A 57,671-nucleotide genomic window follows, 5' to 3' on the forward strand; every position below is an offset into this window, starting at 1 on the left:
CTTCAGCCGATCTAAACCGAACGACAAGGCCGGCCGCCTGGTCGTTCTTGCCGTTGGTCAGGAAGCGCGTCGACACGTAGACGTCACGTCCGGAGAAGGGCCGGTAACAGGCGAACGCTAGGCGGCTATCGCTTGGCTCTGGGCCGGTCCGCGCCAATCCTCGACCGGCGTCGTTATCAATGATCGACCATTTAGGCGGACCGCCGTCGCCGGAGGCGCCAAAATCAAAATCGGCAAGCCGTCCTGCCGTATGGAACGTAACGGCATCGGAAGAGCTGCGCGATACCATCGGTCCGCGCGCAAACAAGAGCACGCAAATCGGTAGCAGGTAGGCGAAATAGAGCGCCCTCACGGCTTTGTCCTCCCGACGGGAGGCGTTGCGGATTCTGGAGTGCCGTTCGGCATCGGCAAGCCCCATTGCGCGCAGCGCAATCAAGAACCCGTCGCGTACTTCCGCCTCATCCCGGTAATAGACGGCGACCGAAGTCCCGCCCGCGAGATCGGCTCGGCAAAGCTCGTCTTGTCCGGAAAGGCTTTGCCGCCGGACGGCCGAGAATATGTCAGACTTCGCTGGCGCCATTGGCGCCTGATCGACATCGCCAGACGTCCGCTCAGAAGCAGACGGCAAAAGAAAATCAATGGGAGGGTGGGAGGCCGCCTTTCGTCCATGTGTGCAATTCCTCGACAAGTCGAGCGATGCACAGTTCTTGGACCGAAGCCTCAAGGGGCGACTGCATTTCCCCTAGGCACGTCATAATCCAGCGAAGCGAGAAATGCAATACATGCCGTGGTGTCTGGGCTCATCGAGCGCGTGGCCCGATCATCTTCCTCCTATCATCCATCCAGGTACCGCAGCAGGCCTAGACCGAATGTCACAGCGGGAGACAGAAGTCGGCGCCCCTATTGGCGGAGCGGATGGCCAGTCGCGCGGTGCGCGGATCCATCCTTCGCTGCGCCGGCGTGACGGTGTTCTGCCGCTGCAAGGCGCCAATGATATCCTGCGCTGATATGCCGAGGGTTGCGAGCTTGGCATAGGAAAACTCGACGAATATCTGTTCGGGACGTTCACCGAGGATGTTGATCTTCTTGACGCCGGGCACATGCAGAACATCCTGGCGAAGGTCTCGGCTTGCCCCGCAAGCTCCCGCATCGGCATACCCTTCGCCTTGAGGGCATAAAGGGCGAAACTCACGTCCGAATATTCATCATTGACGAAAGGGCCGAGCACCCCGGGCGGCAGGTTGCGGGCTTCATCTCCGAGCTTCTTGCGCGCCTGATAAAACTCTTCCTGCACGCTGGATGGTGGGGTGCTGTCCTTCAGCGTAACCGTCATATGGGCGTAACCCGGCCGTGTGGTCGTCTCCACCCGGTCGTACCAGGTCAGCTCCTGAATCCGCTTCTCCAGCGGTTCGGCCAGAGGTCCTGCATCTCACGCGCCGTTGCCCCCGGCCAAACCGTCGTAACCGTCAGGGTCTTGATGGTGAAGGAGGGATCCTCCGCCCGTCCAAGCATGAAGAAGGCGTAGGCGCCTACCCGCCAGCAGAAAGATGAACAACAGGGTGACGGCCCGTTCGCGAACCGCGATCGCGGAAAGATTGAGGTTCATCTGCTAACTTACGATTGGTTGGGCGGCAGCTTCCTTGAGGCCAGCTGCCGCTTGGGCGGCAAGCCCACGGGCGGCTTCCTGTGAATCTTGAAATTCCTCGAGTGCATGGACTCTGCCCCAGCGCAGGGTGAACACGTGGAGACCGCGGTTGACGTACGAGCCGGCGCCGTCGAGTAGCGTTGCGGTGCCGTCCCACTCGACAAACACGGTGGTGTTCCAGGGCCCGCCCTTCACCCAGGCGTTGTTGACCCTGATATGGAGAGTGGGCAGGACGCGTCCGAGCCTTTCGAACCAGCGGCGCAGGGCCGCTTTGTCGTGGCGCTCCTCGCCCAGCGCGTGATTGCCGGAAACACGGTGATGGATGTACGGCGCGACCGCCTTCACCGCTTCGTCCCAGCGATGGTTGTTGACATGGTCGAAGGTCTTTCGGATTTCCTGCTCGACGATGTAGCTGTACATGTGCTTCTCCAGCGGCTGGCGCGGAACGATTGAGACTCTTCAGTTGCTCCGGCTTTCAGCGACGGTCCGATCCTTTACCTGAAGGGTATCTCCACCGGCGACTTCTCGGAGGCGCTGGCGGCGCTGCTCGGCAAGGATGCTGCCGGGTTGTCGGCATCCGCCATCGGTCGGCTGAAGGACGGTTGGATCGACGAACACGCCGCGTGGCAGGGGCGTGATCTGTCGGCGAAGCGCTACGTTTACATCTGGGCCGATGGCATCCATCTGGAGGCGCGGCTCGAAGACGAAAAGCAGCGCATCCTGGTGCTGATCGGTGCGACGCCGGAATGCCGCAAGGAACTGGTCGGCTTCACCGATGGTTCCCGCGAGAGCGCGCACGACTGGGGCGATCTGCTGCGTGATCTGAAGCGGCGCGGGCTCGCCGTGCCTCCGCGGCTCGTCATCGCCGATGGAGCGCTCGGCTTCTGGAAAGCTGCCGGCGAGGTCTGGCCGAAAACGCGCGAGCAGCGCTGCTGGGTGCACAAGACCGCGAACGTGCTCGCCAAGTTGCCGAAGAGCCAGCAGCCGAAAGCCAAACGCGCGTTGCAGGAGATCTGGATGGCTGAAACGAAGGTCGCCGCCGAGCTGGCGTTCGGCGCCTTCATCGAGAGCTACGCGCTGAAATACGAAAAGGCGGCAGACTGCCTGAACAAGGATCGGGACACGCTGCTGGCTTTCTACGAGTTCCCGGCCGAGCACTGGAAACACTTGCGGACGACCAACCCCATCGAAAGCACCTTCGCCACCGTGCGCCACCGCACTATCCGATCGAAAGGCTGCCTATCCAACAGGACGGCGCTCGCGATGGTCTTCAAACTGCTTGAGGCCGCGCACAAAAGCTGGCGTCGTCTCGATGGCCACAACCAGTTGCCAAAACTCGTTCTTGGTGTGACATTCAACGACGGGATCGAGGTCGTCGCCAAGCCGACCGACCGTCAGCCCAAAACCGCCGCCGCCTGACCGGCCCGGCCGTCACCAAAATTTGGCGATAGCTCTTAGGCGGCACCCAGAATCTCGACAACTTCATAGAGATGGGGATCGATTTGATCGGTCAAGCTATCAAACTTGCGCCACTCCTTGCGAAACCCCGGCGATTGGTGGGCAGAATGCAGCTGTTCGCGATTTTGCCATTGGATGTAGTTGACGATGCGCCGACCGTCGAGGCTTCGATGCAAGCTGATCGATACAAAGCCCGGCTGGCGCGCCATGAATCGGGCTCGATCGGCCATCAGCGAGAGCGCCTCTTTCTGCTTGGCCGGTTCGGCTTCGACGATGGTGATCTGCGTGACTATCTGATTACCTGTTTGAATACGGGCCATGGGGCCACTCCTTCTCGGCTCAGGTTGCTCTTGAGCTCCCTCCGCCTCCAATGATGCTCATTCCGAAGGTTTGAACGCCCAAGCGGTAGCAAGAGTTCAAATCGGGTATCATCTCAATCCGTGGTCAGGTCTTCGCATCCGGTCGTTGGCATTTTCTGAGGAGGAACAACATGAAGCAACACACCCTCGAGGTCTTTTCTCCTGCGTTGATTGACCGGAGTTCGCTCGTGATCATCGGCAATGCGATGCCGCCCCCGCGATCCTGATGAAGATGAAGATGACGATGAGGAAGAAGAAGAAGAAGAAGAAGAAGAAGACCTCGACGACGAACCGCCGGCCGTGCGCGAGCCAGACGAAGACTAGACTAGCCGATCGTTGGCAGCCGGCGTTATAGTATCTCCCATGAGTTGGGTTGAGAAAGACGTAACACTGCTCAAAGAACTCTGGGCATTGGGACACAGCGCCACACAGATCGCGCGCGCACTGGGGTGTAGCCGTAACGCAGTTTGCGGGAGACTGACTCGATTGCGCCTGAAGCGAAGCGAAGGCCGGCGTTGTCGGCCGCCTGTTCCAGCCCGATGGAAAAGAATGTATCGAAACCGCTAGAGAGGCGGCAGCCCAATGAATTCAGCAAGCGCCAGCTTTACGCCATGCTAGCTGAGGCGGTCAAGAATACGGGCTAACGGCTCATCGCGACAGACAGCGAGACCGTGACGCGGCGAGGCCGTCCTCAACGGTCGACTGGCGCTCGCGATCACGCGTTGAGCGCGATCAACGAGGACGGTCTTGACCGCCGAGGTCGAGATCGATGCCGAGATACATGATCCCTGCAAGTCGTGGAGCGTCGATATGGACGACGGCACCGCAACATCGGATGGTCAATCATTCAAGAAGCCCGATATCGTCGAGGGAGACGCCGCATGCTGAAATCGATCGATCCGCTTTTGAATGCCGATGTTCTCTATGCGCTGCGGTCCATGGGGCATGGCGACGATCTCGTGCTCTGCGACACGAACTTTCCGGTCGACGCGGTCGCGCGCCAGACTGTGCTGGGGCGGCTGTTACGCATCGACAACGTCACCGCAAGCCGCGCCACGCGCGCAATCCTGTCGGTGCTGCCGCTCGACAGCTTCGTGGACAAGCCGGCATCCCGGATGGAGATCGTCGGCCAGCCCAACGAAATTCCGCCCGTGCAGAGCGAGGTCCAGGCCGAAATCGATGCGACCCAGGTCCGATCTTTTCGGATGGCCTCAGTCGAGCGCTTTGCATTCTACGAGCTTGCGAAGAGATCCTATTGCGTGATCCAGACCGGAGAGCGGCGCTTCTATGGTTGCTTCATCTTCAAGAAGGGCGTCATCCCGCCTGATGCAGCTTGAGGTGAACCCCTCAAACCGCCTGGACGACGGCATGGCCGTACGAGCCGTCTGACATAAATACGACGACGAGATGATGACACGCTCGCGGAACCTGCCCAGTCACGATCACCGCGACGGTGATCGGCGCTGCACTGCATCAATCATCTTGCAGCGCGGCATTGCGAAGACTCTGCTCTCGTTCGCGCATCGACGGCACGCACGGCCTCAACTTCACGCGCATTCGTTGACTTTGATATGTGCCGCTGCATACTCGAAACGGCCTCTGCCGCCATCGCCACGACGTAGAAGTCCGCCGAGCGTCACGTCATCGACGTGCTCGGGCGAAGTGGACTTCACAAAAGAAAGTCACGCAAAGAAGATCAAAAACGGGAGGGTATCGCGGTGAAACAGCACGATCACGTTCAGCATTCCGCATTCCAGCCGAACCGGCGAACGGTGCTGACAGGCGCGGCAAGCGCCGCAGCACTCGGCACCAGCGGCGCACTCGGCACGTTCTCGGAGCTCGCATCGGCGCAAACCAACCTGCGCGCGCAGATCACGCAAATTCCGGGTGTCGGCAAGGGCGCACCGACGGACGCCGACTGGCAGAAGGTCGGCGAGCTCTGCCTCGGCCCGACCAAGGCGAGCGTCAGGGAAGGCGAATTCAAGGGCGTCGAGCTCTCATTCATGGGGCTCAACAATCAGAACCTGCATAATCTCCTGTTCCGCGGCTTCCTCAAGCCGTGGGAAGCTTATACCGGTGCGAAAATCTCCTGGATCGATCTCGCCCAGGCCGACTACAACCCAAGGCTCCAGCAGGCGATCGCGACGAGCACGGTCGATTTCGACATCCTCGAGATGGGCGCGCCGTTCGAGGGCGATGTCTGTGGCAAGGGCCTGGCGTCGGAGATGCCGGACTGGGTCAAAAAGCAGATCGATATCGATGACTATGTCGACTATCTGAAGCCGCCGGTCGGAACCTGGAACGGCAAGACCTATCGCATCACCATCGATGGCGACTGCCACAACTTCAACTACCGCACCGACGTCTTCTCCGACGCAGCCCTTGCCAAGGCCTGGAAGGACGCCGGCAACACGGGCGAATGGGGCGTGCCAAAAACTTGGCAGCAGGTGCAGGCGGTGACGAAATTCCTCAAAGGCAAGAAGATCAAGAACCAGAACGCGTTCGGCTATCTCGATGCGCCAAAGCCCTGGGGCGGCTTCGGTTTCTATTTCCTCGGCAGCCGCGCCTCTGCCTACGCCAAACATCCCGACGACAAGGCTTGGCTGTTCGACATCGATACGATGAAGCCGCGCATCAACAATCCGGCCTGGGTGCGCGCTATCCAGGACGTCATTGACGCGCTGCCGTTCGAGCCGGCCGACCAGCTCAATGCCGATCCGAACACCACCGGCTTCCAGCAATTTCTCGCCGGCATCGGCTCGATGATCCCCTGGTGGGGCGACATCGGCCAGGTCGCCAAGGCGAGCGACACCTCGGTCATCGGCGACATCGTCGGCTTCGACATCCTGCCGGGATCGGACGATGTCTATAATTCCAAGACCGGACAATGGGACAGACTTGCGAGCGGTCCGAACCACGCGCCGAACTGCGCCTATCTCGGCTGGGGCGTCTACGTGATGGCCAGGGTCAATGGCGACGAGAAGAAGCACAAGGCTGCCTGGAGCGCGGCCGCGCATCTCGGCGGCAAAGATCTGTCGCTGTGGATGGTGATGTATCCGTCGGGCTTCCAGGCCCACCGCACCAGCCACTTCCAGTTCGACGAATGGGTGGCCGCGGGCTATGACCGCAAATATATCACCTCCTACCTCAACTCGCAGCTGGGCTCCTACAATCATCCGAACCGGGCGGTCGAGCCGCGCATCCCCGGCATCTTCCAGTACTACAGCATCGCTGAGGATGAGCTGACGAAGATTTTTGCCGGGAAGGTCGACGCGCAGACCGGCGCGAACAACATCGCCGCCGCATGGGAGAAGCTGACCGACCAGATCGGCCGCGAGCGGCAGATCGGACTCTACAAGGCCTCGCTCGGCGTGTAGCCGCAAGAGCATCACGAAGACCCTCGGCTGGCGCCGCTCTCGCGGTGCCAGCCGAAAACTTGCCCGGCGGCCGGCCGGGCATTCAGGATCGGCAGAGTTCGATTGCCATGCAGAATTCAGCTCCCGTGACCGACGACCTGCACCACCAGCCTGCGGTAGCGCGCGCGGCGGCCAGGCGGAAGGCCGCTGGCCGCGCGCTTGTCGCGGTGACGTCGCTCGGCTTCCCGCTTGTGTTCCTCGTCCAGATCCTGCACACGACCGGTGCGACCGCGGCCGGGTTCGCCGATTGGCGACCAGTCCTCATCGCCTATCTCATCTGGGCCCTCGGCTTCGCCATCGCCCAAGTGCTGATCCGCGGCGAGCGCGGCCAGCGCGCGCTGTTCCTGCTGCCCGCGGTGTTCTTCACCACTGCGGTGGTGATCTTCCCGACCATCTTCGGGATCTATATCGCCTCGCTCGACTGGAATCTTAGCTCGGTCGAAGGCCCGCGCTTCAGCGGCTTCGGCAATCTCGTCGGGATGCTCAACGACACCTATTACTGGAACGCGCTGGGCAACATGATCTTCTACGCGGTCGCAGTCCTCGGCGAGTACGCGATCGCGTTTGGCCTCGCGCTGCTGCTCAGCGCCGAGATCCGCGCTCGCAAGTTCTTCCGTGTGGTGTTCCTGCTGCCGATGATGCTGAGCCCTGTCGCGGTGAGCTGGATGATCGGCAAGTCGCTCCTCGAATATCGCTTCGGGCCCGCTGCGACGCTGGCGCGTTATCTTGGATGGGAGAACCCGGCGTTCTTCGCTTCGCCCTGGATGGCGCGCTTGAGCATCCAGGCGATGGACGCCTGGGTGTCGATCCCCTTCATCATGATCATCCTGCTCGCCGGCCTCCAGGCCATGCCGCGGGAGGTACAGGAGGCCGCCAAGGTCGATGGCGCCAACGGCTGGCAGACGTTCTGGCACGTCACCTTTCCGATCATGCTGCCGGTCAGCATCACCGTCCTCATCATCCGCATCATCTTCAAGCTGAAGCTTGCGGACATCGTAATCAACGTGACGGCCGGCGGGCCCGGGGGCGCGACCGACACCGTGTCGAGCTTCATCTATCGCGTGTACCGCGACCGCTCCAATGTCGGATACGGCACGGCACTCGCCATCGTCTATCTGGTGCTGATCATCGTCCTCCTGACGCTGCTCCTCCGCCTGTCCAAGCGTTGGACGCAGAGAGTCGTCTAGAACCAAGGAGTCCACGCGCGTGTCGATATCGACATCGGCATTGAAATCCGTCCGGCGGCATCCCGCGGCACCGCGCGCCAAGCGGGTGCTTGGCCGCGTGCTGATCTATGCCGCGCTCCTGTTCTGGACGTTCATTTGCCTGTTCCCGATTTACTGGACGGTGACGACATCTTTCAAATCGGCAGTCGACGTCACGCAGGCGCATCTGATCCCATGGGTCGATTTCCAACCAGATTGGAAGGGATGGCGCTCGCTCGGGCTGTCGCCAGACACGCTGTTCGGCACCTCAACCGCCCGCGCGGAGTTCACGAGCCGGTTCGTTAACAGCATCATCACCTCGGTAGGCGCGTCCCTGCTCGCGTTGATCCTCGGTTCGCTCGCGGCCTATGGCCTCAGCCGCTTCCGCTACAAATTCGCCTGGATGCGCAACGACGACATCCTGTTCTTCTTTATGTCGCAACTGATCTTGCCGCCGGTCGTGCTCGCCCTGCCCTTCCTCGTGCTCTACAAGGCGCTCGCACTGCTCGACACCCGCTTCGGCCTGATCCTGCTCTATACGCTTTCGGTCCTGCCCATCGTCATCTGGATCATGCGCGACCAGTTCAACGCGATCCCGATCGAGCTCGATGAAGCCGCGTTCGTCGATGGACTGTCGACCTGGGGCGCGTTCCTGCGCATCATCCTGCCGCTTGCAGTGCCCGGGATGATGGCCGCTTTCATCCTGTCGCTGGTGCTGTGCTGGAACGAGTATTTCTTCGCGGCTCTCCTCACCAGCACGGACGCAAAGACGCTGCCGGTGATGGTGGCGAGCCAGACCGGCTCGCAAGGCATCAACTGGTGGTCGATGGCGGCGCTGTCGACGGCGGCAATCGCCCCGCTCGTCTTGGTCGGCATCTTCCTCGAGCGCTACATTGTTAGCGGCCTGACGACGGGCGCGGGAAAGTAGCACGGCGGCAATTGTATCAAGCTGTGGCGACGGGCGCGACCGGCCGCACGCAACCTTGGATACGATGCTCGCCCCCGCGCGGACCTGACTATCCGCCGGTTGCTGCGCCGGATCAGCCGGCCGGCCGAACCGAACCACGAGGACGTGATGACGATGAGCGTGATCAAGACGCTCATGCTTCGCGACGAACCTCCACCAAAGCCTCTCGCGCAGCCAGCCCTCAAGGCCGGCGAGCTGCTTCTTCCGCTCAGGCGACTTGAACGGCTTCACACCGCCCGCCATCACATAGTCCTTGACCGTGTGATGGCTGCAGCCCAGCTCGCGGGCAATCCGCTTCAGACCCCACCCGCACGCCCTCAGGCGCAACATCTCCGCCACGTCATCCGGCGTCTTCATTACCTGCTCCCGTGGATCAATCCACGACGAGCCTTCAGTGATTCGTTCCTGCTTCATTCGCTCTCTCCTCGGCTATCCAAGGAGGGGGCAATTCCTCATGGCGCCGAGGGGGCAGTTTTCCATGGCGCGCGACAGCTTTTCCATGGAGACGAAGTTTAAGATAGATTTTACAGATCGATAAAGCCGTCGTGGAAAGGCGGGAGCACATTCTGCGGGCAAATAAAGAAATCGTTTACGTGAGGCTGGTCGGGTGAAATGAGTCGAGGCAGCCCTACCATTTAGCGACTCTCTTACCCGGCAGGGCTACCGAAGTCCCTATGATCAAGGGTGGCTGCCATAGCTGCTCTTTTACTTGCAGCGGCCAGTCTCGCGGACCAGCAGCTGTACTACGGGCGCTATACCGACGCGGCGCTGGGGCGTCTGCGCCAAATCCAACATTCATTCCGGCTGTAGGCAGGCGGCCCAGCCGTATTTATCGGTTTGCTACCGCCTCTGGATGATGTCGGGTGGCATAGTGGGCTCGGCTGGCGGCGTTGCTGCTTCGGTGCTCGCCCTGCGCGCCTTGTCGAAATACTCAAGGGCCAGGATATGCATCGCCCGCACCTTTGCGGCGTCGGGCTCCGCGAGCGCCATCCGGGCCGCGATCTCTGCTTATTTCACAAAAGTAATCGGCAGATGGAATGCCCAATTCCCCATACAGCCCAGTGTGAAATGACTGCTGCGGGGGTATTTCGTTCCGGGGAACGGTCTAGTCGGGAAGACGCGAGCAAATCTCGCGAATGACCCGGAACGGACGTTCACGCCTACGGCTTGACGTTCAAATTGATCTCGTACACCAAAGTCCGATGCGCAAAGATGCTTCAGATATCAGCGGTATCGCCGCTATGGTCGCCGCGACCGCGTTCTTCGTGGTCGGAGACAGCTTTATGAAGCTGGTCACCGAGGACCTTCCGCCTTTCGAGGTGCTCTTCTTGCGCAGCATCGCGGCCACTCTTGCCTGCGCGGTTCTGGTTACCTTTCGGCGCGAATGGAGCGCTATTTCTGGACTGCTCAACGCGCGCGCGCTGCTGAGGGCGGTCGGGGAAACGCTCTGCACGCTCTGCTATGTCGTGGCTCTTGCTCGCATGCCGATCGCCGATGTGATCGCCATTCTTCAGACGACGCCCCTGATCCTAATCCTCGGCGCGGCCTTTCTCTTGCGCGAAAGGATCGGTCCCACGCGCGTCGCCCTCGCGCTGGTCGGCTTCGCGGGCGCTCTGATGGTGGCACAGCCCAGCGCGAGCGGCCTCCCGTCCGCTGCCCTGCTCGCTTTTGCGGCTGCGCTGCTGGGCGCTGGGCGGATTTCGTCGGGCGTGGTGTACCCACCAACATTCCGGTAACGGTGGTGATCCTTGCGACTATGCTCATGATGATTATTACGGCAGGGATGATGTCTCTCGGTCTGGAGACATGGGTGGCACCGACTGATCGCCATCTCACCTTCCTCGGCGTCGCGGGGTCGTGCCTTGCCTTCGGGCATTTCGGGCTCATGCTCGCCTATTGGCTCGGCCGAACCGGCACCGTCGCGCCCTTCTTTACAGCTTCGCTCTTTGGGGAGTCCTCTCTGGCCTAATCGTCTGGGGTGAGTTGCCAACCCCCTCGCGCTCGCCGGTATTTCCCTGATCTCCAGCAGTGGCATTACCGTTCTCCTGCTCAACCAACGACGTGGTCGCAAGGAGATCGCGCTATCGGACGCGCCATAAAAAGGGACAAGCAAAGTTGCTAGTCAGAGATGCGATAAATGTCGCCCGTTGGCCCCTCGGCGAGGCGACGGCAGCCTCCGACAAGTCCGCTCGTCGAGCCGTCGCTGACCAGATTTGCTCAAGTTGAGTTCTTCGCGTTATGACCCATAGCGGGCTTTTTCGATCCCGATCATCAATAACAGCGCAGGTTTCGATTGCTGGCCGGGTTAGAGTGCGCCTGATGTCTGCGCTCCTTGATAGGAGTCTGAGTGGTGAATAATTGTTATGACGACATCCTGTCGCGAATACACGAGGAGCCAGTGTTCGACGAGCACGCGGTTCCTCGCTATTGCGTATTTCATCCCAGCAAGGTTGCAAACGCGTATGCAGATGAAGTTGCCCTTGCTGAAGTGACATGCCAAAGCTGCGCTCGGCTGTTTCGCGTTGCATTCGCCGCCAGAGCCCCGGCCGCGCACGCTAAGGACGAATGGCCTGCCGGCCCCATCGCGCGGGCCATCCGCGAAAAGACTTTGCATTACGGCGACCCGCCAAACGTCTGGTGTTGCCAAGCAGGCCCCACCGAAAACAGTGAGCCGCGGAGAGTCATTCAATACTGGCGCCAGGGCGATCCCAAATACGTTCGAGATGCAGAGCACGGCTGCCGTATCATCGCCGACCCCAAAGCTTATTTCACTTGGACGCGCTATCCTGAGTTCGAGATAGATATTTGTCCCGATTGGGTCCGCGGTTAAACCCGCCGTGTGCTCCTGGCCCTTCGGCGAAATGGCAGCATCGCTCCGCGACGTCCGCTCACCGAGGTATGGTGGACCAGTTTTGCTCAGGTTGAGTTCTTCGCATTTTGACCCATCTGCGACATGGGCAGGTTCAGCCGACCAGCTGGCAGTGCCCGCTGATGACAGTACCGTCGCGTTTATGCGCCTTAAGCGTGCCGTCGACGCGGTCGATGAAACCTTGCCAGACAGCGGTCGGGTCGAACAGATGTTGCCAAATGTTGCCGAGCGTAAGCGCCGTCTCAAAGAACAAGTGCGTATCCGTGACGTGGACGGCCAAATTGCATCCGAATGTCCGAGAGTGCATCGTCCCCTCGTCCAGATTAACGGTGACCTGTTCCCCGTTTATGTAGACCGAGTTGCGCTCGCTACCCGTAAGGCCCCGCGCCCAGCATTTCAGATCCATCGTCTCGGCATGTGCAGCCGTTGCAGCTAGCAGCGCTGCGACGATGATGGTTGCTTTCAGCTTAACAGTTATCTCGTCGCTTTGTAGCGGCCCTGCCGGGGGTGCGGACACGGCAGGACATTCGACGACTTTGCCGAAATTTCGGTGTCGCCTTCGAAGGATGTACTGAGGACTCAGTCGTTCAGAGATGAGCACGCGGCAATAGCCATCCCATGATCTTCTCATGCGGATCGCGACGACTGCGGACGAATGCTTTCTCGTTCTGCTGAGCGGCGGTCCTGGCGAATTCAGAAATCCCCTCCATAGACTGCCGTTTATCCTTCGGAAGCTTCGCCCATTGGCGAATGATCTTCCGGCGGGCTTCGCGTTGCTTTTCCCTTACGTCATGCATCGGTACGCTCCTTGAAGTGGATTGTTCCGGTTCGGCCTACTATGGTTTGGGCTCACTAGAACTTCAACGTCCAATCAAGAACTCTTAGCCCCTCTGATCGTGCAGCGCTATACACGGGAGCTAGTCTCATATTGGCTTTGCGGGCCGGCCGCCCTAGAATTGCGGCGATCGCAGGACGGGCGAAATGCAGTACGTTTGCGACGCGCCGAAGGGTAAGACCTGGTTCCGTATCGAGACGGAAGGTGAAGCGGCGCATGAGTCGCGCCTGATGAGCCACACAGTCGAGAAATATTTCTGCCGCGAGCGGGAGAAGGCAGTCCAGTCCTGGCGTCCGGAGCGGCCCAACGCGATCGAGCGCGACATCGGCCTCGAGGCCCATGTACAGCGAGAGATGCCGCTTTTCCTCACGTTGCGCGACAGGGAGGGCAATGCACTGACTACAGCGATGCTGCCACCGGGTGGCAAGGATCGCGGCGGGTTCCGGATCATCATCGTAGCCGCATCCAATGCCGATCCTTATCCTCAGCAGGAAGCGGCCATCGCTGCGCTGGGAGCGCATTTCGGTCTCACACTCGATCGCAACCGCTGCTTCCCCTACGGCCGCTAAGGAGCCTGACAAGTACCGCCGCTTGATTGGAGCGATGTCGGCTCATGGCCCATTGCGTCAGTTGCGGCATAGCGGTGATATGTCCGGAGCCAGGGATGGACTGGAAGTCCGGGTAAGATGGCCAGATGGACGCGAATGATCCGAACCGGACCTCGGGCGCCCGGCAGACACGGTTGGTCTATCAAAGTGGTCGGTTTGCTCGCTATGATGCGTCTCATGATCTTGGGGGCGAGCATGAGAAGGCGGGAGTTCATAACGCTTCTCGGCGGCGCAGCCGCTGGGTGGCCAGCCGCGCGCGCGCAACAGGCCGGACGACAGTATCGCATTGCAATCTTGGCACCTCCGGGATTGCAAGTCTTCCTCGATGAACTTGGCCGAGCCGGATTTGTGGAGGGCCGCAATCTTGAAATTGTCAGGCGCGACCTTGGCGCAGACACTGCTTCTTACGATCGCAAATGAGCTGATCAAAACGCGGCCGGATGTGCTCATGGTTACCGGTCCAGAAGCAGCGCGTGCTGCACAGAAATCAACTCAACGCACTCCTATCGTGGCGCTGGCAGATGACTTACTTGGCAGCAAGCTCGTCGCCTCCATGCCTCGTCCCGATGGAAACACAACGGGTGTCGCTATCTTTGCATTCCAGCTCGATGTAAAGCGATTGGAGCTGTTGCATGAGGCGCTTCCCAGAGTTCGAAGGATAGCCGTCTTGGCCGATCACGAGCCCATACGAAGCATCGACACTCTCGAAAATGCAGCCCGCGCATTCGGCGTTGAGATCGTTCCATTTACAGCGCGCTCTGAGGACCAAGTCTTTCGAGCGATAGATCGCATGGCGGCGACCTCGGTCGAAGCACTCAACATTTTGGCATCACCCATTCTATCGTCGTTCCGTTTGCTGATCCTTGACCATCTCGCGCTGCGCCGTCTGCCAGCCATTTGGCAGTGGCCTGAAGGGGCAGAGGACGGCGGCCTGATTGCGTATGGTCCTCGTCTCAGCGTGGTTTTTCGGCAATGCGCTCGTCAGGTCGCGAAGCTTTTGCGAGGTGCCAAGGTGGTTGATGTGCCTGTTGAGCAACCGACCGACTTTGAGTTGATCATCAATCTCAAAGCCGCGAAAGCGCTAGGCCTCGAAATCCCAGCGATACTGCTCGGCCGCGCCGACGAGGTGATTGAGTAGCCTCGCTTACTGGCCCATCAGAGAAGCAGCGGCGCACTTCATTGAGGTCCGCTCACCGAGGCATAGCAGATCAGATTTGCTCACGTTGAGTTCTTCGCATCTTGACCCTGAACGGACATTCCAGCTTCTCAAGTTATGCGCTAATATCAGCTTACCGACGACCAAAAAGCGCAGAGCATTGGAGGGCTTATGTCCCAGTTGAAACGTCTCGTTGCTTTCGTTGGATCGCTTATCGTAGCGTCTCCGAGTTTCGCGGAAGAGCGTGAAAAGGTTATCGGCATCTGGAAACTGGTTTCTCAAGAGATCGAAATTCAAGCCACCGGGCAAAAAGAACCCGTGTTCGGACATTCTCCTACGGGCTACGCGATTTTCACGGCCGAGGGCCGGGTGATGTTTGTCCTGACCGGAGAGGGGCGCAAGCCACCACAAACGGTCGAAGATCGCGCCGATCTGCTCAACAGCATGGCCGCCTACACCGGCATGTATCGTCTTGAGGGTGACAAATGGATTACGAAGGTCGATGTTGCTTGGAACCCTGAGTGGGTGGGCACTGAGCAAACACGCTTCTTCAAATTAGACGGTGATCGCCTTCAGGTCACCTCGACGTGGCGAATAATGCCCAACTGGGCAGATAAGGGGATGCAGAGGAGCCTCCTTGTGTTCGAAAAAAACGAAATAGAAGTTTGAGGGTAGCGCCCGGTTGCATTGCATAAGCCTCCTTTGGCACTTTGAGACGCATGTGGGTGCCCCCTTCGTGGTCATGCACCAGCCGCGAATAGATAGCCTGCCCTACGGTCCGGTCAGTTCGAATTTGGTGCAGCGCCGGAGCAACCTGAACTCCCAGTATTGCTTTGTTTGAGTCCGCCCTTCGCGCAGGAGGACATTTATGGCGCTATCTTCTACATTCTTGTCATCAAGCGGCAGCGGCTATGAAGCCCAGATGGGGCGCTGGAGCCGCCGCCTCGCGCCGTTGCTGATCGATTTCTCGGGTATCCGAGAAGGCAGTGTTGTTGATGTCGGCTGTGGCACCGGCAGCTTGACCTTTGCGCTCGCCCAAAATCCAGCCATTGCGAGCGTCACTGGAATTGATTTCTCAGCCCCCTAGGTCGAGCATGCAAAGACCCAGAACCGAGATCATCCTCGTGTCGCGTTAGAGGTTGGGGATGCCTGTGCGATGCCGTTCCCGGACGGCTCGTTCGATCATTCGATCTCCTCGTTGGTTATCCAATTCATCCCGGATTGCGGACGGGCTGTGTGTGAGATGCGCCGCGTCACGCGCCGGGGCGGCACAGTTGCGGCGGCCACCTGGGATGTGCGGGGCGGCTTCGTACCTTGGCGCATGTTCTTCGATACAGCATCAATGCTTGATCCCAATGCAGCCGAGCGCCGTGCTAAGGCGTGTGCTCGCCCTCTGGTAAAGCGTGAGGGCCTTTTGCGCGCCTGGATGGATGCCGGGCTTGCAGAGGTCGAGGTTGATGCGCTAACGATCCGAATGGACTTCTCGTCGTTCGATGATTTCTGGACGCCGCACGAAGGAAGCGACGGCCCTTTCGCGGACTATCTGGCGAGCAACACTGCAGCGTGGTGGCGGACTGGATCCCGGACGTGCTCATAACTCGAAAGCAAGAACTACGAGGAAGTTAGCGAATCTCGACTAGGCTTCCTAAGGCCATCATGAGCGCCCCGACGATCGCTTTGCGCCACAAGCTGCCATTCCAGAACCGTTCATTCCGCGAATTGAGCTCTGGCGACGATTGGCCGCGATCATTTTTGTGGAGACGAAAGCGGAGAGAGCCGCTGAGCTTTTAAAGTTCTGCGAACCCGAGCAGCGAGCGGTGACAACGACGGGCGCGGTATTCGCAGCTCCACCAGATCGATGAGACCAAACGCCGGCTTCGTCGCTTCGTCCGAAGGATCACAATCGCGCAGATTGGCGTAGTACGCTGCGCTACCCGTGAGTGATCGGATGCACACCAAATTGCGACATCACTCGCCCGCGTACGCCAAGCACCGGTTCAGTACAGCATTTGGTACAGCATGGTGGAAGGCCACCACGCTTAAATGCTGATTGTACTTCGCTTTTTGAGATGTCCCGGTCCAATCCATCATGGGCGCGACCGAGAATGGAAATTCGCAGAATCTCGTAGCTTTTTCAGTCATCTCAGTTGTATACAGTAGTTCCTGAATTTTTCTGTTTAGAGCCTGTCCTCAATTAGAGGATTGAACGAAGCCGCTGCCGCGGCGTGAGGGGCAAGGTAGCGTAGATCGCCTCCTGGCTGAGAGGATGTGGGTGTTGGAGCCCACCCCCTCAGACAGGAGTATCGAGATGGCCGATTTGAGCCCTCTTCGCCGCCGCATGATCGAAGACATGACCGTCCGCAATCTGTCGCCGGCGACGCAACGATCCTACATCAGCGCGGTTTCGAAGTTCAGCCGCTATTTTGGCCGATCGCCTGACCGGTTAGAGCTGGAAGACGTCCGCGCCTTCCAGGTGCATCTGGTCTCGACCGGCATCTCATGGCCGGCGCTGAACCAGATTGTCTGTGCGCTACGGTTTTTCTACGGCGTCACGCTCGGCGAGGCGCTCATCCCGGAGCGCATTCCCTATGCGCGAGAACCGCGCAAGCTGCCGGTCGTTCTCAGCGCCGACGAAGTGGTGCAGTTCCTCGAGGCCGTGTCCAGCCTGAAGAGCCGCGCCGCGCTCACCACCGCCTATGCGGCCGGGCTCAGGGCCTCCGAGGTCGCGGGACTGCGGATCGAAGACATCGACAGCGCCCGCGGCGTCATCCAGGTGCGCCACGGCAAGGGCGCGAAGGATCGCAACGTGATGCTGTCGCCCCAGCTGCTGGGCATCCTGCGCACCTACTGGCGGCTCGCCCGGCCGCGGCTTTATCTGTTCCCTGGTCGTGACGAAGATCATCCGATTGATCCGACCGTGTTGCACGCCGCCTGCCGCTCGGCGGTGAAGGCCGCGGGCCTGACCAAGCGCGTCACGCTGCACACGCTGCGCCACAGCTTCGCGACGCATCTTCTCGAGAACGGAACCGACATTCGGATCATCCAGGTTTTGCTCGGGCACAATAATTTGTCGTCGACGGCGCGCTATACGCAGGTCGCCACTCATACCATCCGGGCGACGCAGAGCCCGCTCGACCGCCTGTCGCTGGAGGTGACGCCATCTGGATGATCAGCGGCGGGATGCGGGTGATGATCCGCCCCGACAGCCGCTGCAACAGGCCCGCCATCGAGATTGCCGATATTCTGCGCCGGCATGGCGACACCTATCGCCGTGTACATGCCGGTCATCTCGGTCGGGTCGAGCGGCGCGTGATGAGCGCGATCGTGGCGTGCCGGACCGAGGCGCTCGGCGGCCACATGGAGGCTTGCGACGACTGCGGCACGACACGCGTCGCCTACAATTCTTGCCGCAACCGGCACTGTCCGAAGTGTCAGGGGCCAGACCGAGCCGCGTGGCTCGCCGCGCGAGAAGCCGACCTGCTGCCGGTTCCCTATTTCCACGTCGTCTTCACACTGCCGACTCTGATCGCCGCGATCGCCTTTCAGAACAAGGCCATCGTTTATGCGATCCTGTTCAAAGCCGCCACCGAGGCAATGTCGACGCTCGCCGCCAATCCACGCCGGCTCGGCGCCGGGATCGGCGTCGTCGCCGTCCTCCACACCTGGGGGCAGGCGCTGACGCACCATCCCCACGTCCACTGCGTCGTGCCGGGCGGCGGCCTCTCGCCCGATAACGCGCACTGGATCGCCAGCCGACCAAACTTCTTCCTGGCCGTCAAACCGCTCGCCCGGCTGTTCAGACGCCTGTTCCTCGAACGTCTGACCGCCGCCTTCGACGCCGGCACCCTGAACTTCTTCGGCGATCTCGCATCCCTGGCCGAGCCTGCTGCCTTCGCAGCTCATCTCGTCGCTATGCGGCGCATCAGCTGGGTTGTCTACGCCAAGCGGCCGTTCGGCGGCCCTGCGCAGGTGCTGGCCTATCTCGGCCGCTATACCCATCGCGTTGCAATAGCCAACAGCCGGCTCGTAGCCCTCGACGAGGATCACGTCGCCTTTACCTGGAAGGACTACCGCCAGAACGGCGCGACAAAGATCATGAAGCTCAAGGCCGACGAGTTCATCCGCCGCTTCCTTCTTCACACGTTGCCCGACGGCTTCCACCGCATCCGCCATTTCGGCTTCATGGCTAACCGCCATCGCGCCGCCAGGCTCGCGCTTTGCCGTGCCCTTCTTGATCATGAGCGGACAGCGCCAAACAATATTGAGGCGTCGCCCGTGAGTTCGGACCCTCCGACGCGGGCCGAGGTTCCTCCTGTCCCGATTGTGGCGGCGTCATGCGCATCGTCGAGCGCTTTCGACACAGCTTCAATTGCTCCAGCCCTCGAACATCACCGTTCCAGTGCGACACATCGTGAGCCAGCTCATGCCATGTACGACAATCATCATGTGTCATCCCACTCCCAGCGGCTCGATCATCGTGGACGCTGTCGAATCCGTGCTGCCACATTGTGCGACAACAACCGCCCGATGCAGCGCTCCGCCCATCGCCACCGCTCGCAAAGCGCGTCTGATCCCAATCCATTGCCGATGCGCACATCTCGTGTCGCTGCCGCACACGCCGAGCCGGCAGACCGGACCTCGCGATCTCCAACAATCCCCATAGCTGCAAAACCGCGCATAACCGCCCGCGCCTTCGTTCAATCCGGCTTCAATGAGGTCGCACAACTGCACCTGCCGCACCATCGCGTGAACGCGACCTCACAGAACCCTCCAGATTCCCAAGCAGATTATCGCGTGATTCATAGGCGGTCAGCTGATTCGGAGCTGACAGATGCGCCGCTACGCCCTTCGGGACGATCAATGGGACAGGATCAAGGATATTTTGCCCGGGCGTGAAGGGCACGTGGGGGTAACGGCCAGGGACAATCGGCTGTTTGTAGAGGCGGTAATCTACCGCTATCGGGCCGGCATTCCTTGGCGGGACTTGCCGGAACGCTTTGGCGACCCGATCAAGATCCATACGCGCTTTCACGCTGCGCCGTGCGCGAGGCTCGCCAGCCCACGATCCTGCGGGCATAGGCGTCGATCACAAAGGCGACGTAGACAAAGCCCGTCCAGGTCGCGACATAGGTGAAGTCGGAGAGCCAGAGGACGTTCGGCCTTGGCGCCTTGAATTGGCGGTTGACGTGATCCAGCGGGCATGGCGCGGCCTTGTCGCTGATCGTGGTTTTGACCGGCTTGCCGCGGATAACACCTTGCAAACCCATGTCCCTCATTAGTCGCGACACGGTGCAACGGGCAACATCGAAGCCTTCGCGCTTGAGCTGCCGCCAGACCTTGCGCACGCCATAGACGGAGAAGTTCTCATCGAACACGCGCCGGACTTCAATCTTCAACCTGACATCCTGCCTGGCGCGCGCCGACAGCTTGGCCGGATCGCGCCGTTTGGCCACATGGGCGTGGTAGGTCGAGGGGGCGATCGGCAAGACCTTGCAGATCGGCTCGACCCCATGCGCCCCACGATGATCGTCAATGAAGGCGATCATGGCTTGGACCGGCGGTCGAGCTCCGCCATCGCAAAATATGCGCTTGCCTTGCGCAAGATCTCGTTGGCCTGCCGAAGCTCGCGGTTCTCTCGCTCCAGGGCCTTCAGCCTCTCGGCCGTGTCCGTCGGAACGCCGGCCCGCTGCCCGCTATCGACCTCGGCCTTCTTGACCCAGTCATGCAGCGTCTGCGGCGTGCAGCCGATCTTGGCCGCGATCGACGTCACTGCCGTCCACCGCGACGGGTGCTCGCCGGCGTGATCCAGAACCATCCGAACCGCTCGGGTCCGGACCTCGGATGAGAACTTGTTCGTCGTCTTGCTCGTCATGGCTCCATCCTCTCAGAAGTTGGAGCCTCCGGCAAACCCGGGGCGGTTCAGTCAGCCACGGCGGGTTCGCCCTCAGTCGTCCTTTAGCTTCCGTGGTCATTCTCGCTGCAATTGTCTTGCTCGTCGCTATCCTGCCCCAGCGACCAGGGCGGCATTCCATCAATTGGCCTTCGCAGCCAAGGAGCGAGTAGCCCAACTTCACCCGGAAGGTCGCCTATCGGCCATCTGCGAACTCGGATGTTGCCGATCGTGGCCTAGATCAACATGACGCGTGCTTGGCGGCAAGGCCTTCGAGGAGGGCTACAGTGGTTGTCAGGCTCTGGCTCGGCGATGTCATCCGATTGCCCACCTCGCGCGCCCGAGCGGCAAATCCTGACCCCAGAACGGTCCGCAGGTCATCGTGAAGGGTCTTCCGCGTCATGGCAGAGAAACGGCGCGAGGTGCCGACCCCCAGGCGCTTAATCTGTGTAGCCCACACCGGCTGGTCTGCGCCCACCCAGAGTACAAGAGTTGGGACGCCGGAGCGCACGCTGGCGGCAGTGGTGCCGGCACCACCATGGTGAACGATAGCCCGGCAGCGCGGCAAGAACTCGGCGTGGTTGACCGAAGGCACGATCATGACTTCCCTTGTGGCGGCCATGCCTTCAAGGGGCAAGACCCTGAACATATCAGTGCACGCTCGCCGAGCTGCCGGCACGCATCTATGATCATCGCAACGGTCTCGGCCGGTTTGTCGACCGGCATACTGCCGAACCCGAAGTAAATTGGGGGCCGGCCAGCTCCGATCCAGGAATTCACGGTACCGTCGGAATGGGCGGCGAATTCCAGGGTCATCGCGCCGACCAAAGGTCTCTTCCAGCCCCATTGCTCCTCAAGCCCGGGAAAGAACACCTTATCGTAGGCTTGAATCTCCAGCGCGCCAGATCCGACGAGTCGGCGCACGGCGGGAATTCCGGACTTCGGAAGTCCCAAGGCCTGACGCTGTTCATCGTAGGCCGGCTTCAACAGGCGCCAGTGCGACCACTCGGCGACTGACCACAAGGGTTCGATCAAACTTTGGGGCAATCGAACCGGCAAAATGTGGTTGTTCGCCCTGACGGGAAAGTAATGCAGGGCGGCGAGCGGGACCCCTTGGGCCTCGGCAACATTGGCGGCTACCTCTTGATAAGTAGTGCCGCTCAGTATCAAATCAGAGCCGACTGCGAGCTTGGTGAGAGTCTCGTTCATTTTGGCCCAGCCGTTGGTGAGGTACTCTCGAGCCTGCCCCGGGACCTTGATGGGATTGCGCAACTTAAACCACTCGTGGAAAACCTCCGCCTCTAGCTGCTGTTGGGAGTCGGGGCCGTAAGAATCCACCGAAGATAAACCAGCCGATTCGGCGAATTCGACGAGATTGGGAGGCACGGCCATATTCACTTCGTGACCGCGGCGCTCCAACTCACGTGCAACCGCAGCCGCAGGTTCGATGTCTCCTCTTGTTCCGTGTACTGCGACAGCGAACTTTATGGTCCCGCTCCGGTCTTCGCGGTTTCAAGTTATGGCAATCGCTTTGACGTGGCTGCCGTCGGCTTTGGTTCAGAGTTTGGAGAAGATTTGGAGAATACGAAATGATGGATGTCAAGAGCCGCCTTTAATGCTAATTGACAGTCGTCAAGCCCATGGCTTACGGCTTTCTCAACGAGATATTTTCTTCATAATCTACGCTGCATTGCTCGGAAATCGATGATGAAGCCATGACTCTGCCCCAAGCTCTGAGCGATGGCGTACCCGCCGCCTCCGATCTATCCGCGCTTGCAATTGACCGTAGTGCTGACCCGCGGCGTCGCAGACAGTTGCGCCGCATCCTGGTGCGGGTCCTTCTGCTCGCGATGCTTGTCGGCATCGGGGGCGCAACGTGGGAGTGGCGCCGGCATTCGCAGATCGTCGTCGAGACGGCGATCGTCTACTCTGTCTATCCGTCGCAAGCGCTGACGCTGTTGAACGCGACTGGTTACGTCGTTGCGCAACGCAAGGCGTCCGTCGCCTCGAAGGCGACGGGCCGTCTCGAATGGTTGGGTGTACTCGAAGGCAGCAAGGTGCACGAGGGTGAGGTGATCGCCCGGCTCGAGAGCAGCGACACGCAGGCGATGAGCGACCAGGCAGCCGCTAACGTACAGGTTGCGGAAGCCAATCTCGCCCAGGCGCGGGCGGAGCTCGCGCAAGCGGAAATCGCGTTCAGGCGCTCCGAGGCCCTCGGCGAGAAAAACATCATTAGCGACTCGATGCGCGAAAGCGCTGAGGCACGCCTCGCCAAGGCGCGAGCAGCGTGTGCTGGGTACGAGGCCGGCATCGCCGCTGCACGGGCCAATCTCCGCGTGTCCGAAGTTGCCGTGGGCCAGACCGTTATCCGGGCGCCCTTCGACGGCGTTGTCCTCACGCGGAACGCCAACGTAGGTGACACGATTACACCGTTCTCGCAGGCGGTCGACACCAAGGGCGCGGTCGTCACCATCGCCGACATGGACTCGCTTGAAGTGGAAGCCGACGTGGCGGAGTCGTCGTACCTGAGCATCCACGTGGGGCAACCGGTGGAGATCCAGCTGGACGCGATCCCTGGCGAGCGCTTCGAAGGCCTGGTTAACCGGATGGTACCGACCGTGGATCGCGCCAAGGCGTCTACCCTCGTGAAAATCCGCTTCGTGCAGCACGACTCGCGGATGCTTCCGGAAATGAGCGCCAAGGTGGCTTTCCTCGATCGTCAAGTAGCCGAATCCGAGCGCAAGCCTGTTCTTGCAGTGCCGATGGCGGCCGTCTTCGAGGTGGATGGACGACCGCACGTCTATGTCGTCGAGGGCGGCAAAGCTCGTCTGCGGAGCACGGATCTCGGCGCGAAGGTGGGCGACCAGATCGAGGTACGTGACCTCAACGCCGGCACGCGAGTGGTGATCCGACCGCCGGAAGATCTTGTTGACGGGCGCGCAGTCAAGCAGGCCGCGAAGTGACCGTGCTTCGCGTCTCGGACGCGCCGACCGGAAAAGATGTGCTCATCGCGCTGAGCGGCGTGAGCAAGAGCTACCGGCGCGGCAGGCAGATCGTCCCAGTCCTTTCCAAACTCACATTCGACATCCGTCGTAAGGAGTTCCTCGCCCTGATGGGCCCGTCGGGGTCGGGCAAGTCGACACTGCTCAACCTGATCGCTGGCATCGACAGTCCAGATCACGGCTCGATCAAGGTGGATGGCGAGGACATTACGCTCCTCCCGGAAGCCGATCTCGCTGACTGGCGCGCGGCAAACGTGGGCTTCATCTTCCAATTCTACAACCTGATGCCCGTGCTCACAGCACTGGAGAACGTCGAGTTGCCTCTCACGCTCACAAGCGTAGGGCGGCGCGACCGCCGAGACCGCGCGCAACTCGCGCTCAGTCTCGTTGGCCTCAGCGATCGCGTCAAACATTTGCCATCGGAGCTCTCGGGCGGACAGCAGCAGCGCGTCGCGATCGCACGGGCGATCGTCACCGACCCGACCATGCTGGTGGCCGACGAGCCGACGGGCGATCTTGACCGGCAGTCCGCAGAGGAGGTGCTTGAGATCATGCAGCGGTTAAACCGCGACATGGGCAAGACGATCGTGATGGTGACACATGATCGCCGCGCGGCGGCGCGTGCGAAGCGCATCATGGATCTGGAGAAGGGCGATCTTTCTTATCTGGTGGAGCAGCGCTTGAGTGAGTGCCGATCATGAGCCAATGGCTCACGCTCGTGCTGCGTAACGTCTTGCGCCACCGGCTCCGCACGTCCCTGACGCTCGTCGGACTCGTTGTTGCGATCCTCGCCTTTGGTTTGCTCCAGACCGTCGTCAAAACGTGGTACGCGGGGGTGGATGGCGCCGTTCCTTCACGGCTGCTAACCCGCAACGCCATCTCTTTCGCGCTGCCGCTGCCACAAGCCTATCACCAGCGCATCAGCGCTGTCGAAGGCGTGCGGCGCGTCACCTACATGAACTGGTTCGGCGGCATCTACAAGGATCTGAAGAATTTCTTTCCCCAGTTTGCGATCGATGCCGCGAGCTATCTCGATATGTACCCGGAGATCCTTGTTTCGGACGAGGTGCGGCGCGCCTTCCTGCGCGACCGCCGCGGCGCGATTGTAGGACGCAAACTCGCCAAGCGCTACGGCTTCAAGCCCGGCGATGTGATTCAGCTGCGCGGGACGATTTTCCCCGGTAGCTGGGAGTTTGTGATCTGCGGCGTCTTTGACGGCCGAGATCCAAAAACAGACACTTCGCAGCTTTTCTTCCGCTGGGACTACCTGAACGAAACACTACGTGTGCGCTCCAAGGCACAAGCTGATCAGGTTGGCTTGTTCGCCGTGGACGTTGTCAGCTTGAATCGCGTCGCGGAAGTCAGTCAGGCGATCGACGGAGTGTTCCGCAACTCGCTTGCCGAGACGCTCACCGAGACTGAGCGCGCTTTCCAGATCGGTTTCGTGAAGCAGACCGAGGCGATCCTCATTTCCATCCGTATCGTCTCGTTCGTGGTTATCTTTATCATCTTGGCCGTTATGGCAAACACCATGGCGATGACGGCGCGCGAGCGCCTCCGCGAGTATGCCACGCTTAAGGCCATTGGCTTCAGCCCCGGCTATGTAGCACGATTGATCCTTGGGGAATCCGTCGCGATAGCATTGATCGGCGGTGCGATCGCGATCGGGCTCACGCCCCCGGTCGCCGCGCGCCTTGCCGAGCTCTCCGCGACGCTCTTCCCATCACTGATCGTGAGCGTCAACACTGTCATATTGCAGGCAGTTTCGGCGTTGGTGGTCGGGGTCCTCGCCGCGGTCTTGCCGATGCGCCGCGCGGCCCGTGTCAACATCGTCAATGGTCTTCGGGCGTTGGGCTGACCATGCCGTTGCTGCTCGCCTACAGCTTGCGTAACCTGCACGTGCGCAAACTCACCAATTTCCTCACCGCGACAGGTATGGCCCTCGTGGTGTTTGTCTACGCTGCCGTGCTCATGCTTGACTCCGGACTCAAGCAGACACTCGTTGCTACCGGGGAAGACACGAACGTCATTTTCGTACGCCGCTCTGCGGAAGTCGAGATCCAGAGCCTGATCGACCGTCGGCAGGCCAGGATCATCGAAAGCCAGCCCGAAATTATGATCGGAGCCGAAGGCGCGCCGCTCGTATCCAAGGAAGTGGCTGTGCTGATCTCGCGGCCAAGGCGCAAGACCAAGCAGGCCAGCAACCTTCTGATCCGCGGTGTTGGTCCAGCCGCTCTGGCTGTGCGTCCACAGGTGCGGCTCGCCGAAGGGCGCATGTTTCGTCCAGGATCGAACGAGATCGTAATCGGTCGAGCGCTCGCGGGGCGTTTCGAAGACGTCGAGATTGGATCGAGCCTCAGGTTTGCTCAGCGGGAGTGGAAGATCGTAGGTCGATTCGACGCGGGCGGCAGCGGATTCGATTCCGAGATTTGGGGCGATAGCGAACAGCTTATGCAGTCGTTTCGGCGAGACTTTTTCTCTTCGGTCACGGTGCGGCTCGCTGATCGCTCCAGCTTTGATGCGCTCAAGGCGCGCCTCGAAGCGGACCCCCGCCTTACGATCGAGGCCAAGCGCGAGCGCATCTTCTACGAGGAACAGTCGCGCCTGCTCTCCGGGTTCATTCAGATCCTCGGGATCACGCTCTCGGTGCTGTTCTCAGTCGGCGCAGTCATTGGCGCGACGATAACGATGTACGCGGCCGTGGCCAGCCGCATGATGGAGGTAGGGGTCCTGCGCGCGCTCGGATTTCGGCGCGCGCGGATCCTCGTTGCTTTTCTTGTTGAGGCGCTGCTGCTCGCGGTCGTCGGCTGGGTCGTTGGGCTTTCGTTCGCGTCGCTCATGACGCAGGTGAAGATCTCGACGCTCAACTGGACGTCGCTCTCCGAGCTCGCGTTTCGGTTTGTGCTGACGCCCGGGATCGTGCTGCGGTCACTCGTTTTCGCGCTCGTGATGGGCTTCCTCGGCGGATTCCTGCCGGCCATACGGGCCGCCCGCATGAAGATATCGACGCGCTGCGCGTGGCTTGAGTGTTCGGCACCGCTTTGGCCGCCGTACGGTGCATGTTCGCGCTCGCTAGGAGTCATCGGTCAAGCTCCACCTTCCATGCGGCAGGTCTCGGCCGAGGCTGCGGCGTCCGCTCTTGCCAAAGTGGACAGAATTGTAAACAGCCCGTCCCGTTCGTGGCCGTTTGAAAGGGCAGTGTCTCAGCTTCAGGAGTGCGCGGCGGCGATCAGGGCGAGACACCGCGTTCTCATCCTGATTGTCGCGCTATATGCTTTCTTGATCGGTTATCGTCAACTGACCGTCCCGCACAGGCCCATATCCGCGAGCGCATCGCGCACGAATGGCGCCAACTCGGCGCGGGTCGTTCCGCGGTCTGGCACGTAGCCGGACACAGTCAAGAACAGCCGTTCGCCGACACGGTAGCACCCGATAAATAGCACGCCACCCAGCCGTTCCAGCTCGGAGGCTGTATAGCGCTCCAGAAGCGAAAGCTGAAGAAGCAATGCCTCGCCGCACGGGCGGTTCATGTCAAGCGGCAATTCGCCGATAAGGCTGCACCCAACGGGCAGGTCCGCCCCGAGCGCCTCCCGCTCCAGACGACGCGCGAGCCACAGCGGCACATACGGAATCAGCGGAAACAACGGCGACAAGTCATCACCGTGCCGGATCAGCGAGGCCAGCGCAGCCTTGAGATTTCGCTGTAAAGCGCGCGGATGGTTGCGGCAAGCATCGGGGTCCGCCATCACCGTGATCGACCGCAGCGCGTTGCCGCGCCGGTCACTTGAATGGCGATCGCTGACCGGCAGCACCAGCTTCACGCGCCCTGAGGCGTCCACGCGGCCCATCCGGAAAGCGAGCCGTGCTGCGAACGCCATGATCATCGTGTTACTTGCCACGCCCAGATCCGATGCACGCTGTTGGCACGCTCCTGCGTCCATGACCACCTGCACGAGCGGCACATCCGCTGCCGGGTCAAAATGGTCGCGGCTGCTTCCCGCGCGAAGCCTCGAACATGACAAGCCCGCCCCCCCTTGCGCGATCGCCGCACGAGAGCCACCAGAGCGCGCCAAACGCCAGGCAGGGCACGCAAGCTCTCAACGCTGTCGCGGACCAGCATCACTGGAGACCATCGCCAAGATCGAGCTGGGAATCCATGGTTGAGACGTCGACCAGCCACCGCGTCAGCGATGGCCTGATTGGTGGCTTGCATGTCAGCGATCGTGTGCGACACCAGCATCGTCAGCGCGCAGCCGCCGCCCTCCAGCGCTTGGACTGCCAGGCGCCAGCCTGGTCCGCGCTCGGGATCCACAGGTAGATCGAGCAGCACACGTCGCAACCTGGGCAGGCTCTCGTTGGGAAGCGGGTCGCGAAACCACGTCACTGGGCCCGGCACAGGGTTGGCCACCCAACGGTGCCGCCCCCATGGCAATGGGGAACGCTGCAGGAGGCGTCCCAGCAACCCTAGTGCGAGCCGCTCGCTGAACTGTCTTACGGCGGCTTCGTCGACAGCGTGCGAATATAACCAGGTGAGATGCAGCGCTGGCCCGCGTCCGAGCGCGCGCAATCCGACGAATGAGCCTTGGTCCATATAGCACAGAAGGTCGTCCGCGCCGGCGTCGCTCGCCCCCCCGGCGCCCGCGCAGTTTGTTGGCAGAAGAAGGACGCATCCAAAGCCCCCTGGTTCTTCGTTGCGCGGTGCAACCGCCGCCCATCAGTCGTATGTCAATTTAACTCGATTTTGAAAACGCTTATCTTCTATTGATGGGACTCACATGCAAAAACCAGCCCCGAAGAACGCTGGGATCAGGCGCTAATGATCGCGTCGAGTCCGAAGTCGGCGAGTGTTCGCGAGGCCGCCAGGCGAAGTTCGTCAGTCGTGGTTGGTGTGTGTCCCAACTGGCAGGCCTCGATGCAGAGGGAAACGGTCCTGTCGTAGCGGGAGGCCACGACAACCAGATGACCGTGGGAACGCTCCAGGTCTTGGCGCGTGACGTTGACATCCACAGCTCGTGTCAGCACATGGCGGCACGGCGCGCCGTCGATGCGCGCGAGCCCGTCCGGCAGCATTCCAAGGTCGGAACAGCTTGCCGGCAGCTCACCGGCATAATTGAACAACCGGTTCACGAGCATCTTTGCGGTATTGTGCGGCATCCAAGAGATGGCAGGTAGCAACGAAGTCACTACATCGCTCTGATTTTTCCTCACGCCGCGAAGCAGCGCCTTCAGCGACGCATTCACCGGCCGCAGATTCTGTGGTCAGGCCTTCAGGCGCGACGTTCATCATATGGAATTCGATCGCCAGCGCTCGTTGGTCGTCCAGCCCACGCCTTCGGCTTATTGGGACAAGAAGGCTGATGGCGCCGTCCGAGAAGCGGCGGCGGTGCAGATGCGATGCCAGGGACGCTACGAAGCCCGGCAGCAGCGTATTCAAGCCACCACCAAGCCGCTGTTCGCACGCGAACCAGACACGCGATTCGACAGTCACCGCAACGGCCGGAAGCTCCACGATCGTCGATGGATCGTGACCTGCTTCGGCGGCTGTAACGGCCGGCCTCTGTATAGGGGCGGCGGGTCTGTGCCAGTTCGCTTGCGCAATCCGAGCGAGTGCGGCAACCGTACGCGGAGCGTCGGCGAGGATCTGCCACGCGTCCGACGCGCACCCGGACAGCCGCCCGCGGGCGCCTTCAGGCAAGTACGGGCTCGGGACGCCCGTTCCGTTTACGGCAGCCTCGATAACCCGCAAGGCTCCCATTCCGTCGAGCAGTAGATGCGATCCGACGATGCTCACGGCTGTGCTGCCATCGTCGAACGGCTGGATGGCCATTCGCCAGGCCGGACCGAGGACAGGGTCTATGGGGGCGCGCGCGTGCAGGTTAGCCCAGTGCAGCAGCCGCGATCGTGGCAGCAAGTCCGAACTCTGCTCAGGCGGAAGCGGCATCCCAGCCGGCTTGACCCAACGAGGCCTTCCCCACGGCAAGGGTGACGGTTCAATGAGCCGATTGAAGGACAGTGCGGCGAGTCGCTCGTTTGTTCGCGCCAGCGCGGCGAGGTTCACGTCGCGGTCATAGAGCCAGAGGCATTGCATCAACTGGCTTCGGCCGGTGACCCTATACAATTCGTAGGCCAGTTGGTCCAGCCAGGCGAGGCGGTGCCGCGCGTATGTAGGGGCGCCGCGCTTGCTCGTCTCAAGCATCGAAAAACTCGCCAGCGAGTTCGTAGTCGGCCAAGAGCCGTTCGACGACCGCGCGAAGATGCTGAGGCTCCGTAACCACGCCGGGCTGGTAGGCAACGAAGCTCAGGGCGATAAACCCGGGTATGACACCGGCGAACAGAGTAGCCACGCCTTGACGCGCCTCGACCGCGCGGCGCGCGACCGGTCGGTCGATGCCGCGAGCGCAGATTCGATCAGCCGCGCCGCCGTCAATCTGGTGCACGTCCTTGGGCAAGGTGCCCAAGTACGAACAGGTGACCGGCAGGCCGGCGAGCGCGTCAAGCGCCAGACGGCTGGCAGCCGAAAATGCGCGTCTAGGCACAAAGGGCACCAAGGGCAGCAGTGTAGCAAGTCGATTGCGTTCGCGTCTCGTCCGCAACAGCGCAGCCCGCAGACGCCGCTGCAATGGATGCAGGTGCCCGCGCGGCTCGTCGACACGCACCTTCAATGTGGCAAGCGCGACGCCGTTGCCGCCGGTGTGCGACAGACCCTCTCGCTGATTCACGGGAATCAACAAGGTCACATGGTCGTCACGGACGCGACCGAGCGCCTCGGCAAACGCTGCCGTTACCGCGGTCAGGAGCGTGAGGCGGTCCGCACCGAGGCTCTGCGCTCTGAGGTCCCAGACGGACGTGGGCACGCGCATGAAGGCCGACGGAAACACGACCGTCCGGTCATCTGCCGTTGCAACGACTGGCGAGCCGGCGGGTGTGTTGTACGTGGCGCGCGAGGTGTCTCCTTTGCGGAGCAGCTGGGCAAGCGCCCGGAGCGTCGCTGGCGCGTCCAGCACAATGCGCTGGAGTTCGGCACCCAGTGTTGTCGCGGCGCGGTGCGCTGACCAGACTGACCGTGCGCGATAGACTGGAGGCCGTCGCTCTCCACGCACGGCTTCGCTCACGGCTATTGCGGCGGTCAGTCCGTCCGCGATACAGTGCGACACCACCAGCGAGACCACCGTGGAGCCGTCGCTGAAGGTCTGGATCGTGAAGGTCCATGCTGGTCCGCGCACAGGGTCCAATGGAAGCTCCACCTGCGCGTCGGCCCACGCCCGCATCGCCTCAGGGGCAAGCGGCGCCTTCGCGACGGCTAGAGCAGCCGACGGGGGTGGCGCGCCGACCCATTGGTGCCGTCCGAACGGAAGCAGCGCCGGCCGGATCAGCCGCGCCAGATGACCGTGCGCGAGATTGTCACGGAACCGTGTCAGCGCGTCCAAGTCTACAGGCCGCAGATAGCGCCACAGCACCTGAATGACCGCATGCTGGCCAAGTGAGATATGCGCAAGGTACATGCCCTGATCGGCGAAGGACACGAAGGGCGGCGACATAATCGACACGTTCTCTGGGTGAGACATCGCATACGTCATCGTGAACGACCGACTTGGGAGTACGTCGGTCTCACTGCGTCGGCCGCCCGGCGGCATGCGCCCGTAAGCGCTTTGACATAGCGATGCATCGAGGCGCGGGCGGTCCCGTTTGCCGGATAGGCCGCCGTAAGCGAGAGCCCGCGTTGCGTACGGAAGAACCAGAGCGCCACCTGCGAGGCCACGCCTTGGTTGATATAAACCCGCCCATTCCCCTGATACCATTCGCGTGCAATGTGCGCAGTGAGGGGAGGAAAGTTCGCATCCATATAGGATAGCATGACGCCACCCGTGGCGGCGGATCGAATCGTCGGCAGCCCGGCGGCCAATTCAAGTACGAGCTCGATTGGCACGTTGGCAAAGCATAGACGTTCGTCAAAGTTACGTTGGGCGGTGGAGGCGAGTTGAGGAAACGTTCGTTCTTGCACGTCGAAGTCGATGGGCACCACTCCCACGCACCAGCCGGTCATCCGGAAAGCCTGTGGCGATCTTCGCCTCGTCGTGGGAGTGACGACACTGTAGCGCGAGCTCCCAGCCAATTCCCATTCGGTCAGGGCCGCGCAGGCCAACAGGCCGCCGATGACCCGCGCGCCGGAAGCATGGCACGCCGACTCGAACGCGACCATGACAGTATCATCGAGGATATCAGCGCGTATATACTCGGCGTGATAGCGATCCTCCAGCACGCCGAGCGGCAGCGCGAAAGAGGGCATGCGACCGCTGTTGCGGTGCAGGAACGCGATCCAATCCTTCACCTCAGGATCCGCTAGCGTTCTCATGGCTGCTTGCTGGCGCTGACTGGTGCAGTAATCCAGATAGCTCCCCGGCGGCCGGAGTTGAAGCGGCGTCTCGCCGTGGAGCACAGCGCTATACGCTGAGCGGATCTCTGCCATTAGGAACGCGATGACGGTCGCGTCGGCGTGCAAGTGGTCAATGCTTGCGAAGCAAGTGAACCCACTCGCGCGCTGGAGAATGCCAAATCGAAAGCAATCCCATGCGAACGGTGTAGGGGTTGCCGCGACATGTTTTTGCCAATCCTCCGCACTTACCTCGCCGACCGTCAAAGACTCCATCTGGATGGCCGCAGGGTCGGCAAGTACGTGCCGTACTATTGCATCGCCGCGCTTCTCGAACCAGCTGTGATAAGTGTCGTGCCTGCGCAGATGTGCGGTCACCACATGGGTCATGGCTCTGATGTCACACCGTCCGGGTTCGTCCCACACAAAGACAAGCAGCCGCGCCATCGCCTCCTGCCGTTGCTCACACGCGCGGAACGCATTCAGATGCTGTTCCTGTTCGTAGCTCGGTAACGTGGGCGACGCGGGTGCACGTTTCACGCTTTCTATCGATGCCGCAGACGGACACCAGAGAGTCAACGTCGCAGGAGGCCCTGACCAGTCGTGCAGCGGACGCAGATCAGTCACGGGCATCTGCTCCGGCAGGCTGCAATTCTTGCATCGGCCCACTCTGTGGGTCGGCCAGAGCCCGCACGGTCGTCACGTCCATGACGCGAAGCCGGATTTCGGTGTCGGCTTCGAGCGCGATCGGCAGGCGCCGCGGATCGCGACCAGAATGTTCGGCGGCTTCCCAAGCTACCTCGAGCAACAGCCGGTGCAGTGAGTCCAGGGTGAAGGCCTCGGGGTCGCCGATGCCGGGAAAACGATGGTCGAAGCCCCATGGATCGTCAAGAAACGCGCCCCAGCGTGAGACTGAGCGGCTCGGGGCGCCTGCCACGGGCGCGTAGTAGTCGTCCGCATTCCGGCGCTGCTGCGGGATATCGGTAACGAAGTCGATGCCGGCCAGCAGCGCGCCCCTCAAGGCGTCCGGCGTGTCGATATATCCCGGTAGCCTGCAGCCAATGCCGACAACAGCAATCGCGGTCACAATCGAGACTTTCTGCTGGGAGAACACTTTCGAATCAAATGCAATGCTAAATTATTGATCCGCTGATCAATCGTCCAGCACGCTGGTTGCTAGAGGTCAGAAAGAAAGCCTCAAAGTTGCGCTGCCGCCACGGTGACACAAAGAGCGCGGGCAATCGACCGCGGCGGCTTACGTCCCGCTTTGCCCCGGGCCACGCCTACCAGTTCGACTGGAGCCACGAGGTGGTCTTGCTGAGCGGCACCACGGTGATGGTGAAGGCCGCCCATGTCCGGCTCTGTCACAGCCGCATGCTATTCGTGCGGCTTATCCGCGCGAGACGCAGGAGATGGTGTTCGACGCCCATGACCGGGCGTTCGCCTGTTCAAAGGCACCTACACCCGCGGCATCTACGACAACATGAAAACTGCCGTAGAGACGATCTCCGTCGGCAAAGGGCGTCTCTACAAGCGCCGCTTCCTGCAGAGCGGGGCCTTAACGCCTAGCGAATCTTAGAGCCTGCTAATGACTGATAAGCTTTCCATGAGACTGATAAGGTTTGCGACCAAACCTTATCAGTTAGCGAACTGACTCCGTCTGTGTAATTGTCGTATCAGTCGCCGACACCTCCGCGAGTTGGTCCAATTCTCGGAGAGTGGTTTCTCGCATCACTCACGACGGCTAAGTACGTAGGCGTGCGACTGCATATGCAGCAAGTGCGATGCGCTTGCCGGAATGAGGACGGAGAATGCTTGTTATCGCGTTAGGATCGCTCGCGGTAGCAACGAAGCTTGCTTCATCGAGCATCGCAACACTGCGGATGCCGGCATCAACATCGCATATCACTTCTCCGCTGGTTAGATTGGCCAGCCAAATTTCGAGGCCATTATCCCGTTCCACGGCAAGGGCCTGCACGCGGGATGGCGTGGAGCAAGTTATCGCACGCATTGGAGCGCCGCCAAGGTGCGCAAGCCCGCGGAGCACGTGGAAAGCGGGATAAAGGCCGCCATTCTCGTCGAACCAAGGCTGCGGCCAGGCTTGGCGGGAATGGAGAAGCCCGAACGCACCCACAGGGGAGCCGAATGCGATCGCCGCTGCTCCCCAGCAGCGAAGCGCGCAAAAAAGCCTAACATCCAGGCCGCGCCGAGCAACCCGCGCTGGCGAGGATCATTGAAATTCATGGCCTGCCGGATATTGGCCGGATTGGCTAGTGGGGCCTCGCCGTACGGGTTCATCCGCATGCTGATGGCACTTGGTCCAACCACCCACGGCTTGCTCCCGGCGATCTTGGCAGCTGTTAAGGCGATCGCCGGCAGAGATTCCAGCCCCTCCGTAATGGAATGGTCGTCACCTGCATGAAGAGTCGCCGTGGTTGTGAAGCTCACGAGATCAAGAAGGTCGGCCGGAGGACGCTTGCGGTTCAATTCAGTAAAGTAGCTGAACATGCCGCCGCCGAGCCGAACGCCAGGAAAAGCCGCGCGTGCTGCAGTGAAGAAACCCCGCGGTGGAGGAGCGGGCGGCCAAGGGCTGCCGGGTAGCGTGCATTTGAGATCGGGCGCAGGCGAGACGAGCACAACGGGAAACGGCGAGCCCAGCCCTGCAACTTCGTGCCCCAATGCTGCAAGTTCGTCACGAAAACCTTCTACCGAGGTGATGACGGCTTCGAGCCAGGGCTGCGCGCCGAGCGCGGCGGCGGTCTCAGAGATGGCGAGGAGCGTACCACGATCGTGTCCCTCGCGCGGGTCGTAAAACCCGATCACGTGGCTTGCGCCAACCAGACGCAGCGTCTCGGCAGACCGTTTTGTTGTAGCTACGTCGTTCGGATGAAGGCCAAGACCGAGCGGAGGAACGGCCCTAAGGTTCGCACCAACAGCAAGGGTGATATTGTTGGCCCGCCTCGCCGCGCGCATCGCGGGTCCTTTCAGCGTGAGACGCACAGCCTGCGCGAGCATGTCACCTCTGGTAAGTGTATAGGGCCATGGAAGCGCGAGTGGTCGAACATAGGTCTTGTAGGAAGCGTCGGTCCAGTTGCGCTGGTCTTCCATCTCGTAAACGTCACCCTCCATGCGACAGGTGACGGTTAGCCCAGGCGCCGCCTCATGCGTAAGTTCTCGTAAATTAAGCATCGGCTGAACGGGGTCAATCTGCTCGGGGAAGCGGCTTTGCTCGATGCTTCCGTCGGCATGCTCGATCGTGACGGGCCGACCTGCGACCTCGCACGGATGCAAGACCACGAAGCCGGTGCGGTTGGTCAGGAAATCGGTTTCCGCCCGACCATCGGCGACGAACTCAAGCTGGCCACTTCCGATACCCTCGATACGGGCGCTGTAACGAAAGCTTTGACGTTCGTCGCGGGCCAGAGCGGTGTAGGTAACGGCGAAGCGGTCGGGCATCTCCTCGATCTTGAGATCCTCAATGTCCGGATTGTAGGTGCCCCAGTTGCGATCGCGCACGAGAAAGGAAACGGCGCGTATCACCTCTGTCCCGCCATAGCTGATGTGGCGCAGGTTGCCCCCGTCGAGCTCCGCCGTGAGCTCGCCCGCCTTGAGGATGCGGAGCGGATTGACCGGCTCTTCGGTGCCGAAAAGCTTGATTGCGCGAGACGGTTGAGTACTCATTGATTGACCCTGCTGCTGACGAGCCGCTCGGCGAGGAGCGCGACGATGATGATCGTCCCAATGGCTGAGCCCTGCCAGAACGGTGAGACTCCCATCAGGTTCAAGCCATTTCGAGATCATCACCATGATGAATACGCCGAAGAGCGTCCCGATCATCGAGCCGCGGCCGCCATAGAGGCTCGCCCCACCGATAACAACGGCTGCGATGGCATCGAGCTCCATGGAATTTCCCATTAGCGGGTCGGCAGACAGGATTTGACTGATGGAGAAAGTGGCGGCCACTGCGGACAGAGCCCCCGACAGCACATAAGGAAGCACGGCGTAGAACAACGTGTTGAGACCCGCGGCCCGAGCGGCCTCCTTGTTGGAGCCGACGGCATAGATGGTCCGTCCCCCTTGGTGAAGGCGAGATAGGACCATGCGACGATATAGAGAGCGATCAGGAACAGGACGTTCGACGGGATGCCGAGAATGTTGGTGTAGACGATGGCCTGCATCGCATCCGGAATGTTCGAAATCGCCGTCTGACCCGACACGATGTAGGCCAGGCTCCGGCCGATCGCCATGATCCCAAGTGTGACGACGAAAGCGGCCAATCCGAACAGATTGATCAGTAATCCAGAGACAACGCCGATACCGGCTCCCGCAGCAACTGCGGTTGCGATTGCAGGGACGATCGGCATGTGTTGCAGTGACAATCCAAGGACAATGCCTGTAAGGCCTGCTACGGAACCCACCGACAGGTCAATGCCTCCCGTCAGGATAACGAATGTCATACCGGCCGCGACGATCCCGATCACCACCGACTGGTCGAGCATGTTGAAGATGTTCGAACGCGTGAGGAAATAGGGAGATAGCAGCGATAGGCACAGACCGATCAGTATCGCCAACACAAGCATGCGGACTTCGAGCCGCTGAGCGACCCGCTTGATGCGAAAGGTACCCGCGGGAGCAGAAACGGCAACGGATCTCATGAACGAGGGCCTCTCGATGCTCATAGGGTTGCCGCCAGGCTATCGATGCGGGATTTGATCAGCTCCGGAGGCGGCAAAGCAGCGTCAGGGGGCAGGCTGAGGCCGATCCATCCGAGATCGTGACCACGTGGGCTGCACATCGGGATGATGAGGGTCATGCGGCTTCCATCCTGTTCCGGGACGAAGATCTGTTCACGCCGGCTGAGCGCCCGCGGAATCGATGTGTCGGCAAGATCGCGCGCATCACCGGGCCTGAAGCCCGGATCGAGCGCAGGCCGAGTCACCACAGAGTTGAGGCAAATGAATCTGTTGCCCTCGATCAAGGTCCAAAATCCCGCGCCGTCATATTCATGGGCGAGCGCATCGAGGAGTTGCGTATTGCGCGCCATCGATGTTCGAGGCGCAGCAAGAAGGGTCAGCTTCTCCTCGTTCAGCATGGCGCTTGGCAGATCGGCGATCGACCGGCCATCGCTCATCACGACGATGCGATCGCTGATGCCCAGCAATTCCTCGAAATCGGACGAAACCACCACGACCGCTACGCCTTCGGCCACGATGTCGCGAAGCATGGAATAGACGCTGGCGCGGGTCCCGATATCGACGCCTTTGGTCGGCTCATCGAGAATGAGCACCTTGGGTTCGAGTAGAAGCCACCGGGCAATGATGATCTTTTGCTGCATGCCGCCGGAGAAATTCAGCATCGAAGCATCCATCAGCCGCTCCTGTGGCAGGCCGAGGCGTTGCATGAGTTCCTGCACCCTGCGCTCGCGCGTCTGATAGGCCCGCAAGAAGCCGCGATGCGCACCAAGATGGGCTAACAGCAGATTCTCCCTTACGGAGAGATCCGGCACGATGTTCTGTGCGCGCCGATCTTCCGCGACAAAGCCGAGACCGGCACGGATGGCCTCTTGCGGCTTTTGCTCGCGAAGCGGCTTGCCCCCGAGCAGCACCTCGCCGCCGGTGCGTCGACGAAGGCCGAAGATCGCCTCCATCGCCTCCGAGCGGCCGGCGCCGACGAGTCCGCCGATGCCGAGAATCTCGCCAGCATGGACGTTGAAGCTCACGTCCTTAACAACGGGTGCTGAGGAAAGATGCCGCACAGCGAGAGCGACTGGCCGTTCCTCGGCTGCGCTGGTCACGGCGTGAGGCGCGGTGTAGATGGCGCCGAGTTCGGCTCCGACCATGGCGCGGATCAACTCGGCCTGGGTCAGTTGTGCGGTGGGGCGGCCGTCCAGAACGGTACGCCCTTCACGCATTACCGTCACTCGATCGGTGATGGAAAACACTTCTTCGAGCCGATGCGAGACAAAGACGAGGCCGTGGTTCGCGGCACGTAGTCGCGTCATGATCTCGAACAAGCGGTCGACCTCGCCGGGGCTGAGTGAAGCCGTCGGCTCGTCAAAGATAATCAGCTTGGCGCCGACGCCGAGCGCCTTGGCAATTTCCACAAGCTGCTTCTGGGCGGCGGATAGCCGCCGCACCTCCCAGTCCAGGGGAAGGCTGTCGGTCTGGCCGAGATTGTCCAGAAGCGCGGCGCAGCGCAGCTTCAGCGCGCCATAGCCCAGCCGTCCCGGCCGGCCAAGCTCAGGGAGGAAGATGTTTTCCAGCACCGTAAGATCGGGCACAAGGCTCGTCTCCTGCATCACGATCGCGATGCCGGTGCGGATCGCGTCGCGGGTGCTGCGCAGCTGAAGGGGTTGCCCGCGATAGACCATTTCGCCGGAATCGAACGGATAATGTCCGGCCATTATTTTCGAAAGCGTCGATTTCCCAGCACCATTGGCGCCGAGCAAGCCGTGAATTTCTCCTTCAGCCAGGTCGAAATCTGCGCCGGCGAGCGCGCGCGTACGATCGAAAACCTTTGTTATCCCGCGCACCGCGATAAGCGGGTGTTTTGGAGATTGCAGGACTTGCATTCAAAACCCTTCCTGCCAATTGCGCTTTCCCGGCAACCGCTGGGTCGCACTGACAAACCAGAAGCGCCTGCCGCGTGGCAGAGCCCGAGGAATACGCCGGGCCCCGCCTCTAGGTGCCATTCCGCGCTCTCAAACTTCGTTGGCAAATACGGTCTTCTTCACGACCGGCAGCTCTTTCTCAATGTTATCGCTGGTTACCGCGAGAATCGGAACGGTGATCTCCTTCTCAGGCGTCTTGCCGTCGAGAGTGGCGAGCATCGCCTCACCCGACCGTTCGCCCATGAGATAGGGCTGCTGCATTCCCGAGACGACGATTTGGCCGGATTTCAAGAGGTCGACGAATTCGGGAATACCGTCGAAAGCAGCAAGCAGCACCTCTCCATCACGGCGGGCCGCCTTGATAGCGCGCAGTGCGCCGATCGCCGGCTGGTCCGTTTGAACGAAGAGGCCGCGCATATCGGGATTGGCGGTGAGCACGTCTTGCGTAAACTTGAAAGTCTCGTCAGCCGTGTACGATTGCATCTGCTGCAAGCCGGCTTGCTTGCCGGTAAAGCCGCCCTCCTTGAGACCGTCGAGGAAGCCCTTGGTACGGGCCTGACCGTTCTTTCGGGCTTGAGAAATGGCAACGATCCCAACTGAGCCGGCTTCCCAACCCTTCTTCTTCAAGGCTTGCGCCAGAGCCACGCCGACGTCGTGCGCGCCACGGTAATTGTCAGAGATAATGAAGGACGAATAGTCGCCGCTGTTGGTGCCGATGTCCGCAATTACAACAGGGATACCTGCTCGCTTAGCGAGAGTGAGAACGCTTGGCGCCGTCGAGGAGTCAGTGGGCGAGATAATGATACCAGCCACACCGCGCGCGATGGAGTCTTGTGCATTCTGGAGCTGATTCTGCGCACTGTTATGGGAATCAAGAGCTTGGTAGCCAAACCCCTTTTCCTTTACCGTTGCCTCGATACCCTTTGAGAGATACCGCCAGAAGGGAAGATCGAGTCCGGGCGTAAGGTAGACTATGTCCTTTCCGGCCGCAGCCGCCCTCGGAGCATCGGAAATGCCGGTACCGATAGCCAGTGCGGCACCAGCGCTAAGCTTGAGAAAAACTCTGCGTTCCACGGTAGTCCTCCTTATTATCGACCGACAATCGGCCGAATTTTTTAGTTGTCTTCGTGCCGTCCAGGATATGCGACTTACATCACGTGGTGATCAGCCTGCTCCGCGAATGAGGATGTGAGTGGTGGTGTAGATACGACCGGTGTGAACGGCAAAGGCTTGGGCGGCCCCCTCGGCATCGCGCGAACGGAGCGTCTCAGCGATTCCAACATGGTCTGCATAGCTGACTGCTATGGCGCCAGGCGACGACATGGCCTTACGCCGGTATTCCATCATGTATGTATAAAGATCAGTGCAAAAGTCAGCGAGCAGTCGATTGGCCGACGTTTGATAGATCGTGGCGTGAAACTCACGATCGCAGATGAGAAAGCGGACGGGATCGTCGAGCGTGTTTCTCTGCGCCTCGAGAAGTGTGTCTAGGAGCGCAATTCTCTTCACGTCTATATTGCGGGCAGCATCGCTTACGACCTCTCGTTCGACGAGTAGCCGGGCGGCATGAACCGATTCAATGTCGTAGGCGTCGATGGCGCGCGCGGTAGCGATACCGATCGTCACCGGTCCTATGTCGCTGCGCCGAACACGCGTTCGGGCGCCCTGAGAGATGTCGAGAATACCGCGGGCGGCAAGATTCTGGAGGCCGCCTCTCACTGCGGCACGGCTAACATTGAGAGCGTCCGCTAACTCTCGTTCGCTCGGCAGAGCGTCGCCGGCCTCCAAAATTCCAGAAGCTATGAGGCCGACGATCTTTTCGCTGATTGCATTCGTTAGCGAACGCTTGACGATTGCTTCGCGAAACGTGGGGAGTTCCGTAAGGGGCACCGAGCCACCGGCTTTACGAGCTTGTGGCATAACTAATCCACTTGTCTGACCAGAGGACCAGTTACATAGAAGCTGGTCCCGCTGTTCGAGTCAAGCGAGTGCAAATGCGCAGACCTGCACTGCTGCGTCGCGCCAAGCACTGTGAAGCTGCCGGCTGTCTCCTCTAGTTCGGTCGCGATGGTTCTTGCGAGGACACTTGCCAGTCTGTTCGTGCACGGAGTCAACAGCCATTGGCGTGGGCGCGACGCGGCTTTCCCGGGCTGGTCGTTAGCTCAGCTCGAAGCCGCCGCCACCAACCCGGAGGAGTCAGCAATTCTCAGAAAACAACGCTGATCGCAGCTACAATTTGACTTGGAGCTTCTGCCCCAAAGATGCGCCGTAGGTTCTGCGGCATTCGTGCCTAAACCAGATCATCTTCCCTCGTGGTCGGCGACAGAACACGGCTAACTGGTGCCGACCAACACAAAAAAAACTGGGCATTGCTTGATCGCGGCTTGCTAACGCGAGACGAATTCAATGCGCAGAAAGAGAAGCTTCAATTCGGAGGTTAACCGCTGATGCACCGCGCGCCACCACGCGGCCGCGTGGCTCGATCGGTTTCGCCCTGCAGGCCTCTTGGGCTGATAAACTTTTGGTAAAGTCCTTTTCAATGACCCAGATCACTGCATTCAACGGGCGGTAGTCACGATCGAAGTGGTCTCCGTCGTTAGTCTCCGCAAAGCGGGAACAATCGCGGGCACGCCCGGAGACTCCTTGCGATTTCCGCCTCAGGTTCGACGAACCGGCAGGCCAGAGGCGAAATTGAACGCGCAACGGCCGGCTGACCTGGCTCTTGGCGATGCCGGTCATGCCCATGGCCTGCACCAGATCGTCGACCGAACGGGTCGAGACGCCCTGCGAGACGCGGCTCCAGGGAGCCCGGGAAGTGGGAGCCTTGCGCAGCTTGGGGATGCGCAGTTGGACCGCGCTGGCACGGGTCTCCCAGATCCGATCCCGGTAGCCGTTGTGCTGGCCCAGGCGTTCGGGATTCTGCCCGCCAGGCCGCCCCAGTCTGGGCTTGCACTTCCAGCTCCATCAGACACTGGGCGGCAAAGCCGATCATCTCTCGCAACAGATCGGCATCAGGAGTCTTCTCCAAGAGCTTGCGCAGGTTCATCATATCGTCGGCCATCGGTGGTTCCTCGGTTGCGTTGGCGTGTCGCAATCCCATCCTAACGGAGAACTGTCGGTGACTATCGCAAAGCCGTCCGCTCCGGCGATATCGGGGCGCGCGTCCGGCGGGTTTGCTCTACCGAGCTACACCACTTCCGGGGACACGACCTGAATAGTTGCAGCGAAGAGACGGCTTAGCATTCCTCGCGGCGTGCACTTCTAAGCTCGGGCTGTTTCTTTACGGACTTATCGCTAAGGTTCTGCCTGTCTTTCAACATGGGACGGAGAAGCGCGTGCCGGGATCATCATCACTACGGCCAACATATCGCAGGGCGACCTATTCCAAGCAAGACCGTCCAGGCGGAGAGTACCTCGACCGGGGGTTCAGTTGGAGAGTTTCCCTCGACATGCATAGTCAAGATCACGTCCGCAGGACGAGAGAAACGTCGTGACACCAAACTGTCGTCAGCCGGGGCCGTTTGGTCCGCCCGGGCCAGCGGGTCCTCTCGGTCCACCCAGGTCCTCAAGGAAAACTAGGCACGATGGCGGATTCTCTCATGCGTTGCGTTGGACGCATTGGTGATCTGCGTTCCGTTCGAGCTGAGATGTTAACAAGGGCGCAATCTACATGACCGGCAAGAAGCAAATAACCGGACGGAAGTTGCAGCGGCAAAGAGCGCTTATCGCCTCGGACGTGAGAAGCTTGCTAAGCTCGCAAACCTATCCCCTTCAGCCTTGCGTCGGCTGGAGGACGTATCGATACGCTGGAAACTGAAAGCGGCATCGTTGCGCATGACGATATCTAGTGTGCCCGAGCAGCCGTTAAGAATTCCTCCGATGCACAACCTCCTGTAGATCTCTGCCGCCGCAAGTTGCGAAAGTATCGATGCTGGTCTAGGCTCGACTGATCTTCACGATCAGCACGTGCTTTTGCAACGGCCTACTTGGCGGACATTGAGTTCTCAGGCGAACCACCCAACGGCAGGTGTGCAGGTGAGAAGAATTCATTCCTCTTTTCGAACGATCGTTACCGTGGCGCTTGTTGCTTTGGTTGCTTCGACTGCGCGCGACGTCCGCGCGCAAGGCACGTCACCGGGAAGCTCCGCGACATTATTTCAGAATGTCCAGATCTTCGATGGCAAGAGCAAGGCGCTCTCACCTCCCTCCGACGTGCTTGTCAGGGGCAATCTTATCGAGCGTATTTCCAGCGCGAAGATAGATGCCGAGCCGGGTACTACGGTGATCGCAGGTGGCGGCCGCACGTTGATGCCTGGCCTGATCGATGCCCATTGGCATGCGATGATGATACGTTCAAACCCCACGCAGGCGATCGCCGGCGACGTCGGGTACAACAATATTGCCGCCGCCGACGAGGCGACCGACACGCTTATGCGAGGCTTTACCACAGTCCGCGATGTGGGAGGGCCGGTCTTTGGTCTCAAGCGCGCCATCGATGAGGGACTCGTTCGGGGACCCCGCATTTACCCGTCCGGTGCGGTGATTACCGTGACCAGCGGCCATGGTGACTTCCGCCAATTGTCCGAACTTCCTCGAACAATCGGCGGCATGCTCTCACGCATGGAACTGATTGGCGGCAGCGCGGTGGCCGACAGCCCGGACGAGGTACGACTGCGGGTTCGCGAGCAACTCAAGCAGGGCGCCTCGCAAATAAAGCTTACGGCGGGCGGCGGCGTATCATCACCTTTCAGCCCGATCGATGTATCGACGTTTACCGAGGCAGAACTGCGTGTGGCCGTCGAAGCCGCCGACAACTGGGGGACTTACGTCACGGTCCACGCCTTCACGTCAGCGGCCATCCAACGGTCGATCGCGGCCGGCGTCAGATGCATCGAACACGGATTTCTGATGGATGAGAGCACGGCGCGCCTGATGGCCGAGAAGCAGATCTGGTTGAGTACGCAACCGCTGCCAGACGAACTGAAGCAAGGATTTCCTGCCGGCACCGTTCAAAGGGATAAAGCCGAGAAGGTCTGGCCCGGAATAGCCAGGACGTATGAACTGGCAAGAAAATATAACATCAAGACCGCCTGGGGCACCGACGTATTGTTCTCACACGCTTTGGCGCAACGCCAAGGCGCGATTCTTGCCTCGCTTGTTCGCTGGTATTTGCCCGCCGAGGCGCTCGCCATGGCCACGAGCACCAATGCCGAGCTCCTAGCACTATCCGGGGAACGTAATCCCTATCCTGGACGCTTAGGTGTCATTGAACAGGGCGCACTCGCTGACCTCCTCCTTGTTGATGGAATCCGCTCGAGAACATTCAGCTCATCGCCAATCCGGAGCAGAACTTTCTCTTGATCATGAAGAATGGAAGTATCTACAAAAACATCGTGCCGAAGTAAGCGTTCTGTCCGAAAATCCCCTACATGCGAAGCACGGCGCTTCGCGCCGTGGGCTTTAATGCTGAGTGAAGGCAAGCGACCGTACGTAAAATCTGACACTGCTACCGTTTCGCCGTCCGCTAACCTCGTACATCGAAGCCAAGGCGATCTAGGCTCTCGATCCTTGGGTTCTCGCGGCACGAATTCACCTAGAAGGTCAGCTCATGGGACTCGTTGGAATACTACTCGCATTAGCCCTGCTGATGTGGTTCGCCTATCGGGGCTGGAGCGTCTTGTTACTGTCGCCGGTGGCGGCCGCAATTGCGGCTCTAATTGCTGGAGAACCACTGTTAGCCCATTGGACGCAGACTTTTATGGGAGGCACAGCCCGATTTGTCGCACAGTGGTTCCCACTTTTCTTGCTGGGTGGAATCTTTGGAAAGCTGATGGATGATACCGGTTCGATCACTTCGATCGCACGGTATCTCACGGAAAAGCTGGGCGTTCAGCGGACGATGCTCTCGGTGGTGCTTGCCTCCGCTGTTGTGACCTATGGCGGCGTGAGCGTGTTTGTCGCGTTCTTCGTCCTCGTGCCGATGGCTCGTGAGATGTTCAAGGCCGCGAATCTGCCGAGCCGACTCATGCCGGCGGCAATCGGACTTGGGGCGTTTACATTCACGATGTCCGCAATGCCCGGGACGCCATCCACCAACAATGCGATCCCGATGCCATATTTCGGAACAACAACCTTTGCAGCGCCCGGTCTCGGTATCATAGCCTCAATCATAACTCTGCTTTTCGGGCTTTGGTGGCTGAGCCGAGCAGAAGCGAAGGCTCGCGCGGCGGGTGAGTCCTATGTTGACGATCCGGATGTCGTCGCCATCAGTGAAAAAGTGCGAGAACAGGCTACCTTGTCGGGCGATTTCGACCCGGCGGAATTTGAGCACGGCAAGCGCAGTGCCAGTATACCACCCTTCATTTTCGCCCTACTGCCGCTCGTCGTCGTTATCACGGTAAACTTCGTAATGGCGCTAGTGGTTTTTCCGCGCGTCGACCTTTCATTCCTTGAAACCGAGCGATGGGGCGTTGACGTCGGCGCCTTGATTGGTGTGTGGTCGGTGCTTCTTGCCCTCGGCGCTGCAATTTTGACGGTAATCATCGTGAACTATCCGCGGCTTGGTTCTGTTCGCGAAAGCCTGGACGCTGGCGCGAATTCGTCGGTACTTCCGATCATGACTGTAGCGAGCCTGGTCGGCTTTGGTGCGGTGGTTGCCGCAATGCCCGCATTCATGACCGTGCGTGACGCCGTGCTGGAAATTCCGGGAGGGCCGCTCGTATCTCTTGTGGTCGCCATGAACACATTAGCCGCGCTTACTGGAACCGCCTCGGGTGGCATGGCCATCGCTTTGAATGCGCTTGGTGCCGAGTATATGCGCCTTGCAGGGGTATACGGTATCGATCCCGCCCTTATGCACCGCCTCACCACGATCAGCGCCGGGACGTTGGATGCCCTGCCGCACAACGGTACTGTGCTTCTACTTCTTCAAATCAGCAAACAAACCCATGCGGGAAGCTACTTCGACATGGTGATGACCGTCATAGTGGGGGTCATCATATCCCTGGCGGCCGTTTTCTTACTGGGTTCTCTGTTCGGCTCATTCTAATGATTTAGCCGCGCCGGGACCGCGGCCGGTGCTGTTTCAGCGCCATAACACAAGGGGTTGCCGTTGCTCTCTCTCGACTGCGTTCCACGGTGCCGCCGTGGAATCGTGGTACGAAGATCGCAACACGGAGAGTAACATGGTCTTCCATGACGGCTTGACCGCGCTCCCGCTGCATCTGCTGCGGCTCGTCAGCCAGAGCTTGCCAGTCGGCGCCTTTTCCTATTCCAGGGGACTGGAATGGGCTGTGAGCTCCGGCATGATACGCGATGAGAACAGCGCCCAGGAATGGATCATCGGCACACTCGAATATAGCTATGCGGTGCTCGACGGAGCCCTATTCTGGCGCATGGCTCATGCCCTCAAACTGAACGACCATGAGCAATTTCTCAGGTATGATACTTGGCTCGGTGCCGGCCGGGAGAGCCGCGAGCTTGCCTCGGAAGACCGGCGGATGGCCGAGGCTTTTCTCCGCCTGCTGCTCGACCTCGACGTTCCTCTTGCGTGTAAGGCGCCGGGCCAGGCACGGACATATCCCGCGATGTTCGCCATCGCCTCGCATCACTGGCGGATATCTCCGGCGGACGCCCTTAAAGGATTGATGTTTAGTGTCGTTGAGGCGCAAGTTGCCGCGGCGATCCGGCTCGTGCCTCTCGGCCACACCGCAGGTCAACGTATTCTAATTGGGGCCATACAGGTCATTGAGCGAGCTGCCGAGACAGCAATTTCCTGCCCGATACCGAGATCGGCAATGTCGCCCCCACCTTGGCAATGACCAGCGCATGGCATGAAACCCAGTATAGCCGGCTGTTCCGCTCTTAGGTACGTATCCTCTCAATTCCGCCGCCACTGTAAACCGTCACGCCTGCCTCGTAGCGGACATGAGCGCGCTGCAGCCCTTGTGAGCCGCGTGTTATCAGGTTAAGCTCTCGACCTGTGATTGTCGCGTGGCACTACGCTGCGTTTTGAGCCGTGGCGTCGGCAGGGAGCATCTCGTTGGAAACGAGTTGTTGGGCCGCAGAGCTTGAACTCTGGCTCGAGCCCCGAAATGGTTTAACGCGGCTGATACGGCGGCGGCACATTGGTCCGCTCCTCGTCCAACGTCCTTTCCATCCTGAATCCGACGGCGCGGCACACATCTACGTCTTGCATCCGCCCGGCGGAGTGGCAGGTGGCGATCAACTCGACATTACCTGCCATCTCAGCGCGGGAGCGCGCGCCTTACTAACCACCCCTGGCGCAACCAAGTTTTATCGCAGCGAAAGCAGTAGGAGCACGCAGCGAACCCTGATCAACGTGGGGCCTGGCGCGGTGTGCGAGTATCTTCCGCAGGAAACCATCGTGTTCAGTGGGGCCAACGCTCACGTGGAAACACGCGTGTCGCTGGCGACGGCCGATGCCACATATATCGGCTGGGAATTCGTAAGCCTAGGCCGACCTGCTGCTGGCGAAAGATTTGCAAGCGGCGCCGTCAAGCAGCGGGTTGAGGTGTTGTGTGAAGGTCGGCCGATCTGGTTCGAACGACTCTCCCTTGACGGCGACTCATGCCTCAGTCACGCACCGTTCGCATTCAGGGACCAACCGATTGTCGGGACCATGGTCTACATAGGGCCGATCGCCGAAACCGCTGCGCAGCGCGTGCGGGAGTGCTTGGATGAGAGCGCCCGAGGCGTTTTCTCTATCAGCCAGCTCGACCGGGCGATCGTATGCCGCTACCTCGGCAGCAAGATGTCCGAAGGTAAATCGCTATTCATTCGTGCCTGGGACGTGCTGCGGGACGAAGGCCAAGGAAAGCGGGCTTCGATACCTCGCATATGGGCTACCTGAACGATCAGGAAGTGATCAAGGAGACGCCACGATGGAATTGCTGCCGCGCGAGAAAGACAAACTCCTGATTTTTACTGCGGGCCTACTTGCAGAGCGGCGAAAGGCTCGCGGCGTCAAGCTGAACTATCCAGAGGTCATTGCATACATCTCCGCCGCCATTCTCGAGGCCGCTCGTGATGGCAAAACGGTCGCGGAGCTCATGTCTTTCGGAGCAACGCTCCTCACCCGCGACGATGTGATGGAGGGCGTGCCGGAGATGATTCACGACATCCAGGTCGAGGCGACCTTTCCGGATGGCACCAAGCTGGTCACTGTTCACAATCCAATTCCCTAGCGAGGTCACGATGATTCCGGGCGAGTATTTCATCGAGGACGGCTCCATCGAACTTAATGCCGGCCGTGAGGTCCGTGTCGTGGAGGTCGCGAACACCGGAGACCGACCAATCCAAGTCGGCTCTCACTATCATTTCTATGAAACGAACGATGCGCTCGTTTTCGACCGTGAAGGGACCAAGGGCTTCCGCCTCAACATTCCAGCCGGCACGGCTGTACGTTTCGAGCCCGGTCAGAGTCGCGCGGTGGAGCTCGTCGCGTTAGGCGGGGACCGGAAGGTCTACGGGTTCAACGCAAAGGTCATGGGCAAATTGTAGGGAGCGAATATGGTTACAATCTCACGTCAGGCCTATTCGGATCTCTACGGTCCCACTACCGGCGACAGACTGCGCCTTGCCGATACCGATCTCATCATCGAGATCGAAAAGGATCACACCGTCTACGGTGAGGAAGTCACTTTCGGGGGCGGCAAGGTTATCCGTGACGGCATGGGCCAGGGGCAGAAGCTTGCCCTGCAGGTTGCCGACGTCGTCATCACAAATGTCATCATTCTCGACCACTGGGGTATCGTCAAAGCTGACGTTGGCATCAAGGATGGCCGCATCTCGGGTATCGGCAAGGCCGGTAACCCTGACATTCAGTCCGGTGTCACCATTGTTGTCGGAGCAGCGACTGACGTGATCGCCGGCGAGGGCAAGATCCTCACCGCAGGCGCCGTTGATACCCATATCCACTTTATCGCACCGCAGCAGGCGGATGAGGCGATCGCCAGCGGCACGACGACGCTCGTGGGCGGCGGCACCGGTCCGACCGTAGGCACCCTCGCGACCACGGTCACACCTGGTCCATGGGCGATCCATCGCATGCTCGAGGCAGTGGAGGACCTACCCATCAATGTCGGCCTGCTCGGGAAAGGCAATGCCAGCCTCCCAGAACCTCTGCGCGAGCAAATTCGTGCAGGCGTCGTCGGTCTGAAGTTGCACGAGGATTGGGGTACGACGCCGGCGGCCATCGACAACTGCCTCACTGTTGCCGACGAAGAGGATATCCAGGTTGCGCTCCATACCGACACGCTCAACGAGAGCGGCTTTGTTCGCAACACCTTTGCCGCGATGAAGGGGCGCGCGATTCACAGCTTCCACACCGAAGGAGCTGGCGGTGGCCATGCGCCTGACATCATCACCGCAGCGGGCGAGGCGAATATCCTGCCCTCCTCGACCAATCCGCACGCCCCTACACCATCAACACTGTCGATGAACATCTCGACATGCTGATGGTATGTCATCACCTTAGCCCGCAAATACCGGAGGATGTTGCCTTTGCTGAGTCCCGCATCCGCAGGGAAACGATCGCAGCCGAGGACATCCTGCATGACCTCGGCGTCTTTTCGATGATGTCGTCGGACTCCCAGGCGATGGGTCGCATTGGCGAGACCACCTTGCGCTGCTGGCAGACAGCTCACAAGATGAAAGTCCAGCGTGGCCCCCTACCGGAAGATAGCAGCCGCAACGACAACTTTCGCGCAAAGCGCTATGTCGCAAAATATACGATAAATCCTGCCATTACACATGGCTTCGCGCATGAGATTGGCTCCATCGAAGTCGGCAAGCGCGCCGACCTGGCCCTGTGGAAGCCGGCATTCTTCGGCGTGAAACCGTCGCTTGTCGTGCTTGGCGGCATGATTGCGGTGGCCCCGATGGGCGACCCAAATGCATCGATATCGACCCCGCAGCCCGTACATTACCGGCCAATGTACGCGGTGCTTGGTCGGGCGCGCGGTTCGACCGGCGTTACCTTCGTCTCGAAGGCTGCACTCGATGACGGGATCGGCGACAAGCTCAAGCTTAGTAAGCAACTCGTCGCGGTGCGCGGGACGCGGTCAATCCGCAAGAAAGACATGATCCACAATGGATTGACCCCCAAACTCGAAGTTGATCCACAGAACTACCAAGTGAGAGTTGATGGCCAGATCATCACCTGTGAACCTGCAAGCAAACTGCCGATGGCCCAACGGTATTTTCTCTTTTAGGCAGGCGGGCCGCAAGCGAGCGACATTCTCTGAAATAGGGAGCGGTTTTCTTGCATTTGGATAGATTCCAGGATCACCCCACCCTCGGCTTTATCGATTGGACGCTTCGTGGGGTGGGACAGGTCGTTTTTCAGAACAATCCGGCGTCCGGCCTCATCATCGTGGCCGGGCTCTTCGCAAACTCGTGGATCTATGCAGTCATCTGCATCGCCGGCGCAATCGCGAGCACGTTGACGGCAATCGTGCTTCAAGCCGACAAGGGCCTTATCCGAAATGGGCTGTTCGGATTCAACGGCGCGCTCGTAGCACTTGCGCTTGTGGCCTTTACCAGCCAGGACTTCCGCACCGGCGCAATACCTTCCGTTGCGATGACGGTATACCTTCTTTGCGCCGCATCGCTTACGACGATGGCTTTCGCCAGCATCGCCGCCCTTCTCGGCCCTCACAAGGTGGCTCCGCTGACCATGCCTTTCGTGCTGGTCGGCTGGCTCTTTCTATTTGCCGTACTCAAATTCGACGCCATCGATGCCGGCCCGATGGCCAAACCGATCTCACCGGACCAGTTCCCACGCGATATCCAGTACGGATTGTCGACGTGGTATATGGGCGTCGGCACATCGATCGGACAGATTTTTTCCAAGACAGCTGGATCAGCGGTTACATCATTCTCGCGGGCATCGCGGCCAACTCCCGTATCAGCGCAGCTATGGCGTTGCTTGGCGCCTTGATCGGCACCTTAATTGCGGTGGTTTTCGGTGGACCGGAAGGAGCAATCCGTGACGGGCTGTTCGGATATAACTCCGCCTTGACTGCAATCGCTCTCGGGGGCTTCTTTCTGGTCATGAGCTGGAGCAGCTTGCTCTACGCCGTCTTCGGCGCGGTAGTGTCCGCGTGGCTGTGGGCATCGGTTGCTATCTTTCTAAAGCCCATTGGAATGCCTGTGCTCACGTCCACATTTGTCATCGTGACGTGGACGATGTTGATAGGACAGTATGCATTCAAAGCGCTCGTGCCCGTGCCGCCTGCCGACGCGACGACTCCCGAGGATAATCGGCGCCGCTACCTTGGGGTCAAGAGCTGTCTGAGCCGCGCAGGCAATCCTCCGCGAACGCCTCCTCCCCGTGGCGGCGATTGAGTCACTCTTGCTACAGAATTCGGTGTGCTGGGTCCTTTGTCTGCAAACCAGTTACGAGAAGGAGCGTCAATGTTGCAGGCAATCGCAGTTCGATCGTCTTCAGGACGAGGGCCCGAGAAACCGCTTCCGCCTCTCGGAACGGCGGTCTTGCAGCATGATGAGCGGCATCTGCGTCGCAAAGCGATCAAACTCACAGATGGAAGCAAGCTCTTGGTTGATCTTGCCGAACCAGTTGTTCTGGCATCCGGCGACGAACTTCTCCTCGACAACGGCGCGGTCGTCCTTGTCGAGGCAGCCGATGAGCCTCTTTACGAGATCCAGGGCCGAAATGATGCGCATCTGGCCAAGCTCGCCTGGCACATTGGAAACCGACACCTGCCGGCGGCTGTCGAACACGGTCTCGTAGTAATTCTACGCGACCACGTGATCAAAGCGATGCTGGAAAGGCTCGGCGCATCCGTCAAGGAGATTGTCGGACCTTTCAATCCGGTGCGTGGCTCGGTAGTTTCTGATGCGGAGCATTGCCGCAGTCCCCTCTCCCACGACCACGCGCACAATCACAATCGTCACGACTGAAACCAGCCATGAGCGAGGTTAGCAAAATGTCATCGCGCAACGGTCCCCTTAGAGTAGGCATCGGTGGCCCCGTCGGCTCGGGCAAAACCACGCTCACGGAGAAGCTGTGCAAGACGCTTCGTCAGCAGCTTTCCATCGCGGTTATCACGAACGACATTTATACCAAGGAAGACGCCTTGATCTTGGCGAGGCATCAAGCACTGTCCGAGGATCGGATCCTGGGTGTCGAGACTGGCGGCTGTCCCCACACGGCCATAAGGGAAGATGCGTCAATAAACCTTCAGGCCATCGCCGAGATGAACCGCAAGTTTCCGGATCTTGACATTATTTTCATCGAGTCAGGCGGAGACAATCTCGCTGCTACGTTCTCTCCGGATCTCGCCGATCTAACGCTTTACGTTATCTCGGTATGCCAGGGCGAAGAAATCCCGCGCAAAGGGGGACCCGGTATAACTCGTTCGGACTTCCTCGTCATAAATAAGAGTGATTTAGCGCCTTACGTGAACGTCGATCTGGAAATCATGCGCGCAGATGCCATGCGCATGCGTGGCGAGCGCCCGTTCGGCTTTACCGATTTGTCACGTGGAAAGGGGCTCAAGACCGTCATCGACTTCGTTCTGGAAAATGGCGGAATCGACCTTCCCCTGGACGCCGTTAGGACGTTGGCAATGTGATCCGCGCCGTTCTCACGCAGAGCTTGTCATTCCGACAGAAGTCAGAGGCAAAAATGAAAAATATGAGACTCTCATCGTCTGTTTTCGCGGCAATCGCCGGCAGTTTCGCTCTCTTGTCACCGGAAAACGCCGAGAACTTTAGAGTGGGACGGCTCGTCTGTTTTAGGAGGCACGCGTAGGACTCGTCCTGGCTCAACTCATCCATGCGCCCTGTGTTTCATCGGACGCGAGACTCTCGGCGCTTCATCCATGAACGACGCATTCGCCGAATCGGAATCGATCTTGGCGTCACGAGCCAACAGACGCTTTCCTGGCTTATCTGGCCAAGAACTCTCGCGTCGGGCCAAGAACCTTGAGCGGGCAGTATGTCGGCGCGAGTGCAAAGCTTGCCTTCGGCCCGGGTTTAGGAGCCAACGTCTTGATCGGCGGCTTACGCCGCAGCGTGATGCTCCAGCGCGTATCCGTGGAACGACTAAACGTCGCAGCGGGCGTGGCCGAGTTGAGGTTCGGCGGGCGCTGATAAGGACTCCCGAAACATTTCACGAAGGGCGGAACCCTTATCCTCTCCACTTGGTTCTAGCGAGGCGTCGGGCTCCATTCGCAGAATGCCAAGGTGCCCAGCTTCATACGTGCCTCCATCCAGAAGAACGCAAATCGAAAAGAGGAGCAGAAATGAGCGCACCTCACCGCCGTGCCTTCCTGGGTTTAGCAAAGAACGCGATTGCGGCCGCCGCCGTCGGCACGGTTGGCGCTAGCTTGGTCGGGTCTGCGCTGGCTATGCCAGTTGCCCATGGACCGGGGCTCCCTGCTCCGTCGGATATCAAACCCGTGCAATGGGCGCCAGGTCCGGGTCCCGGCTGGGGCCCCGGTCCCGGACGTCCCCCTCCCAGACGACGTCGGCGCTGGAGGTGCTGGTGGCGTCGTGGGCGCCGCCAGTGCGGATGGACCTGGTAGGAAAAATAATAAGCTTGGGCGGGGCCCTTTGCCCGCCCAAGCTGTTTCCCGGACAAGCCTTCTAACGACTTCAGCACGCGGCGCCCCTCATGCCCTTCATCCCGAATGGCAGTAGTTGCCTTTGTATACAGCCGCGTCGCTTGCGCATGCACGTGGCCCGAAACAGTATGTCAACTCTAGCTTGAGCACCTGTGCCAAGAGGTCCGTCAATGTCTGACGTTGTTGCGATCGTGTACCCGGACGGAGCTAAAGCCCAAGAGGTCCGCCAGCGGCTCTTCAAGCTCCAAAAGGAATACCTGATTACACTCAGTGATGCCGTCATCGCCGTGAAACAGAATTCTGGAGACGTCAAGCTCAACCAGTTGGTCAATACGACCGCGATGGGAGCTGCCTCAGGCAGTTGTTGGGGCCCGCTGATTGGCGTGCTGTTTCTTAACCCGCTCATCGGAGTTGCACTAGGTGCGGCCTCTGGAGCTCTCGGTGGAGCCCTGACGGACTGCGGAATCAACGACAATTTTATGAAAGACCTCGGCGCCCCTCTGAAGCCCGGCAACGCGGCGCTGTTCATTCTCGTCAAGAACATGACGCCCGATAAAGTTCTACGAGAGATACAGGACGCGGGCGGTACGGTTCTCAAAACATCTCTCGACGATGCGAAGGAACAGAAACTTCGCGAGGTGCTGGCCAAGGCTACGGCCGAGCCGCCGCCCCGACCGCCAGCAAGCGGAGCTGCCTAGCTATCGATCTTGAAACTGCCGGGCGGGCGATGATAGCCCACATCAAGAGTGCCGAGCCTGGTCATAGTAGGACTTTGGCCGAGAGCGAGCGCGCGCTGCGTCGGATTATGAATGCGTTGGCTCAAGCGAGCCAATCGCGAGGAGCTAGACCGGCCAGTTCGCAGTTCGGCTTCAATGATCGAGTACCGTCTTAGCTACAGTCTGATCAGGAACTCAGGCGCAATCACAATAAGTAGATGGTCAAGAAAACAGTAGATGGTCAAGAAAAAGCCCGACCGCGACGCGGCCGGGCCAGTTTACTAGAACGGGATGCTCGACGACTTAGTACCGGCTATCGATCGTCAGGTCACAAAAAGAACCTGACCGAAGACTATGCGAACTGGGTTTCTCGGTTCGAGAGTGAGGTATTCTCCTAAGGTCGTCGTGCCCGGCCTTGTGCCGGGCATTCACGTCTTTAGCGCCCGAAGCTGGAAAGACGTAGATCGTTGGGACAAGCCCTGGCCATGACGAAAGCTGATTCACGCCTAGAATATCTGACGCTAGAGCGTTAGCCCATCTGACTGAATCGTTTGGGATTGAACGAAGCCGCTGCCGCGGCGTGAGGGGCAAGGTAGCGTAGATCGCCTCCTGGCTGAGAGGATGTGGGTGTTGGAGCCCACCCCCTCAGACAGGAGTATCGAGATGGCCGATTTGAGCCCTCTTCGCCGCCGCATGATCGAAGACATGACCGTCCGCAATCTGTCGCCGGCGACGCAACGATCCTACATCAGCGCGGTTTCGAAGTTCAGCCGCTATTTTGGCCGATCGCCTGACCGGTTAGAGCTGGAAGACGTCCGCGCCTTCCAGGTGCATCTGGTCTCGACCGGCATCTCATGGCCGGCGCTGAACCAGATTGTCTGTGCGCTACGGTTTTTCTACGGCGTCACGCTCGGCGAGGCGCTCATCCCGGAGCGCATTCCCTATGCGCGAGAACCGCGCAAGCTGCCGGTCGTTCTCAGCGCCGACGAAGTGGTGCAGTTCCTCGAGGCCGTGTCCAGCCTGAAGAGCCGCGCCGCGCTCACCACCGCCTATGCGGCCGGGCTCAGGGCCTCCGAGGTCGCGGGACTGCGGATCGAAGACATCGACAGCGCCCGCGGCGTCATCCAGGTGCGCCACGGCAAGGGCGCGAAGGATCGCAACGTGATGCTGTCGCCCCAGCTGCTGGGCATCCTGCGCACCTACTGGCGGCTCGCCCGGCCGCGGCTTTATCTGTTCCCTGGTCGTGACGAAGATCATCCGATTGATCCGACCGTGTTGCACGCCGCCTGCCGCTCGGCGGTGAAGGCCGCGGGCCTGACCAAGCGCGTCACGCTGCACACGCTGCGCCACAGCTTCGCGACGCATCTTCTCGAGAACGGAACCGACATTCGGATCATCCAGGTTTTGCTCGGGCACAATAATTTGTCGTCGACGGCGCGCTATACGCAGGTCGCCACTCATACCATCCGGGCGACGCAGAGCCCGCTCGACCGCCTGTCGCTGGAGGTGACGCCATCTGGATGACAGCGGCGGGATGCGGGTGATGATCCGCCCCGACAGCCGCTGCAACAGGCCCGCCATCGAGATTGCCGATATTCTGCGCCGGCATGGCGACACCTATCGCCGTGTACATGCCGGTCATCTCGGTCGGGTCGAGCGGCGCGTGATGAGCGCGATCGTGGCGTGCCGGACCGAGGCGCTCGGCGGCCACATGGAGGCTTGCGACGACTGCGGCACGACACGCGTCGCCTACAATTCTTGCCGCAACCGGCACTGTCCGAAGTGTCAGGGGCCAGACCGAGCCGCGTGGCTCGCCGCGCGAGAAGCCGACCTGCTGCCGGTTCCCTATTTCCACGTCGTCTTCACACTGCCGACTCCGATCGCCGCGATCGCCTTTCAGAACAAGGCCATCGTTTATGCGATCCTGTTCAAAGCCGCCACCGAGGCAATGTCGACGCTCGCCGCCAATCCACGCCGGCTCGGCGCCGGGATCGGCGTCGTCGCCGTCCTCCACACCTGGGGGCAGGCGCTGACGCACCATCCCCACGTCCACTGCGTCGTGCCGGGCGGCGGCCTCTCGCCCGATAACGCGCACTGGATCGCCAGCCGACCAAACTTCTTCCTGGCCGTCAAACCGCTCGCCCGGCTGTTCAGACGCCTGTTCCTCGAACGTCTGACCGCCGCCTTCGACGCCGGCACCCTGAACTTCTTCGGCGATCTCGCATCCCTGGCCGAGCCTGCTGCCTTCGCAGCTCATCTCGTCGCTATGCGGCGCATCAGCTGGGTTGTCTACGCCAAGCGGCCGTTCGGCGGCCCTGCGCAGGTGCTGGCCTATCTCGGCCGCTATACCCATCGCGTTGCAATAGCCAACAGCCGGCTCGTAGCCCTCGACGAGGATCACGTCGCCTTTACCTGGAAGGACTACCGCCAGAACGGCGCGACAAAGATCATGAAGCTCAAGGCCGACGAGTTCATCCGCCGCTTCCTTCTTCACACGTTGCCCACGGCTTCCACCGCATCCGCCATTTCGGCTTCATGGCTAACCGCCATCGCGCCGCCAGGCTCGCGCTTTGCCGTGCCCTTCTTGATCATGAGCGGACAGCGCCAAACAATATTGAGGCGTCGCCCGTGAGTTCGGACCCTCCGACGCGGGCCGAGGTTCCTCCCTGTCCCGATTGTGGCGGCGTCATGCGCATCGTCGAGCGCTTTCGACACAGCTTCAATTGCTCCAGCCCTCGAACATCACCGTTCCAGTGCGACACATCGTGAGCCAGCTCATGCCATGTACGACAATCATCATGTGTCATCCCACTCCCAGCGGCTCGATCATCGTGGACGCTGTCGAATCCGTGCTGCCACATTGTGCGACAACAACCGCCCGATGCAGCGCTCCGCCCATCGCCACCGCTCGCAAAGCGCGTCTGATCCCAATCCATTGCCGATGCGCACATCTCGTGTCGCTGCCGCACACGGCCGAGCCGGCAGACCGGACCTCGCGATCTCCAACAATCCCCATAGCTGCAAAACCGCGCATAACCGCCCGCGCCTTCGTTCAATCCGGCTTCAATGAGGTCGCACAACTGCACCTGCCGCACCATCGCGTGAACGCGACCTCACAGAACCCTCCAGATTCACAAATCAGCGTTTTGGTGATTCAAGCTGTTCGCCGGGACTGGAGGCCGGCGGGCATGGCGAAGCCGCTGTCGATGGACCTTCGTGAACGAGTGCTTGCCGCCCTTGCGGGCGGCGTATCCGGCCGGCAGGCTGCCGAGCGGTTTGGAGTAAGCGCGGCGAGCGTCAGCCGGTGGCGGATACGCCAGCGGGAGCAAGGGGATGCCCAGCCAAGAGTTCAGGGCGGAGATCGCAAGTCCCATCGGATCGACGCCCATCAGGCGAGGATTATGGCCTTGCTCAAGGCAACTCCTGACATCACCATCGAGGAATTGCGTGACAGCCTGAGCAAGGAAGGTCTTTCCTTTGGTTATGGGACGATCCGGCGCTTCTTCGAGCGCCACAATATCACGCGCAAAAAAAGACCGCCCATGCCACAGAGCAGGATCGCCCGGATGTCTTGACGCGGCGGGAAGCCTGGCGCGAGAGCCAAGGCAAACTCGATCGGGAGCGGCTCGTCTTCATTGATGAGACCTGGGCGTCGACCAACATGGCGCGAACACATGGCCGCTGCCAGCGCGGCGAACGTCTGCGAGCTGCCGTTCCGCACGGCCACCGGAAAACAACAACCGGCGTGGCCGCTTTAACCACGCGCGGTATCATCGCGCCCTGGGTGCTCGATGGCCCTATCAACCGTGATGCCTTCGAGCCCTATGTGGAAAAGGTGCTCATCCCCGAACTTCCGCAAGACGCGATTGTCATCATGGACAACCTCTCCAGCCATAAAGGGCCGCGCATACGCCAGATGATCGAAGACGCCGGCGCAACGCTCCTCTATCTT

Annotated in this window: 46 protein-coding genes, 16 pseudogenes and 1 other annotated feature (2 of these 63 cut by a window edge); of the genes and pseudogenes, 38 read left to right on the plus strand and 24 right to left on the minus strand. The window is 60.5% G+C overall.

Features of this window, described 5'->3' with window-relative positions; all coding sequences use genetic code 11:
* The 3 genes and pseudogenes from ACTGJ9_RS30040 to ACTGJ9_RS30050 all read right to left on the minus strand — a co-directional run.
* Positions 1–580, minus strand: partial view of a hypothetical protein gene (locus ACTGJ9_RS30040; protein ID WP_456674017.1) — the 5' portion only. The gene continues 458 nt to the left of window position 1, outside the view; only the first 580 of its 1,038 coding nucleotides appear in the window; its start codon is at positions 578–580; its stop codon lies beyond the left edge, outside the window.
* A 331-nt stretch (positions 581–911) separates the two neighbouring features.
* Positions 912–1,606 (minus strand): annotated as a pseudogene (locus tag ACTGJ9_RS30045) (efflux RND transporter permease subunit); the annotation flags it as partial.
* A gap of 3 nt (positions 1,607–1,609) precedes the next feature.
* The gene (locus ACTGJ9_RS30050; RefSeq protein ID WP_456674018.1) at positions 1,610–2,065 is read right to left on the minus strand and encodes a nuclear transport factor 2 family protein; all 456 of its coding nucleotides are present in this window, start codon (positions 2,063–2,065) and stop codon (positions 1,610–1,612) included.
* A gap of 66 nt (positions 2,066–2,131) precedes the next feature.
* Between ACTGJ9_RS30050 and ACTGJ9_RS30055 the strand changes: the two are divergent.
* Positions 2,132–3,064 (plus strand): annotated as a pseudogene (locus tag ACTGJ9_RS30055) (IS256 family transposase); the annotation flags it as partial.
* 35 nt (positions 3,065–3,099) lie between these two features.
* On the opposite strand, the gene ACTGJ9_RS30060 reads toward ACTGJ9_RS30055, so the two are convergent.
* A complete protein-coding gene (locus ACTGJ9_RS30060) occupies positions 3,100–3,423 on the minus strand; it encodes an antibiotic biosynthesis monooxygenase family protein (protein ID WP_409192442.1) in 324 nt (107 codons plus the stop codon).
* Between the two features lie 240 nt (positions 3,424–3,663).
* On the opposite strand from ACTGJ9_RS30060, the gene ACTGJ9_RS30065 reads away from it, so the two are divergent.
* The 7 genes from ACTGJ9_RS30065 (at position 3,664) to ACTGJ9_RS30095 (ending at position 9,011) form a co-directional block, all read left to right on the plus strand.
* Positions 3,664–3,786 carry a hypothetical protein gene (locus tag ACTGJ9_RS30065; RefSeq protein WP_456674019.1) on the plus strand — a complete coding sequence of 41 codons (123 nt, stop codon included), beginning with the start codon at positions 3,664–3,666 and terminating at the stop codon, positions 3,784–3,786.
* A 39-nt stretch (positions 3,787–3,825) separates the two neighbouring features.
* Positions 3,826–4,029 carry a GcrA family cell cycle regulator gene (locus tag ACTGJ9_RS30070; protein ID WP_456674020.1) on the plus strand — a complete coding sequence of 68 codons (204 nt, stop codon included), beginning with the start codon at positions 3,826–3,828 and terminating at the stop codon, positions 4,027–4,029.
* A gap of 180 nt (positions 4,030–4,209) precedes the next feature.
* Positions 4,210–4,350 (plus strand): hypothetical protein, encoded by a 141-nt coding sequence (locus tag ACTGJ9_RS30075; protein WP_456678779.1) that lies wholly within the window; start codon positions 4,210–4,212, stop codon positions 4,348–4,350.
* Positions 4,344–4,799: an RbsD/FucU family protein gene (locus tag ACTGJ9_RS30080; RefSeq protein ID WP_456674021.1), complete on the plus strand. Its 456-nt coding sequence runs from the start codon at positions 4,344–4,346 to the stop codon at positions 4,797–4,799. Before ACTGJ9_RS30075 ends, ACTGJ9_RS30080 begins: the two co-directional genes overlap by 7 nt.
* A 381-nt stretch (positions 4,800–5,180) precedes the next feature.
* Positions 5,181–6,839: a sugar ABC transporter substrate-binding protein gene (locus ACTGJ9_RS30085; RefSeq protein WP_456674022.1), complete on the plus strand. Its 1,659-nt coding sequence runs from the start codon at positions 5,181–5,183 to the stop codon at positions 6,837–6,839.
* A 125-nt stretch (positions 6,840–6,964) separates the two neighbouring features.
* Positions 6,965–8,065 (plus strand): carbohydrate ABC transporter permease, encoded by a 1,101-nt coding sequence (locus ACTGJ9_RS30090; protein WP_456674023.1) that lies wholly within the window; start codon positions 6,965–6,967, stop codon positions 8,063–8,065.
* Positions 8,066–8,150: 85 nt separating this feature from the next.
* On the plus strand, positions 8,151–9,011 hold the full coding sequence (locus ACTGJ9_RS30095; RefSeq protein ID WP_456678676.1) for a carbohydrate ABC transporter permease: 861 nt from the start codon (positions 8,151–8,153) through the stop codon (positions 9,009–9,011).
* A gap of 330 nt (positions 9,012–9,341) precedes the next feature.
* On the opposite strand, the pseudogene ACTGJ9_RS30100 reads toward ACTGJ9_RS30095, so the two are convergent.
* Positions 9,342–9,464 (minus strand): annotated as a pseudogene (locus ACTGJ9_RS30100) (hypothetical protein); the annotation flags it as partial.
* 788 nt (positions 9,465–10,252) lie between these two features.
* Between ACTGJ9_RS30100 and ACTGJ9_RS30105 the strand changes: the two are divergent.
* The 3 genes from ACTGJ9_RS30105 (at position 10,253) to ACTGJ9_RS30115 (ending at position 11,880) form a co-directional block, all read left to right on the plus strand.
* Positions 10,253–10,786, plus strand: coding sequence for a DMT family transporter (locus ACTGJ9_RS30105; protein ID WP_456674024.1), 534 nt, complete (start codon positions 10,253–10,255; stop codon positions 10,784–10,786).
* A gap of 74 nt (positions 10,787–10,860) precedes the next feature.
* Complete coding sequence (locus ACTGJ9_RS30110; protein WP_456674025.1) at positions 10,861–11,019, plus strand: hypothetical protein; 159 nt, start codon at positions 10,861–10,863, stop codon at positions 11,017–11,019.
* 429 nt (positions 11,020–11,448) lie between these two features.
* Positions 11,449–11,880, plus strand: coding sequence for a hypothetical protein (locus tag ACTGJ9_RS30115; RefSeq protein ID WP_456674026.1), 432 nt, complete (start codon positions 11,449–11,451; stop codon positions 11,878–11,880).
* A 133-nt stretch (positions 11,881–12,013) separates the two neighbouring features.
* Here ACTGJ9_RS30115 and ACTGJ9_RS30120 read toward each other — a convergent pair whose 3' ends face one another.
* Together ACTGJ9_RS30120 and ACTGJ9_RS30125 are read right to left on the minus strand one after the other, a co-directional pair.
* Positions 12,014–12,520: a hypothetical protein gene (locus ACTGJ9_RS30120; protein WP_456674027.1), complete on the minus strand. Its 507-nt coding sequence runs from the start codon at positions 12,518–12,520 to the stop codon at positions 12,014–12,016.
* Positions 12,507–12,716: a hypothetical protein gene (locus tag ACTGJ9_RS30125; protein WP_011087399.1), complete on the minus strand. Its 210-nt coding sequence runs from the start codon at positions 12,714–12,716 to the stop codon at positions 12,507–12,509. Before ACTGJ9_RS30125 ends, ACTGJ9_RS30120 begins: the two co-directional genes overlap by 14 nt.
* 184 nt (positions 12,717–12,900) lie before the next feature.
* On the opposite strand from ACTGJ9_RS30125, the gene ACTGJ9_RS30130 reads away from it, so the two are divergent.
* From ACTGJ9_RS30130 to ACTGJ9_RS30160, 7 genes and pseudogenes are all read left to right on the plus strand, one after another.
* Positions 12,901–13,323 carry a hypothetical protein gene (locus tag ACTGJ9_RS30130; RefSeq protein ID WP_011087400.1) on the plus strand — a complete coding sequence of 141 codons (423 nt, stop codon included), beginning with the start codon at positions 12,901–12,903 and terminating at the stop codon, positions 13,321–13,323.
* Between the two features lie 364 nt (positions 13,324–13,687).
* Positions 13,688–14,500, plus strand: coding sequence for an ABC transporter substrate-binding protein (locus tag ACTGJ9_RS30135; protein WP_456674028.1), 813 nt, complete (start codon positions 13,688–13,690; stop codon positions 14,498–14,500).
* A gap of 189 nt (positions 14,501–14,689) precedes the next feature.
* On the plus strand, positions 14,690–15,187 hold the full coding sequence (locus ACTGJ9_RS30140) for a lipocalin-like domain-containing protein (RefSeq protein ID WP_456674029.1): 498 nt from the start codon (positions 14,690–14,692) through the stop codon (positions 15,185–15,187).
* 253 nt (positions 15,188–15,440) lie between these two features.
* A pseudogene (locus ACTGJ9_RS30145) lies at positions 15,441–16,115 on the plus strand (class I SAM-dependent methyltransferase).
* A 711-nt stretch (positions 16,116–16,826) separates the two neighbouring features.
* On the plus strand, positions 16,827–17,687 hold the full coding sequence (locus tag ACTGJ9_RS30150) for a tyrosine-type recombinase/integrase (protein ID WP_354266888.1): 861 nt from the start codon (positions 16,827–16,829) through the stop codon (positions 17,685–17,687).
* A 20-nt stretch (positions 17,688–17,707) separates the two neighbouring features.
* Positions 17,708–18,933, plus strand: a pseudogene (locus ACTGJ9_RS30155) (IS91 family transposase).
* 416 nt (positions 18,934–19,349) lie between these two features.
* Positions 19,350–19,547 (plus strand): annotated as a pseudogene (locus tag ACTGJ9_RS30160) (transposase); the annotation flags it as partial.
* Between the two features lie 7 nt (positions 19,548–19,554).
* On the opposite strand, the pseudogene ACTGJ9_RS30165 reads toward ACTGJ9_RS30160, so the two are convergent.
* From ACTGJ9_RS30165 to ACTGJ9_RS30175, 3 genes and pseudogenes are all read right to left on the minus strand, one after another.
* A pseudogene (locus ACTGJ9_RS30165) lies at positions 19,555–20,390 on the minus strand (IS3 family transposase); the annotation flags it as partial.
* Positions 19,990–20,106 (minus strand) — a sequence feature (AL1L pseudoknot). Its footprint overlaps the pseudogene before it by 117 nt.
* 259 nt (positions 20,391–20,649) lie before the next feature.
* The gene (locus ACTGJ9_RS30170; protein ID WP_456674030.1) at positions 20,650–21,057 is read right to left on the minus strand and encodes a glycosyltransferase; all 408 of its coding nucleotides are present in this window, start codon (positions 21,055–21,057) and stop codon (positions 20,650–20,652) included.
* On the minus strand, positions 21,006–21,896 hold the full coding sequence (locus ACTGJ9_RS30175) for a glycosyltransferase (protein ID WP_456678677.1): 891 nt from the start codon (positions 21,894–21,896) through the stop codon (positions 21,006–21,008). Before ACTGJ9_RS30175 ends, ACTGJ9_RS30170 begins: the two co-directional genes overlap by 52 nt.
* Before the next feature lie 227 nt (positions 21,897–22,123).
* Between ACTGJ9_RS30175 and ACTGJ9_RS30180 the strand changes: the two genes are divergently transcribed.
* The 4 genes from ACTGJ9_RS30180 to ACTGJ9_RS30195 are packed head-to-tail and all read left to right on the plus strand — an operon-like array spanning position 22,124 to position 26,797.
* On the plus strand, positions 22,124–23,371 hold the full coding sequence (locus ACTGJ9_RS30180; RefSeq protein ID WP_456674031.1) for an efflux RND transporter periplasmic adaptor subunit: 1,248 nt from the start codon (positions 22,124–22,126) through the stop codon (positions 23,369–23,371).
* On the plus strand, positions 23,368–24,111 hold the full coding sequence (locus ACTGJ9_RS30185; protein WP_456674032.1) for an ABC transporter ATP-binding protein: 744 nt from the start codon (positions 23,368–23,370) through the stop codon (positions 24,109–24,111). Before ACTGJ9_RS30180 ends, ACTGJ9_RS30185 begins: the two co-directional genes overlap by 4 nt.
* The gene (locus ACTGJ9_RS30190) at positions 24,108–25,268 is read left to right on the plus strand and encodes an ABC transporter permease (RefSeq protein ID WP_456674033.1); all 1,161 of its coding nucleotides are present in this window, start codon (positions 24,108–24,110) and stop codon (positions 25,266–25,268) included. The genes ACTGJ9_RS30185 and ACTGJ9_RS30190 overlap by 4 nt, the downstream gene beginning before the upstream one ends.
* A 2-nt stretch (positions 25,269–25,270) precedes the next feature.
* Entirely contained in the window at positions 25,271–26,797 is a 1,527-nt protein-coding gene (locus ACTGJ9_RS30195) for an ABC transporter permease (protein ID WP_456674034.1), read from the plus strand.
* Here the strand turns inward: ACTGJ9_RS30195 and ACTGJ9_RS30200 are convergent.
* From ACTGJ9_RS30200 to ACTGJ9_RS30225, 6 genes are all read right to left on the minus strand, one after another.
* Complete coding sequence (locus ACTGJ9_RS30200; protein ID WP_456674035.1) at positions 26,704–27,363, minus strand: hypothetical protein; 660 nt, start codon at positions 27,361–27,363, stop codon at positions 26,704–26,706. The genes ACTGJ9_RS30195 and ACTGJ9_RS30200 overlap by 94 nt on opposite strands.
* Positions 27,364–28,216: 853 nt before the next feature.
* Positions 28,217–28,537: a hypothetical protein gene (locus ACTGJ9_RS30205; RefSeq protein ID WP_456674036.1), complete on the minus strand. Its 321-nt coding sequence runs from the start codon at positions 28,535–28,537 to the stop codon at positions 28,217–28,219.
* Entirely contained in the window at positions 28,509–29,606 is a 1,098-nt protein-coding gene (locus tag ACTGJ9_RS30210; protein ID WP_456674037.1) for a hypothetical protein, read from the minus strand. The genes ACTGJ9_RS30205 and ACTGJ9_RS30210 overlap by 29 nt, the downstream gene beginning before the upstream one ends.
* Complete coding sequence (locus tag ACTGJ9_RS30215; protein WP_456674038.1) at positions 29,599–30,948, minus strand: hypothetical protein; 1,350 nt, start codon at positions 30,946–30,948, stop codon at positions 29,599–29,601. Before ACTGJ9_RS30215 ends, ACTGJ9_RS30210 begins: the two co-directional genes overlap by 8 nt.
* A 35-nt stretch (positions 30,949–30,983) precedes the next feature.
* On the minus strand, positions 30,984–32,321 hold the full coding sequence (locus ACTGJ9_RS30220) for a condensation domain-containing protein (protein ID WP_456674039.1): 1,338 nt from the start codon (positions 32,319–32,321) through the stop codon (positions 30,984–30,986).
* Between the two features lie 79 nt (positions 32,322–32,400).
* Positions 32,401–32,895 carry a beta-ketoacyl synthase N-terminal-like domain-containing protein gene (locus ACTGJ9_RS30225; protein WP_456674040.1) on the minus strand — a complete coding sequence of 165 codons (495 nt, stop codon included), beginning with the start codon at positions 32,893–32,895 and terminating at the stop codon, positions 32,401–32,403.
* Positions 32,896–33,044: 149 nt separating this feature from the next.
* Between ACTGJ9_RS30225 and ACTGJ9_RS30230 the strand changes: the two are divergent.
* Positions 33,045–33,330: pseudogene (locus ACTGJ9_RS30230) on the plus strand (IS21 family transposase); the annotation flags it as partial.
* Positions 33,331–33,525: 195 nt separating this feature from the next.
* Here the strand turns inward: ACTGJ9_RS30230 and ACTGJ9_RS30235 are convergent.
* The 8 genes and pseudogenes from ACTGJ9_RS30235 to ACTGJ9_RS30270 all read right to left on the minus strand — a co-directional run.
* Complete coding sequence (locus tag ACTGJ9_RS30235; protein ID WP_456674041.1) at positions 33,526–33,759, minus strand: hypothetical protein; 234 nt, start codon at positions 33,757–33,759, stop codon at positions 33,526–33,528.
* 20 nt (positions 33,760–33,779) lie between these two features.
* The gene (locus ACTGJ9_RS30240) at positions 33,780–35,882 is read right to left on the minus strand and encodes an ABC transporter permease (RefSeq protein WP_456674042.1); all 2,103 of its coding nucleotides are present in this window, start codon (positions 35,880–35,882) and stop codon (positions 33,780–33,782) included.
* A pseudogene (locus tag ACTGJ9_RS30245) lies at positions 35,870–36,460 on the minus strand (ABC transporter permease); the annotation flags it as partial. The gene ACTGJ9_RS30240 and the pseudogene ACTGJ9_RS30245, both read right to left, overlap by 13 nt.
* Positions 36,457–37,794, minus strand: coding sequence for an ATP-binding cassette domain-containing protein (locus ACTGJ9_RS30250; protein WP_456678678.1), 1,338 nt, complete (start codon positions 37,792–37,794; stop codon positions 36,457–36,459). The pseudogene ACTGJ9_RS30245 and the gene ACTGJ9_RS30250, both read right to left, overlap by 4 nt.
* 87 nt (positions 37,795–37,881) lie before the next feature.
* Positions 37,882–38,352, minus strand: a pseudogene (locus ACTGJ9_RS30255) (ATP-binding cassette domain-containing protein); the annotation flags it as partial.
* Positions 38,353–38,481: 129 nt separating this feature from the next.
* Positions 38,482–39,465 (minus strand): substrate-binding domain-containing protein, encoded by a 984-nt coding sequence (locus ACTGJ9_RS30260; RefSeq protein WP_456674043.1) that lies wholly within the window; start codon positions 39,463–39,465, stop codon positions 38,482–38,484.
* 90 nt (positions 39,466–39,555) lie between these two features.
* Entirely contained in the window at positions 39,556–40,311 is a 756-nt protein-coding gene (locus ACTGJ9_RS30265) for a FadR/GntR family transcriptional regulator (protein ID WP_456674044.1), read from the minus strand.
* Positions 40,312–41,097: 786 nt separating this feature from the next.
* Positions 41,098–41,452 (minus strand): annotated as a pseudogene (locus tag ACTGJ9_RS30270) (transposase); the annotation flags it as partial.
* 1,028 nt (positions 41,453–42,480) lie between these two features.
* Here ACTGJ9_RS30270 and ACTGJ9_RS30275 point away from each other — a divergent pair.
* The 15 genes and pseudogenes from ACTGJ9_RS30275 to ACTGJ9_RS30345 form a co-directional block, all read left to right on the plus strand.
* Positions 42,481–43,796: pseudogene (locus tag ACTGJ9_RS30275) on the plus strand (metal-dependent hydrolase family protein).
* A gap of 203 nt (positions 43,797–43,999) precedes the next feature.
* Positions 44,000–45,439 carry a GntP family permease gene (locus ACTGJ9_RS30280; protein WP_456674045.1) on the plus strand — a complete coding sequence of 480 codons (1,440 nt, stop codon included), beginning with the start codon at positions 44,000–44,002 and terminating at the stop codon, positions 45,437–45,439.
* Between the two features lie 136 nt (positions 45,440–45,575).
* Positions 45,576–46,211 carry an urease accessory protein UreF gene (locus tag ACTGJ9_RS30285; protein ID WP_456674046.1) on the plus strand — a complete coding sequence of 212 codons (636 nt, stop codon included), beginning with the start codon at positions 45,576–45,578 and terminating at the stop codon, positions 46,209–46,211.
* A 221-nt stretch (positions 46,212–46,432) separates the two neighbouring features.
* Positions 46,433–47,263, plus strand: a complete 831-nt coding sequence (locus tag ACTGJ9_RS30290) for an urease accessory protein UreD (protein ID WP_456674047.1) — start codon at positions 46,433–46,435, stop codon at positions 47,261–47,263.
* 31 nt (positions 47,264–47,294) lie between these two features.
* Complete coding sequence (gene ureA / locus ACTGJ9_RS30295; RefSeq protein WP_456674048.1) at positions 47,295–47,597, plus strand: urease subunit gamma; 303 nt, start codon at positions 47,295–47,297, stop codon at positions 47,595–47,597.
* Between the two features lie 10 nt (positions 47,598–47,607).
* The gene (locus ACTGJ9_RS30300) at positions 47,608–47,913 is read left to right on the plus strand and encodes an urease subunit beta (protein ID WP_456674049.1); all 306 of its coding nucleotides are present in this window, start codon (positions 47,608–47,610) and stop codon (positions 47,911–47,913) included.
* Positions 47,914–47,922: 9 nt separating this feature from the next.
* Positions 47,923–49,625 (plus strand): annotated as a pseudogene (gene ureC / locus ACTGJ9_RS30305) (urease subunit alpha).
* A gap of 50 nt (positions 49,626–49,675) precedes the next feature.
* Positions 49,676–50,760: pseudogene (locus ACTGJ9_RS30310) on the plus strand (urea transporter).
* 69 nt (positions 50,761–50,829) lie between these two features.
* Positions 50,830–51,336, plus strand: coding sequence for an urease accessory protein UreE (locus ACTGJ9_RS30315; RefSeq protein ID WP_456674050.1), 507 nt, complete (start codon positions 50,830–50,832; stop codon positions 51,334–51,336).
* A gap of 26 nt (positions 51,337–51,362) precedes the next feature.
* Positions 51,363–52,010 (plus strand): urease accessory protein UreG, encoded by a 648-nt coding sequence (gene ureG, locus ACTGJ9_RS30320; protein WP_456678679.1) that lies wholly within the window; start codon positions 51,363–51,365, stop codon positions 52,008–52,010.
* A 203-nt stretch (positions 52,011–52,213) separates the two neighbouring features.
* Positions 52,214–52,530, plus strand: a pseudogene (locus ACTGJ9_RS30325) (DUF992 domain-containing protein).
* A gap of 643 nt (positions 52,531–53,173) precedes the next feature.
* Positions 53,174–53,701 (plus strand): DUF1269 domain-containing protein, encoded by a 528-nt coding sequence (locus ACTGJ9_RS30330; RefSeq protein ID WP_456674051.1) that lies wholly within the window; start codon positions 53,174–53,176, stop codon positions 53,699–53,701.
* A gap of 681 nt (positions 53,702–54,382) precedes the next feature.
* The gene (locus tag ACTGJ9_RS30335) at positions 54,383–55,243 is read left to right on the plus strand and encodes a tyrosine-type recombinase/integrase (protein ID WP_354266888.1); all 861 of its coding nucleotides are present in this window, start codon (positions 54,383–54,385) and stop codon (positions 55,241–55,243) included.
* A 19-nt stretch (positions 55,244–55,262) separates the two neighbouring features.
* Positions 55,263–56,488, plus strand: a pseudogene (locus ACTGJ9_RS30340) (IS91 family transposase).
* A 419-nt stretch (positions 56,489–56,907) separates the two neighbouring features.
* A protein-coding gene (locus ACTGJ9_RS30345; RefSeq protein WP_456674052.1) for an IS630 family transposase occupies positions 56,908–57,671 on the plus strand; the annotation gives its coding sequence in 2 pieces (ribosomal slippage) (positions 56,908–57,244 and positions 57,244–57,671; 963 coding nt in all) (it continues 198 nt past the right edge of the window).

The organism is Bradyrhizobium sp. RDM12 (genome assembly GCF_051917485.1).
In the GTDB taxonomy this organism is placed as follows: Bacteria; Pseudomonadota; Alphaproteobacteria; order Rhizobiales; family Xanthobacteraceae; genus Bradyrhizobium.

Excerpts from the sequence above, each read along its gene's own strand:
- ACTGJ9_RS30195 (WP_456674034.1), top strand. The coding sequence starts at position 25,271 with ATGCCGTTGCTGCTCGCCTACAGCTTGCGTAACCTGCACGTGCGCAAA.
- ACTGJ9_RS30065 (WP_456674019.1), top strand. The coding sequence starts at position 3,664 with ATGCGATGCCGCCCCCGCGATCCTGATGAAGATGAAGATGACGATGAG.
- ACTGJ9_RS30125 (WP_011087399.1), bottom strand. The coding sequence starts at position 12,716 with ATGCATGACGTAAGGGAAAAGCAACGCGAAGCCCGCCGGAAGATCATT.
- ACTGJ9_RS30080 (WP_456674021.1), top strand. The coding sequence starts at position 4,344 with ATGCTGAAATCGATCGATCCGCTTTTGAATGCCGATGTTCTCTATGCG.
- ACTGJ9_RS30265 (WP_456674044.1), bottom strand. The coding sequence starts at position 40,311 with ATGCCACAAGCTCGTAAAGCCGGTGGCTCGGTGCCCCTTACGGAACTC.
- ACTGJ9_RS30060 (WP_409192442.1), bottom strand. The coding sequence starts at position 3,423 with ATGGCCCGTATTCAAACAGGTAATCAGATAGTCACGCAGATCACCATC.
- ACTGJ9_RS30140 (WP_456674029.1), top strand. The coding sequence starts at position 14,690 with ATGTCCCAGTTGAAACGTCTCGTTGCTTTCGTTGGATCGCTTATCGTA.
- ureA (WP_456674048.1), top strand. The coding sequence starts at position 47,295 with ATGGAATTGCTGCCGCGCGAGAAAGACAAACTCCTGATTTTTACTGCG.
- ACTGJ9_RS30315 (WP_456674050.1), top strand. The coding sequence starts at position 50,830 with ATGTTGCAGGCAATCGCAGTTCGATCGTCTTCAGGACGAGGGCCCGAG.
- ACTGJ9_RS30280 (WP_456674045.1), top strand. The coding sequence starts at position 44,000 with ATGGGACTCGTTGGAATACTACTCGCATTAGCCCTGCTGATGTGGTTC.
- ACTGJ9_RS30210 (WP_456674037.1), bottom strand. The coding sequence starts at position 29,606 with ATGCTTGAGACGAGCAAGCGCGGCGCCCCTACATACGCGCGGCACCGC.
- ACTGJ9_RS30130 (WP_011087400.1), top strand. The coding sequence starts at position 12,901 with ATGCAGTACGTTTGCGACGCGCCGAAGGGTAAGACCTGGTTCCGTATC.
- ACTGJ9_RS30300 (WP_456674049.1), top strand. The coding sequence starts at position 47,608 with ATGATTCCGGGCGAGTATTTCATCGAGGACGGCTCCATCGAACTTAAT.
- ACTGJ9_RS30050 (WP_456674018.1), bottom strand. The coding sequence starts at position 2,065 with ATGTACAGCTACATCGTCGAGCAGGAAATCCGAAAGACCTTCGACCAT.
- ACTGJ9_RS30285 (WP_456674046.1), top strand. The coding sequence starts at position 45,576 with ATGGTCTTCCATGACGGCTTGACCGCGCTCCCGCTGCATCTGCTGCGG.
- ACTGJ9_RS30070 (WP_456674020.1), top strand. The coding sequence starts at position 3,826 with ATGAGTTGGGTTGAGAAAGACGTAACACTGCTCAAAGAACTCTGGGCA.
- ACTGJ9_RS30105 (WP_456674024.1), top strand. The coding sequence starts at position 10,253 with ATGCGCAAAGATGCTTCAGATATCAGCGGTATCGCCGCTATGGTCGCC.
- ACTGJ9_RS30330 (WP_456674051.1), top strand. The coding sequence starts at position 53,174 with ATGTCTGACGTTGTTGCGATCGTGTACCCGGACGGAGCTAAAGCCCAA.
- ACTGJ9_RS30240 (WP_456674042.1), bottom strand. The coding sequence starts at position 35,882 with ATGGTCCTATCTCGCCTTCACCAAGGGGGACGGACCATCTATGCCGTC.
- ACTGJ9_RS30180 (WP_456674031.1), top strand. The coding sequence starts at position 22,124 with ATGACTCTGCCCCAAGCTCTGAGCGATGGCGTACCCGCCGCCTCCGAT.
- ACTGJ9_RS30190 (WP_456674033.1), top strand. The coding sequence starts at position 24,108 with ATGAGCCAATGGCTCACGCTCGTGCTGCGTAACGTCTTGCGCCACCGG.
- ACTGJ9_RS30215 (WP_456674038.1), bottom strand. The coding sequence starts at position 30,948 with ATGTCGCCGCCCTTCGTGTCCTTCGCCGATCAGGGCATGTACCTTGCG.
- ACTGJ9_RS30335 (WP_354266888.1), top strand. The coding sequence starts at position 54,383 with ATGGCCGATTTGAGCCCTCTTCGCCGCCGCATGATCGAAGACATGACC.
- ACTGJ9_RS30135 (WP_456674028.1), top strand. The coding sequence starts at position 13,688 with ATGAACTTGGCCGAGCCGGATTTGTGGAGGGCCGCAATCTTGAAATTG.
- ACTGJ9_RS30150 (WP_354266888.1), top strand. The coding sequence starts at position 16,827 with ATGGCCGATTTGAGCCCTCTTCGCCGCCGCATGATCGAAGACATGACC.
- ureG (WP_456678679.1), top strand. The coding sequence starts at position 51,363 with ATGTCATCGCGCAACGGTCCCCTTAGAGTAGGCATCGGTGGCCCCGTC.
- ACTGJ9_RS30170 (WP_456674030.1), bottom strand. The coding sequence starts at position 21,057 with ATGTTCAGGGTCTTGCCCCTTGAAGGCATGGCCGCCACAAGGGAAGTC.